This window comes from Curtobacterium sp. VKM Ac-2884, from assembly GCF_015350945.1.
GTDB lineage: Bacteria > Actinomycetota > Actinomycetes > Actinomycetales > Microbacteriaceae > Curtobacterium.
Genome location: NZ_JADKSA010000007.1, coordinates 122,802 through 171,370, shown reverse-complemented (window position 1 = coordinate 171,370; position 48,569 = coordinate 122,802). Strand labels below are relative to the sequence as shown.

Sequence of the window (48,569 nt, the reverse complement as noted above, 5' to 3'; positions counted from 1 at the left end):
GAGAGCCGGGAGGCGCGGGCCCAGCGGGCACCGCGCCTCCCGTCCGTCGTCCGCGACCGTCTAGAGCACGGGGGTCGCCGCCGCGTAGGTGAGCGGTCCGTCGACGCGCGCGACGTCGTGCCACGCGCCGTCGGCGAGGGACGCCTCCGCCGCCTCGACGATGGACGCAGCAGCCAGCCCGTCAGCGACGGACGGGGCGAGCTGCTCCCCGCGGCGGACGCTCGCGATGAACTGGGCGGCCTCGATCGTCTTCAGGTCGTCGTAGCCCATGGCCGTGCCGGCGCCGGGCTGGAAGCGCGCGAACTCGCCGTCACCCGAGGCGACGTAGTGCGTGGCGTAGCCGTCGACCTCCTGCCCGTCGAGGTACACCTCGAGCTCGTTGAGCCGCTGGAAGTCCCACCGCACCGAACCCTTGGTGCCGTAGATCTCGAGCGTGTACTCGGCGTGCGGTCCCCGCATGACGCGGCTCGAGTCCATGGTGCCGACGGCCCCGTCCTCGAAGCGGAAGAGCAGGGCTGCGTAGTCCTCGTTCTCGACGCGGCCGAGCTCGCCGGTGGCTGCGGCGCTGCGGTCGACGATGCCCGCTGCTGGCTTCGGGCGCTCCTGGATGAACGTCTCGGCCAGTGCGCTCACGCTGGCGATCCGGCCGACGACGTACTGCGCCAGGTCGAGGCCGTGCGAGAGCAGGTCGCCGAGCACGCCCGAACCGGCACGCTCACGCTCGAAGCGCCAGGTCAGCGGTGCTGCGGGGTCGGACGAGTAGTCGGCGAGCAGCGAGCCGCGCACGTTCGTGATGCGACCGAGGCGGCCGCTGCGGACGAGTTCGCGCGCCCGCTCGATCGCGGGGGCGTGCCGGTAGTTGAACCCGACGCTCGTGATGACGCCCGCACGCTGGACGGCCTCGTGGATCTGCCGGGAGTCGCTGGCGTAGCGGCCCATCGGCTTCTCGATCCAGAACGGCTTGCCGGCCTCGGCAGCGGCGACCGCCATCTCGCGGTGCAGGAAGTTCGGCGAGCAGATCGACACGACGTCGACGGACGGGTCCGCGAGGACCTCGTGGTAGTCCGCGACAGCCCGCTCGTAGCCCAGGCGGGTGACGGCCTGGTCGCGTGCGGCCTCGATCGGGTCCGCGGCGACGACGAGGCGGGGCTGCACGCCGAGCTCCGGGAAGTGGTCCGGCAGGGCGCGGTAGGCGCGCGAGTGCAGCCGCCCCATCCAGCCGACCGAGACGAGGCCGACGCCGATGCTGTCCATGGGAACTCCTTCGTTCGTGGGCGCCGATTGGAGCGCGCCAACCATCGTACGGGATTACTCGTGGTTTGTCAGTACAAAGACCGTGAGCAGAAGACGTCGGGTCACCTGGGGCGACCCGACGTCTTCTGCTCACGAAGTGACTCGGCTCAGTTCGGCGGGAAGATGATGTCCCGCACCAGGGCGTCGAGCTGCGCGTCGGCGTCGAGGAACTGGCGCAGCGTCGTCACCGTGGCGCCGAACCGGTCGAACTCGTCGATCGTCATGCCGTCGACGTCGTACCCGCGCGCGAACTCGGGCGTCGCCGCGCGCAGGGCCGCGATGACGTCGGCCGGTACCTCGTCGTGGATGGCGTCCGGACGGAACGGGAACGCGTTCGCGTTGATGTCCTTCGTCCACTGGAACGGCGGCGAGACGACGAGGTCCCCGCCCTGGAACTCCGACCACTGCAGCGCGTTCCGGAAGGCGGCGACGAGCACACGCGACCGGAAGCCACGCTCCTGGAACACCCGGTAGGCGTTCTTCACCGCGGCGACGCCGGCCCACTCGAGGATGCCGGGGTCGACCATGACGTGGTCGCGCTTGACGACGGTCTTCAACCAGTCGTCGAACCGGCCGGCCATCAGCGTGACGACGTGGCCGAACTCCTGGTCGGGCAGCCCGTCGGCGGCACGACGGTCGAGCGCGCGCTCGATGGCCGCACCGACGGCGACGACCTGCGGCACCGTGAAGGACACCGTGGCGTTGATCGAGACCCCGCGGTAGGCGGCCTCCTCGATCGCGGCGATGCCGACCTCGGTGGCGGGGATCTTCACGATGATGTTCGGGGCGAGCTGCGAGAACCGCACGGCCTGCTCGACCAGGGCGTCGGCGTCGCGGTGGAAGCGCGGGTCGGTCTGCATCGACAGGCGACCGTTGCGGCCGCCGGACGCCTCGAACGCGGGCAGCAGCTGCTCGGCCGCCGCGATGGAGAGCTCCTCGACGGCCTTCCAACCGATCCAGGACTCCCCCGCGGTCGGGTGCTCCGCGGCGATCTCGCGGATGCGTGGCACCCAGGTCTCCGGGTCCTGCTTGATGCAGGTGTACGCGATCACCGGGTTGCAGGTCGCCCCGACGGCGCCGTACTCGTGGATCGCGGTGGACAGTTCGCGCGGGTCGGCGGAGTCGTTCCACAGGGCGGTCACGGTCTGCGACGCGGCCTGCAGTGTGACGGGTCGGACGTCGGCGTCGGTGGTCGCCGGTGACGAGAGGGTGTCGGTCATCGTGTGAGTCCCTTCTTGATCGTGTCGAGCTGGAAGCGCGAGACCTCATCGGCGTTCTCGTCCTCGGCGAAGACGCTCGACACCGCGACGGTGTCCTCGCGCGCCGTGAAGCCGACCCGGTCGAGGGCGGCCCAGAAGGCGTCGAAGTCGACGTCCGCCTGGCCGACCGGCAGGTGCTGGTGCACGCGGACCGGGTTGCCAGGCGGGTTGGTGATGTAGCGCAGGCCGTGCGAACGGTGGTGGTCGTACGCGTCGGCGACGTGCACGAGCTGCAGCGAGTCACCCGCGGCGTCGATGATCTCGTCCATGTTCCCGCCGTAGTGGAACGTGTGGCAGGCGACGTAGACGAAGCCGATGCTCTTCGAGTTCAGCCCGCGGATCACCCGGAGCGCCTCGAGCCCGTCCTCGACGAAGTCGTCGGGGTGCGGGTCGATGAGGACCCGGATGCCGGAGTCCTCGATGATCGGCAGGAGCTCCTCCATCGCCCAGTGGAACTGGTCCTCGGACTCCTCGGCGCGTTCGGGTCGGCCGGAGAACTCCGTGTTGATCGTGTCCACGCCCAGGCGCTTCGTGATCTCGATGACCCGCTTCCACTTCTTGACGGCGGCCTCGCGGGCCTCCTTGTCCGGGCCGGCCCAGCGCAGGACGGGCAGAACCGACGCGACCTGGACCCCGGCCGTCGTGCACGCCGCGGCGAACGCGTCGACGAGGTCGTCGTCGGCCGTGGGGTGCCGGTAGAACGGGATGAAGTCCTTGTGCGGGGTGAGCTGCAGGTACTCGTAGCCGAGGTCGGCCACCTTCTGCGGGAACTCCAGCAGTGACAGGTCGTGGTGGTACGGCGTGGGGTCGAGTGCGATCTTCGGCATCGATCAGGCCGTCTCGTAGAACGCGGGCTTCGCGGTGGCGTACGCGACCTGCTCGAGCGCACCGGACTGCTGCGCGCGCACGGCGACCTCGGCGACGACCGAGGCGGTGTACCCGTCCCAGGCGCTCGGGCCGTCGATGCCACCGGTGCGCGCGGCGTCGACCCAGCGCTGCACCTCTTCGTCGTACGCGGCACCGAAGCGCTCGACGAACGACGGGGTGACGCCCTGGCCGGAGACGCCCTGCGACACGAGGTTGAGCGAGGTCTCGCGGCCGATGTACGCGACCCCGGACTCGAACACCGCGTCGGTCGTGACCTGGTAGCCGAACTGCGCGTTCACGTTGATCTCGACGATCGCCATGGTGCCGGACTCGGTGGTGAACAGCACGAACTGCGGCTCGGGCAGGTCGGCCGGCGCCAGCGAGTTCTTGCGGGGCTTCTTGACCTCGACGCTCGTGATCGCCTCGCCCGTGATGAACGGGATGATGTCGATCTCGTGGATCACCGAGTCGTGGATGAGCATCGACTCGCTGAAGTTCGGCGGCGTGGTCGGGTTGCGGTGCGCGTGGTGCAGCGCGAGCAGGGCGCCGTTGGCCCCGGACTCGCGCAGCGCGCGCAGCTCCTGGTAGCCCTTGTCGAAGCGGCGCATGAAGCCGACCTGGATCTTCGGACGGTCGGACGTGGCCTGCTCGAGCTCGACGATCCGCAACGAGTCCTCGGCCGAGGTCGTCAGCGGCTTCTCGCACAGGACGGCGAGACCGCGCTCGATCGCCGGCACCAGGACCGGCTCGTGCAGGAAGCCGGGCGTCGCGACGATGACGGCGTCGATCGCGGTGGCGTCGAGCGCCTCCTCGAACGATGCCGCGGTGATCGCGCCGGGCGCCTTCGCCGCGGCCGCGGTCGCGCGGCCGGTGTCGGGGTCGACGATCGCGACGACGTCGGCGCCGGCGATGGTCGAGGTGATGCGACGGATGTGGTCGCTGCCCATGGCGCCCGCGCCGACGACGGCGACGCGGAGGTTGTCAGTGGTGCTCATGGCGGTGCTCCTGGGGTAGATGACGCTGCGTGGACGGCTGCTGGGCCGGTCAGGACACGCGGGCGGCGGACGTGGAACCGAAGATGTGCTGGAAGGTGCGCTCGGCGATCGGGCCGGGGGCGTCGACCGAGCAGCCGTACATGTCCTGCTCGACGATGCCGAAGACGTCCGGGTTGATCTTCGCGACGGCTTCGATGATCGGGCCGAGCTCCGGGGTGCCGTGCGGCGGCTCGGTCATGATCCCCTGCGACACGGCGGTGGCGAACGGCACGTCGTTCTTCAACACGTCGAACAGCAGGTCGGTGTCGACCTGCTTGAGGTGCAGGTAGCCGATCCGCTCCGGGTGTGCGGCGATGAGCTTGAGGTTGTCGCCGCCGTAGTACGCGAAGTGGCCGGTGTCGAGGCAGAGGTTCGTGTACTCGGGGTTCGTCACCTCGAGGAACCGCACGGTCTCCTTGTAGGTGCCGACGTGGCTGTCCGCGTGGGTGTGGAACTGCTGGTGGACGCCGTACTCCTCGAGCAGCGCCTTGCCGAGCTGGTCGTGCCCCTTGCCGAGGCGGTCCCACTGCTCGTCGGTCAGGGTGCGCGACTCGAGGACCTCCTCCGTGGCGTCCGAGCGCCACAGGTCCGGGATCGTCACGAGGTGCTGCGCGCCGAGCTTCGCCGCCAGACCCGCGACCGCCACGGCCTGGTCCCAGGCACGCTGGAACTGGTCCTCGCCCTTGTGGAACCCGGTGAACACCGTTCCGGCGGACAGCTTCAGCCCGCGCGACTCGAGCTCGTCCGACAGCTGCGACGGGTCGGTCGGCAGGTAGCCGTACGGTCCGAGCTCGATCCACTCGTACCCGGCAGCGGCCGCTTCGTCGAGGAAGCGCTTCCACGGCACCTGCTTGGGGTCGTCGGGGAACCAGACGCCCCACGAGTCGGGGGCGGTGCCGATCCGGATGGCGTCGGTGGCGGTGGCGGTGTCGGTCATGACTTCGTCGTCTGCTTTCTGGATGTGGTGCGTGTGGTGGACGGTGGTGCTCAGCCGAGCAGCGGGCGCTGCGCGGCGACCTGCTGCTCGTACTCGGCGCGGGCGGTCTGCGTGCTCGACAGCGTCGAGGTCTGCGCCACCGGCACGTCCCACCAGCCGTCGCCCTCGGGGGCGTAGACCAGCGGGTCCGAGTTGATGTGCACGAGGGTGGTGTGGTCGTTCGCCTTCGCCTGGCGCACCGCGGCCTTGAGGTCCTCGATACTGTCCGGGCCGGGCTGGACCTCGATCACGTCGACGCCGTACGACCGCGCGTTCGCCGCGAGGTCGACCGGCAGCGGGTCGCCGTTGTCGAACGACTGCGTCTCGTCCAGGTAGCGGTACTTCGTGCCGTAGCGCTCGGACCCGACGGTCTCGGACAGGTGCCCGATCGACGCGTACCCGTGGTTCTGGATGAGCACGACGATGATCTTGATGCCCTCGGCCACGGCGGTGACGAGCTCGGTGTGCAGCATGAGGTAGCTGCCGTCGCCGACCATGACGATCGCGTCGCGGTCCGGGGCGCCACGACGGACGCCGATGCCGCCGGCGATCTCGTAGCCCATGCACGAGAACGCGTACTCGACGTGGTACCCGAGGGCGTCCCGCACGCGCCAGAGCTTGTGCAGGTCGCCGGGCAGCGAGCCGGCCGCCTGGATGACGACGTCGCGCGGGTCGGACACCGACTGCACGGCGCCGATGATCTCCGGCTGACCGGGCAGGTCGGTGCCGGACGGCGCGAACGCGCCGTCGACGGCTGCGTCCCACGCCGCCTTCAGCGACGCGATCTCCGCAGCGTAGGCGGCGTCGACGACGAACGCGGGCTCTGCGGGTGACGACCCGGACGACGCGAGCGCCGCGGTCAACGCGACCAGGGCCTCCCGGGCATCCGCGATCAGCGGCAGCTGCGAACCGTGCTTGTACGCGTCGAACGCGGCCACGTTGACGTTCACGAACGTGACGTCCGGGTTCTGGAACGCGGTCCGCGACGCGGTCGTGAAGTCGCTGTAGCGCGTGCCGATCCCGATCACGACGTCCGCCTGCGCGGCGACCGCGTTCGCGGCGGCCGTGCCGGTCGCGCCGATGCCACCGAGGTACTGCGGGTGGTCCCAGACGAGCGAGCCGCCGCCGGCCTGCGAGGTACCGACCGGGATGCCGGTGGCCTCGACGAAGGCAGCGAGCTCGTGCTCCGCGCCGGAGTACAGCACCCCACCGCCCGCGACGATCACCGGACGCTGCGCGCCCCGGATCGCGGCGACGGCACGCGCAAGCGGCCCGTGCTCGGGCAGCGGCCGACGGATGTGCCACTCGCGCGGCTGCAGGAACGCGACGGGGACGTCGAACTCCTCGGCCTGCACGTCCTCGGGCAGGGCGATCGTCACGGCACCGGTCTCGGCCGGGTCCGTGAGCACGCGCATCGCGGCGAGCGCGATCGAGAACAGCTGCTCGGGGCGCTCGACGCGGTCGAAGTAGCGCGAGAGCGGACGGAACGCGTCCGTCACCTGGATCGAGGTGTCGTGCGGCAGCTCGATCTGCTGGAGCACCGGGTCGGTGGTGCGCGTCGCGAACGTGTCCGACGGCAGCAGCAGTGCGGGCAGGCGGTTCGTCGTCGCGAGCGCCGCAGCGGTGAGCATGTTCGCGGCACCCGGGCCGACCGACGCGGTCGCGGCGAAGGTCGCACGGCGGCGGTGCATGCGGGCGAAGCCGACGGCCTCGTGCACCATCGCCTGCTCGTTGCGGGCCTGGTGGTACGGCAGCAGGCCGGGCTGTTCGACGTGGAGCTGCTTGATGGCCTGTCCGATGCCGGCGACGTTGCCGTGCCCGAAGATGCCGAAGATCCCCGGGATGGTGCGTTCGCGGACGTCGCCGTCGACGGTCCACTGGTTCGCCAGGAACTCGACGAGTGCCTGGCCGACGGTCATCCGGCGCGTCGCGCCGGCTTCGCGCGTGGTGGTGGTCACGCGGACTCCTTCTCGTAGGGCAGGCGCGGGTCGAGCTGCTCGCTCGCCCAGGCCTGGCGGACCCAGCCGTGGGCCGGGTCGTCGGTGATGTTCCAGACGCGCTCCGGGTCGGGCCCGGCCATCACGTTCAGGTAGTACATGTCGTAGCCCGGAGCAGCGACGGCGGGACCGTGCCAGCCGTGCGGCACCAGCGCGATGTCGCCGGTGCGCACTTCGCGGAACTCGTCGATCGGACGGTCGTCCGAGGCGTAGGTCCGGTGCAGGGCGAACGGGTCGGCGGTGGCCGGAGCGGAGAGGCCGCGTGCGACCGCGGACTCGTAGTAGTAGATCTCCTCGAGGTTCGACTCCTCGCCCGGCACGTTGGTGTCGTGCTTGTGCGGCGGGTACGACGACCAGTTGCCGGCCGGCGTGATCACCTCGCACACGATGAACTTGTCGGCGTCGAGGGCCGCCGGGGTGCCGAAGTTGTGCACCTGGCGGCTGGACTGCCCGGCACCGCGGAGCTCCACCGGCACGTCCTGCCGGGCCACGTACGTGGTCGGCTCGACGGTGTCGGTGGGCGCCTCGGCGACCGCGAACCGGCCTGCGCCGGTGATCGTCGCCGCGGTGCCGGACCCCAGGTACAGGACGTCGGTGGGGCCCTCGAAGACGCTCGCGCGTCCCTGCAGGGCCTGCTCGCCGTCCCCGGCGGCGCCCGCGTAGGTCACGTGGAACGACCCGGCGAGCGGCACGACGATGCGCTCCACGGCGTCGGCCGGGAGGCGCAACTCGCGCGTGCCGGTCGGGTCACCGTCCGTCAGGGTGCCGGTCCGGAGCCCGGTGTGCGCCCATCCTGCGATGCGGCCGTCGACGACGTCGGTCCAGCCGGCCTCCGGCCGGCTCCCCTTCGGGATGAACCACTGGTCGTGCTCGTGCTCGTGCTGTTCGTTCGCCATGCTGCGGCTCAGTTGTTCGACGGGAAGCCGAGGTTGATGCCGCCGTGCGACGGGTCGAGCCAGCGGCTCGTGATCGCCTTCTGGCGGGTGAAGAAGCTCACGCCGTCGGCGCCGTACGCCTTGTGGTCACCGAACAGCGAGTTCTTCCAGCCGCCGAACGAGAAGTACGCGACCGGCACGGGGATCGGGACGTTGATGCCGATCATGCCGACCTGCACGTCGCGCTGGAAACGACGCGCCGCGCCGCCGTCGTTGGTGAAGATGGCGGTTCCGTTGCCGTACGCACCCGAGTTGATGAGTTCGAGGCCCTCCTCGTACGTGGCGACGCGGACGACGCTCAGCACCGGGCCGAAGATCTCCTCGGTGTAGACGCGGCTCGTGGTGGGGACCTGGTCGATCAGCGTCGGGCCCAGCCAGAAGCCGTTCTCGTCGCCGTCGGGTCGGACGGTGCGGCCGTCCACCACAACCACCGCACCGTCCTGCTCTGCGACCTCGATGTACGAGGCGACCTTGTCACGGTGCTGCTTCGTGACGAGCGGGCCCATGTCGCATCCGCGACGACCGTCGCCGATGCGCAGGGTGGCCGCGCGGTCCTTGATCTTCTGGATGAGCTCGTCGGCCACCGGCTCGACGGCGACGACGACCGAGATCGCCATGCAGCGCTCACCAGCGGAGCCGAAGCCCGCGTTGATGGCGTTGTCCGCGACCAGGTCGAGGTCGGCGTCCGGCAGCACCAGCATGTGGTTCTTCGCGCCGCCCAGGGCCTGCACGCGCTTGCCGTGCTTCGTGCCGGTCTCGTAGACGTACTGCGCGATCGGCGTGGAACCGACGAACGAGATCGACTCGACGTCGGGGCTCGTGAGCAGGCCGTCGACCGAGAGCTTGTCGCCGTTCAGGACGTTGAAGACGCCGTCGGGCAGACCGGCTTCGGAGAACTTCTCGGCGAGCCAGATGGCGGCGCTCGGGTCCTTCTCGGACGGCTTCAGCACGACGGTGTTGCCCGCGGCGATCGCGATCGGCAGGAACCACAGCGGCACCATCGCCGGGAAGTTGAAGGGGCTGATGATGCCCACGACGCCGAGCGGCTGCCGGATCGAGTACACGTCGATGCCGGTCGAGACCTGGTCGGAGAACTCGCCCTTGAGCAGGCTCGGGATGTTCGTCGCGAGCTCCACGACCTCCTGCCCACGGGCGATCTCACCCAGGGCGTCGTCGATGACCTTGCCGTGCTCGCTCGTGATGATCTCGGCGAGCTCGCCCTTGTCGCGGTTCAGGATCTCGCGGAACGAGAACAGGATCTGCTGGCGCTTGGTGAGCGACAGGTTGCTCCACGCCGGGAACGCCGCCTTGGCGCTCGCGATGGCGGCCTGGATCTCGTCCTCGTTCGCCAGGGCGACCTGCTTCGTCGCGACGCCCAGGGCCGGGTCGTACACGGGGGCGGCGTTGCCCGACGCGGACTCGACGCGCTTGCCGCCGATCCAGTGGCCGACGGTGGTGGTGGCGGTCTCCGTGGTGGTCATGCGTTGCTTCCTTCGAGTGTGGTGGCGTGTTCGTGCGTGGTGCCGGCGTTCCCGGTGCCGGCGCTCCCGGTGTGGACGAGGCCGGCGGCGACGTCGACCGCGGTGGCGACGTCGCCGTCCGGCGGGTAGAGCAGGGTCCGACCGACGACCAGGCCGCGCACGCCGGGGAGTGCGAGGGCGTCGGCCCACTTGGCGTACGTCTCGAGCGGCTTGCTCGACGGGTCGCCACCGAGCAGGAGCGTCGGCAGCGTCGTCGCCGCCATCACCCGCTCCATGTCGTCGACGACGGGGATCTTCAGCCAGCTGTAGGCGCTGGACTCCCCCAGGCCCGCGGCGATCGCCATCGAGGTGATGACGGCGTCGGCGGTCAGGTCGTTCACGACCCGGCCGTCCTGCCACGCGGACATGAACGGTTCGAGCATGATCGGCAGCTGGAGTGCGGCGGCCTCGCTCACGGCGCGGGCCGTGGCCTCGAGCGTCGGGGCCGTGCCCGCGTCCTCGAGCGCGATGCGCACCAGGAGCTTGGCGAAGTCGAGCCCGGAGTCCTTGATCGCCTGCGCCGAGTAGGCGGTGTAGCGGTCGTCCATCTCGAACGTCGCGCCGCGCAGCCCGCCGCGGTTCATCGACCCGACGACGACCTTGCCGTCGAGGGCGCCGAGCAGTGCCAGGTCCTCGAGGATGTCGGGCGTCCCGAGCACCCCGTCGACGCCGGGGCGACCGAGCGCCGTGACGAGCCGCTCGAGCAGGTCGTAGCGGTCGGCCATGGCGGACTCGTCGTTCCGGACCGCCAGGGCACCGCGTGCCGGGTGGTCGGCGGCGACGATGAAGAGCTTGCCGTCGTCGGCGAGCAGGGAGCGCTTGTGCCGAGCGTCGAGCACGGACCGCACCAGTTCGGGCTGTCCGGCGCGGATGTCCCGGAGGCGCTGGAAGTCAGCGGGGCTGATCTCAGGCATGGGTCTTCTCCTCGGTGTTGGTCGCACCCGCGCTCGTGTGCGTCGTTCCCTCGGCGGGGTTGTCGGTCAGGAACTGCTCGATCTCGTCGCTCGTGGGCATCGCCGTCGAGCACTCGAACCGGGTCGCGACGATGGCGCCGGCGGCGTTGCAGAAGGCGAGGATCCGCTCGAGGCCCCAGCCCTGCAGCAGGCCGTGGGTCAGCGCGCCGCCGAAGCCGTCGCCCGAGCCGAGCCCGTTGACGACGTCGATGTGGTGCGGGCGGAACTCGACGAACTCGTCGCGGGTCTTCGCCAGCACGCCCTTGGGGCCCTGCTTGACGATGGCGATCTCGACGCCGCGCTCGAGCAGGGCGTCGGCCGCACGGACCGGGTCGGTCTCACCGACGGCGACCTCGCACTCCTCGCGGTTGCCGACGGCGACCGTGGCGTGCTCGAGGGCGACGGCGACCTCGCGCGTCGCGGCCTCGGGGCTCGACCAGAACATCGAGCGGTAGTCCAGGTCCAAGACGGTGTGGTTCTTCGTGCTGTTCTGCGCGGCTGTGCGCGCTTCGTACGCGACGTGGTGTGCCTGCCGACTCGGCTCTTCGCTCAGGCCGGTCACCGTGGTCCAGAAGATCCTCGCCCGCTCGATCTCGTGCAGCGGCAGCGACTTCGCCGTGATCATCAGGTCCGGCGCCTTCGGGGCCCGGTAGAAGTACAGCGGGAAGTCGTCCGGCGGGAAGATCTCGCAGAACGCGACGGGGGTGTTCAGCCCCTCGACCGTCTCGACGAAGGCGTTCGCGACGCCGAACTCCGGCAGGGTGCGGGCGATGTACCGGCCGAAGGGGTCGTTGCCGGTGCGGGTGATGACCGCGGCGTCGGCACCGTGGCGCGCTGCGGCGATGGCGACGTTGGTCGCGCTGCCGCCGACGGACTTCGAGAACGTCGTGACGTCTTCGAGCGGGCCGGTCTGCTGCGGGTAGATGTCGACGCTGACGCGTCCCATCGTGATCACGTCGTAGGCGTGGGGAGCGGGGTTCGTCATGCGACGTGGTGGACCTTCCGTGCGGCTTCATCGGCGGACGTTCACGACTGTACACCGTGTTTGCCCTAATGTCATGACATGGTTTCCCGGGCTGGTCCCGCCGGGCCGGTGGCCGCGTCGCTGCGCCAGGAAACCCGGGATCGGTGGGCCGGGAGGCCCGGTGTCGGTGGGCCGGGAGGCCCGGTGTCGGTGGGTTCTGCCAGGGTCACGACATGCAGATCCTCGCCCTGGTCATCGGTCTCGTGATCGGCATCGCCGTCGGTGCGGTCGTCGCCTGGTCGCTCGCGCGGTCGCGCGCCGGCGTCGACGCCGCAGCGTCGCGCGCGAGCGCCGAGGCACTCCGCACGCGGCTCGACGAGGTCCGCCGCGACGCCGAGGAACGCCTCGACGCGCAGGACGCCCAGTACCGCCGACAGGTCGACTCCCTCGAACGGCGCGCGGCCGAGCTCGAGCACCTCGTGCAGCGCATGCACGGCGCCGACTCGGCCCGGAACCAGAACGAGTCGAAGGTGCTGTCCGCCCTCAGCCCCGTCGCGCAGACCCTCGACGTCATGCGCACGAAGATCGCCGAGCTCGAGCAGTCCCGCAGCGAGCAGTACGGCGCCCTGTCCGCGCAGCTCCGGTCGGCCGCCGAGTCCGAGGAACGCCTGCGCGCCACGGCCGACACCCTGGCCAGCGCCCTGTCGTCGAACAGCACCCGCGGGGTGTGGGGTGAGACGCAGCTGCGCAACGTGGTCGAGGCCGCCGGGTTGCTCGAGCGGGTCGACTTCGACGTGCAGTCCTCGGTCACCACCTCGGCCGGCACCGCCCGGCCCGACATGGTCGTGCACCTGCCCGGCGGCAAGACCATCGCCGTCGACGCCAAGGTGCCGTTCAGCGCCTACCTGCAGGCCGCCGAGATCCCGGCGACCGCAACCGGCGCCGAGGGGGCTCGCCGCGAGGCGCTCATCGGGCAGCACGTCAAGGCGCTCCGCGCGCACGTCGACGCCCTGGCCGCGCGCGAGTACTGGACCGGGTACGACGCCTCCCCCGAGCTCACCGTCGCCTTCATCCCGTCCGAGTCGCTCATCTCGAGCGCCCTCGCCGCCGACCCCGGCCTGCTCGACCACGCCTTCCGCAAGCGCATCGCGCTCGCCTCGCCCGTGACCCTGTGGTCCGTGCTGAAGACCGTCGCGTTCTCGTGGCAGCAGGACGTCGTCTCGCAAGAGGCGCACGAGCTCTTCCGGGTCTCACGCGAGCTCTACGGCCGACTCTCCACGATGGCGGGGCACGTCGACAAGCTCGGGCGTTCGATCCGGGGCTCCGTCGTCGACTACAACCGGTTCGTGGGGTCGCTCGAGCGGCAGGTGCTGCCGAGTGCACGGCGGTTGTCGCTGCTCGACGAGTCAAAGGTGATCGCGGACCCGGCGTCGATCGAGGACGAGCCGCGGTTGCTCACGGCGCCGGAGCTGGTGGGGGCGGTCGACGAGGACTGACCGTCACCCGTGGATCAGGCCTTCCTGCTCCGCGAGCCACACTGCTCGGTGCTCCTCCATTTCCTCCCACCAGACGTCGAAAGAGGTCCACTGACCCCGGTACTCCGTCCCGGGCGAAGCGAACGTGTGGATGATCAGCACAAGAGGGTCGTCCGAACGGTCGCCACCGTCGAAACAGAACACGTCGTCCGTGTCCTGGTGCTTCGCGAAGGGCACGAGGGAACGGGTCGGATACTGCTCCGCAACGATGTCAGCCCAGTTCTTTGTCTGGCTCTCGTACTCAGACGTCCACATGAAGGGATCGATGTCGGGAAGCGGGTCTTGTGCAAGGGCACGTTGGAAGCGCTCGGGGTACTGGAATCCCTCGGGCGCGATCAAGCGCGCCTCGGCTTGCCGTTCCTCGACGGTTGTTAGTCGACGTTCCCTCACTGTGGTGCTCCGGTGAGCTTCGGGAGGTCGTGAGACCCAGCTCGATTCGCTTTCGACCAATTCGTGCCTTGCGACTTTATCCGAACCCCGGCCGCTTCGGCTTCGCGAGGTTCATCGCCGCTTGAGGTTCAAGAGATCTTGATCATCGAGTTTCCCGAGCGCCGAATCGCGCTCAGCCTCTGGTGTGCGCGTGAGCGTCTCGAGCTCTTCGTCCGTCAGCGGGAGCATCGAGACGAACATGGTCTGCACTTCACGGCCATCACGACGGGTCGCTGACTCGGCCGGGAGCCACGGGTTCACATCGGCGATCAAGCCCGAGATGCGCGTTCCGATGAGAAGCGGTTCGCTGTTCCCGACCAGATCCCCGTAGGTGAACCCGCGCCCGCGTTCAAGGGCGACTTCCAATGCGGTCTGCAGCAGAATGAGCGCGCCCTCCCAGTGGTCAGCTTGCACTGTCACGAGGAGTTCTTGGGGAAACATGCTTGCGATCGGACGCTCAGCCAGTCCCGCGGACATCACCACGACGAACGGTTCCTTGGGGCCGGAGATCGCCAGAAGGTCGATCCCATCGACCTCGCCTGCCTGCTGCGCAGCACCGACGTCGGCTCCGAGGAATGAGGCAATCCATCCTACGTCTTGCACAACACGTGGCAGGGTCATGCACGCTCCTTCTTGGCCGCTGCGTCAAGGGTCTTGATCAGGGGCTTCGGCGCCAGGAATGCTCGCGCGAACCCTTGAGCGGTGAAGCCGTCTGCACCAACTTTGCGGGCTTTGGCTCCGGCACTCAACATCGCATTTGCACCCGACACCGCGTCGCCCACAGCGAGCGGGTGCGGGTTTGGTCGATTTGGTCGCACAGGAAGAGCACGTCGGACGAGGAGACGAAGCGGGGTCTCCCCATCTACCGTCGAGTTGAGCACGGCCGGATCGCCTCGAACTGCCGCTTGAATATCGGCGAGTGACCCGCGCGCAGCGGCCTCAAACACGACTGATCCATCCCCCTCGTCGTCATCGACCGCCCTGTCTCGGTGCAGCTCGGTGATGATCCCGGCGGGCGCGTCCGCAAAGAGTCGAGCGTAGCTCAGCGGGGTCGCGCCAAGGTCGTTGACGGAGCAGGGATCGGCTCCGGCAGCGAGCAAGAGGGTCACCGGATCGATTCCGCCGTCACCCGAGTTGGCTACTGCGAGCTGGAGAGCCGTCGACCCCCATCGATCCCGCGCGTCTACCTCCACCCCGAGGTCCAAGAGCGCTCGCATCGCTTGCACCGCACCGTTCTGAGCGGCGAAGTGGAGCGGCGTGATGGCATCCGGGTTCACTCGTGACGCTGCCGACGCTTCGAAACCTTCAGCTGCTGTCCTCGCGATCGCCCTCGGATCGTCGGCCGTGATCGCGTCCCAGAAAGCAGAACTGTCGGTTGCAGTGCTCATCGGTTGATTCTATCCAGCGCTTCCGCGTCCGGCCTCGTGCGCATGTGACATGTTCTCGTCAGGATCCTCGAGTCGGAACTTCTTCGGATCGTTCTCGTGTTCGATGACGCGCCGTCGACTCCATCCATTCTCCGTGGCATGAATGCGGGTCTCGCTCCACTCGTGGCCAGGGCGGTGCCCGTAATGCACCGCTCCGGCCTCCGGCACAGTCATGCCGGTGTCAGACGGACGACCCGTCTTCGGATGATGCAGCACAGGGTGCCCCTCCGGCGTCCGTTTGATCGGGATGACGGTACCGGTACCGGTACCGGAAAGGATGTCACCGTCGGGGGTCCGCTCTGCGTCCCGGATGATCGCCAACTTGGTGTCTTTCCGCAGCTGAACTCTGCTCCGGACGGCTGGGTTGGCGCGCACACGCGCGGCGAGTTCTGGGGAGACGTCCCGCAGCGTTCTCCTGATCTTCGTGCCTGTCTCGACGGCCTTCGTCGAGGCGGCGACCACCTTCGGAGCGCTTGCGAGCTTGCCAGCTACCCGCGCGATCGCCGCGGTTCGTCCCAGACCGCTGGCCAACGGGACGCAGTCGAGCAGGGAGAACGCGAGGTCCCACCCGTCGGCTTCACCCTTGCTCATCTTGTACAACGTGTCCGCCAACACCACGAGCGCGATCGCCGCGATGATCAACGTCCACGGCCCAGGGATGATCATCGCGATGATCCCGCCCACGGCCACGACGACCTTCGCCACCGACACGATGGTCTCCCACGCCTCGGACCCGAAGATCTTGTCCCACGTGGACTGCTTCCCCAGCCCCGCGTCGGCGGCTTCACCGATCTTCGTCGCGGTCCGCTGCTCCGCGTCCTGCCAGTCACCCTTCGCATCCGCCACGAGTCGCTTCGCTGCGTCGATCCGGGACTGCGCCGCCGCGATGTCGCCCTGCGCGGACGACACGGACCCCTGCGCGACGGCGGCGTTGTCGGACGCGGCCCGCAGCTGCGCCGGCGACGGCACGTCCACCCCGTCGGGCACGTCGGAGCCGGCCGGGTACTCGTCCGCGACCTTCGACAGGTCCTTCGACGCCGACTGGTAGTGCGACAGGTTCGACTGCGCATCGGAGAGCCGGTCCTGCGCCGCGGCGAGGTCCCCGGAGGCGTCCTTCGCGTCCGCGAGCGCCCCATCAGCCCGGTACTGGGTGTCATCGACCGTGTCCGCCCACCCCGACAACGCCGTCGCGGCGAGTTCGTACGAGTCGACGAGCTTGGTCAGGTCCGACGGGGTGTCCTCGATCGCGTCGACGAACACGTCGGCTGCTTCACCCTCCCAGTCGGTCAGCCACCCGGACCCCTTCACCGACTGCAGCCGGGTCGAGGCGTCATCCGCTGCGTCGGAGATGCGCTGGTACTCCCGCGACATCATCCGCAACGTCGACGGATCACCCTTGACCGGATCATCACCCTGATCGACAACGTCCCACCCCGACGGCCGCCCCATCATTCCTCCCCAGGTCCGATCTCTCGCCCTGTTCTCAGGCGCGCGAATGTGACCATATCAGGGGACATCGACGTGGACGCGTGCCCCCGACGCGGCCGCGGCGTCAGAGGGCTTCGCGGATGGCACCGAGCTCCGGGAACCCTCGGAGCCGGTACCGGGCGGGGCGGACGTCGAGCTCGTCGATCAGGTCGGTGGCCAACTCCCGGAGCCGACCGAAGGGCACGGGCTGCGTCTGGCCGTCGAGTGTGACGAGCACCACGGTGTCGACCGCGGCGACGATCGTCTCGACGTCCTGGGTCCACGACGAGTACGAGAAGGCCGGGGAGTCCTCGGCGAGCCGCGCAACCGACACCGCAGCGACGTGGACTTCCTCGCCCCGGCGATCGAACGACGCCTGCAGGTCGTCCTGCTGCAGGTTCGCGACCGTCGACGTCCACAGCGCTCGGATCGTCCGCAGTTCCCCGTCGAGCGACGGGTGCTCGAACCGTACCCACCCGTCAGCGCGCAGCACTATGGGCGGTCCGCTCAGGACCTCGCCCTCGTCGTCGGCCAGGATCTGCTGGGCGACACCGGCCGCGACCTGGAGCCCGTCCTCGTCCTCGTCGCCGGTGACGATGAACGTCGTCGGCGCCACCGGGAAGACCACTGCGCTGCCGCGGAACTCGATGCCCCGGAACGTCTGCGGTGCGAGCACGAGCACGACGGCGAGGTCAGGGTCCTGGATGACGATCGTGCCGGGCTGGATCACCGCGACGTCACCGCCGGCCTGCTCCTGCGCAGCAGCAACGGCCGCACGCAGGACGTCCTCGTCCGTCCACCCCATCTCGGCGAGCGCCGACGTGGTGAGGACCGAGCCGTCGTCATCGGCGAGGATCACCCCGAGGTCAGGCGCCACCGGCACGACGTGCGGCAGGCGGTCGTCCGTGCCGTCCGCTTGCGCACGCAGGGTGCGGATGCCTGCGGTGTCCAGTCCGACGATCCGTGCCGTGGTGACAGTCATGTGTCGAGCCTGTGCAACGGGGTGCCGACGGCGGACCGGCGACGCCCCGAGACGGCGGACGGAAGTTCTGCCTAGAACCACTTCTCCGCACGGTGGTCCGCCTGGATGCGACGGATGGTGTTCGAGCGCGACCGCAGCACGAGCGAGTCGGTGTGGATGACACCGCGCGAGCGACGGACACCGTCGACCAGGACGCCGTCGGTGACGCCCGTGGCGACGAAGAACGTGTTGTCACCCGTGACCAGGTCGTCCTGGTCGAGGACCTTGTCCAGGTCGTGGCCGGCGGCGATGGCGCGCTCGCGCTCCTCGTCGTCCTTCGGCTGGAGCTTGCCGAGGATCACACCGCCGAGCGCCTTGATCGCGCACGCCGTGATGATGCCCTCGGGGGTGCCACCGACGCCGACGCACATGTCGATCGTCGAGCCGGGCAGCGCCGCGGCGATGCCACCGGCGACGTCACCGTCGAGCAGCAGACGCGTGCCGGCGCCGGTTGCACGGATCGCGCGGATCAGCTCGTCGTGGCGGGGACGGTCGAGCACGGCCACGACCATGTCCTCGAGGTCCTTGCCCTTGGCCTTCGCCAGCGCGCGGATGTTCTCGCCGATCGGCTTCTCGAGGTCCAGGACCCCGCGGCCCTCGGGGCCGGCGGCGATCTTGTCCATGTAGAACACGGCGGAGGGGTCGTACATCGAACCGCGGTCCGAGACGGCCATGACGGAGATGGCGTTCTGACGGCCGGCGGCGGTGAGCGAGGTGCCGTCGATCGGGTCGACCGCGATGTCGCAGGCCGGGCCGTGGCCGTTGCCGACGTGCTCGCCGTTGTAGAGCATCGGGGCGTTGTCCTTCTCGCCCTCACCGATGACGACGACGCCGTCGAAGTTCACGGTGCCGAGGAACTTGCGCATCGCGTCGACGGCCGCACCGTCGGCGAGGTTCTTCTCACCACGCCCGACCCACGGCTGCGCACGGATCGCGGCGGCCTCCGTCGCACGCACGAGCTCGAGGGCCAGGTTGCGGTCGGGCTGGAGGAACAGGGAGCCGGTTTCCGTAGAGGGAGTCACGACCCGAGCCTACCGACCGGCGGCCGACCGGCGGTCCGGACACCGGGCCCGTGCACGCATGTGCACGGCGGACGCGAGCCGACCGCGTAACCCGCACCGTCCCTCCAGTCCGGCTGACTACGATCGGCGGGGACATCACCGAAGTCGAAGGAGATCCACGTGCCCATCGCAACGCCGGAACAGTACGCCGAGATGATCGAACGCGCGAAGGCGGGCAAGTTCGCGTACCCCGCGGTCAACGTGTCCTCGTCGCAGACCATCAACGCGGTCCTCCAGGGCCTGCAGGAGTCCGGCTCGGACGGCATCCTCCAGGTCACGACGGGCGGTGCCGACTACTTCGCCGGCCAGACGATCAAGAACCGTGCCGCCGGTGCCCTCGCGATGGCGAAGTTCGCCCACGAGGTCGCGAAGAACTACGACATCACGGTCGCGCTGCACACCGACCACTGCCCCAAGGACGCCCTCGACGGCTTCGTCCTGCCGCTCATCGCAGCGAGCGAGGAAGAGGTCCGCGCCGGGCGCAACCCGATCTTCCAGTCGCACATGTGGGACGGCTCGGCCGTGCCGCTCGACGAGAACATCGAGATCGCGAAGACCATGCTCGAGAAGACGCGGAACATCAACGCGATCCTCGAGGTCGAGATCGGCGTCGTCGGCGGCGAAGAGGACGGCGTCGAGCACGAGGGCACGAACGACGCCCTGTACACGACCCCGAACGACGTCGAGAAGGTCGTCGACGCACTCGGCCTGGGCGACAAGGGGCGCTGGATCGCCGCGCTCACCTTCGGCAACGTGCACGGCGTCTACAAGCCGGGCAACGTCAAGCTCCGCCCCGAACTCCTCGGCGAGATCCAGGCCTCGGTCGCGGCCAAGCACGGCACGGGCGAGAACCCGCTCGACCTCGTCTTCCACGGCGGCTCCGGCTCGACCGACGACGAGATCCACGAGGCCGTCCGCAACGGCGTCATCAAGATGAACATCGACACGGACACGCAGTACGCGTTCACACGCTCGATCGCGGACTCGATGTTCCGGAACTACGAGGGCGTCCTGAAGATCGACGGCGAGGTCGGCAACAAGAAGCAGTACGACCCCCGCGCCTGGGGCAAGGTCGCCGAGTCCGCCATGGCGGCTCGCGTGGGCGAGGCCGCGAAGGTCCTCGGCTCCGCCGGTCACACCAAGGGCTGACACCGGGAGCAACTGCCAGGAGGAACGGGGCGCGTCCGACGGACGTGCCCCGCTCTGCGTCCGGTCGACTCCACCGCATGCCACGATGGGCAGGTGACCGTCGACGCCATCGCCTCCGAGTTCGCCCAGTTCGTCACCGAGTCGCCCACCGCGTTCCACGCGGCAGCGGCCGCCCGCGACCGCCTCGTCGCAGCCGGGTTCACCGAGCTGTCCGAGCTCGACGCCTGGCCCACCGCACCCGGCGCGTACGTCGTGGTCCGCGACGGTGCGGTCATCGCGTGGCGCCTGCCGGAGGGTGCAACGGCGACGGCCCCGTTCCGGATCCTCGGCGCACACACCGACTCCCCCGGGTTCCGGATCAAGCCGAACCCCGGAGTCCGCACCGGCGGGTGGGAGCAGCTGAACGTCGAGGTCTACGGCGGCGCGCTCCTGTCGACGTGGTTCGACCGCGACCTGCGCATCGCCGGCCGGGTCGTCGACGCCGACGGCAGCGTGCGGCTCGTCAGCACCGACGCGGTCGCCCGCATCCCGAACCTCGCGATCCACCTCGACCGCGGGGTGAACGACGGCAAGGAGATCGACCGCCAGCGCCACACGCTGCCGATCGTCGGCGTGGACGGCGACGCCGGCGGGACCTCGGTCGTGGAGTGGTTGCGCGCTCGCCTCGGAGACGGTGCAGTCTCGTGGGACCTCTTCCTCGCCGACACCCAGGCCCCCGCCCGCATCGGCATCGAGCGCGAGTTCCTGGCCTCGGGCCGGATGGACAACCTGACGAGCGTGCACGCCGGACTCCGCGGCATCGTGGACGCCCCGGCCGACGGCGACCACATCCCCGTGTTCGCGGCGTTCGACCACGAGGAGATCGGCTCCTCGACCCCGTCCGGTGCCGGTGGCCCGTTCCTCGAGGACGTCCTCGGCCGCGTGCAGGAGGGTCTCGGCGCCACCCGCTCCGAGGCCGCCCGGGCGTTCCGCGCCTCGTGGCTGCTCTCGAGCGACGCCGGCCACCTGGTGCACCCGAACCAGCCGGAGAAGCACGACCCGACGAACCGCCCGCGCCCCGGAGCCGGTCCGCTGCTGAAGATCAGCGCGAACCAGCGCTACATGACCGAGGCCAAGGGCGAGGCCGTCTGGGCCGCCGCGTGCGACACCGCGGGGGTGCCGTGGCAGCCGTTCGTCAACGTCAACACGATCCCCGGTGGCTCGACCATCGGCCCGATCGCGGCGACCCGGCTCGGGATCCCGACGATCGACATCGGCGTCGGGCTGCTGTCGATGCACTCGATCCGCGAGCTCGTGCACGTCGAGGACCTGGCGTCACTGCACGGCGCCGTCGCGGCGTTCCTGGCCGGCTGAACCCCGGCTGGCTGAGCCCCGCCCAGCTCGGGTCAGGCGCCGGCCTGGCGCATCATGAACTCGACGAACTGCGGGTCCTGGAACACCACGACGACGAACGCGATGGTGCTCACGAAGGTGGCCACGACCGCGCCGACGATCGGCACCCAGAACGTGCGCTTGCGTGCCCGGAGCCGGCGGATCGACCACCACGCCACGAGCGCGAAGACCACGACGTTCGTGATCGCCCCGATGATCGCGGCACCGCTCAGTGCACTCGGGTCGTTCAGCGCCGTGTACTGCGTCTCGAGGGTCCGACGCACCGTCGACGCGACGTTCGTCACCGCGAGGGACTGCACCACGGAGATGAGTCCGAAGGCGAGCAGCCCCACCGTCAGGACGAAGTCGGCGGGCGTGCGGCCGAACCGGCTCGTCGACGCGGACCGCTGCGGCCCGCCCGTGGTCCGGTCTCCGGCTGCGCCGGGTCGGCCTGGAGGCACGGTGTCGGTCGGCGCACCGGCACCCGACCGGTACGCGGTCGCGCCGTCCTGCCCGGCCTGGCTCGCCGCCTGCTGGCGGCGGTCGCGCTCCTGCTGCTCGCGCTCCTGTCGTTCCTGTTCGACCAGGACCGGGTTGACCCATCCCTCGGGCGCGTACTCGCCGTACGCGGGGGCGGGTCGGCCGTGGACCCGGCCGCTGACGGCACCGGCGGCCGTCGTCGGGGCCGTGCCCCGGGCCTCCTGGCCGGCTGCCGCCGTGTCGTCGACGTGACCCGGCTCGCGCTGCGGCACCGAGCCCCAGCCGTCCGCGCCGCTCATGCCCGACGCCCGCCGAGCGCGCGCGTCGGGTTGCCCGACGCGTCGGTGCGGAGCTCCTTCGGGAGCGAGAACATCAGGTCTTCGTGTGCGGTCACGACTTCTTCCACGGCGCCGTACCCGGCGTCTGCGAGTTGTTCGAGGACCTCGGCGACGAGCTCTTCCGGGACGGACGCACCGCTCGTGACGCCGACGGTGGCGACGCCGTCGAGCCACTCCTGGCGGATCTCCTCCGCGTAGTCGACGCGGTGCGCGGCCTTCGCCCCGTGCTCCAGGGCGACCTCGACCAGACGGACGCTGTTCGACGAGTTCGCGGAGCCGACGACGATCACCAGGTCGGTGCCCGGGGCGACCTTCTTGATGGCGACCTGGCGGTTCTGGGTGGCGTAGCAGATGTCGTCGGACGGCGGGTTCGCGATCGTGGGGTACTTCTCGCGCAGCAGGCGGACGGTCTCCATCGTCTCGTCGACGCTCAGCGTGGTCTGCGACAGCCAGACGAGGTTGTCGGGGTCGGGGACGTCGAGCGCGGCGACGTCGTCCGGTCCGTTGACCAGGATCGTGCGGTCGGGGGCGTGTCCCATCGTGCCCTCGACCTCTTCGTGGCCGGTGTGCCCGATCAGGATGATGGTCCGCTCGGCCTTGGCGAACCGGGTGGCCTCGCGGTGGACCTTGGTGACCAGGGGGCAGGTGGCGTCGATGGCGTGCAGGTCGCGGTCGGCAGCACCGGCGACGACGGCCGGCGAGACGCCGTGGGCGCTGAAGACGACGTGCGAACCGCGCGGGACCTCGGCGACGTCGTCGACGAACACCGCACCGCGCTGCTCGAGCGTCGACACGACGTGGACGTTGTGGACGATCTGCTTGCGGACGTAGACCGGCTCGCCGTACTGCTCGAGCGCCTTCTCGACCGCCACCACCGCTCGGTCCACCCCGGCGCAGTAGCCGCGGGGTGCCGCGAGCAGCACCTTCTTCGGACCGGCGACCGGCTCGTCACGCAGTCGCCCACGCGCCGCGTGCACACGCGGTGGGGCGAGCGGGACCGTGTGGCCGTTGGTGATCGTCACGTCCCCGATGATAGGTGAGCGGGACGCACGCGACCTGGGCGCGGGCGCCGTCGGTGGAGAACCCGCCGCTCGCCCGCTGTCACCGGTGTCGGGCACGATGGACGTCCCGCACGAGAAGGAGCGACATGGCGATCGAACAAGGCCCGCCGACGGCCGACAACCCGTGGCCGGTCGCGCTCCTCGGCGCGAAGCTCCGCGACTGGATCGACCGGCTCGGCACCGCGTGGATCGAGGGCGAGATCACGCAGTGGAACGTCGCCGGCGGCAACGTGTACGGCAAGCTCAAGGACGTCGAGGTCGATGCGACGGTGTCGTTCTCGATCTGGTCGAGCGTGCGGTCCCGGGTGCCGGCGGACATCAAGCAGGGCGACCGGGTCGTCGCGGCCGTCAAGCCGAACTACTGGGTCAAGGGCGGCTCGCTGACCATGCAGGTCGTCGAGATGAAGCACGTCGGCCTCGGGGACCTGCTCGAACGGCTCGAACGCCTGCGCCGGACCCTGGGCGAAGAGGGGCTGTTCGACCCCGCACGCAAGAAGCGTCTGCCGTTCCTGCCGCACCGCATCGGCCTGATCACCGGCAAGGACTCCGACGCCGAGAAGGACGTCAAGCGCAACGCGCAGCTCCGGTGGCCGCAGGTCGAGTTCCGCACCGTCCACACCGCGGTGCAGGGCGAGCGCACCGTGGGCGAGGTCACGGCGGCGATCCTCGAACTCGACGCCGACCCGACGGTGGACGTCATCATCATCGCCCGTGGTGGCGGTGACTTCCAGAACCTCCTCGGCTTCAGCGACGAAGGACTCGTCCGCGCAGCAGCAGCGGCGAGCACACCGATCGTGTCGGCCATCGGGCACGAGGCCGACCGTCCCATCCTCGACGAGGTCGCGGACCTCCGTGCCTCCACCCCGACCGACGCCGCCAAGCGCGTCGTGCCCGACGTCGCGGAGGAGCTCGCGAACGTCCGGCAGGCCCGCGCCCGCATCGGCCTGCGGTTGTCGCAGACGCTCGCGGTCGAGGCCGACCGGATCGCCGCCCTCCGGTCACGCCCGGCGCTCGCGTCGACGGCGTGGCTCGTCGACACCCGTGCGGAAGAAGTGGCCCGCGACCTCTCCCGGTCGCGGGAGCTGCTCGATCGTCGGCTGGAGCGGGGCCACTCCGAGGTCGGGCACCTGACCGCCAGGCTCCGTGCGATGTCGCCGCGCGACACCCTGCGCCGCGGCTACGCGATCGTGCAGCGGGCCGACGGCGGCGTGGTGCGGTCGTCCGACGACCTGACCGGACGGACGCCGGTGCACGTCACGCTCGGCGCGGGGACGGCGACCGGAACGCTCGAGCCGGACGGGCCGGGTCCCGACGGGTCGGGTTCGACCGGGTCGGGTCCCGACGGGTCGAGTTCGACCGGGTCGGGTCCCGACGGGTCGGGTCCCGACGGGTCGGGTTCGACCGGGTCGGGTTCGGCCGCCTGACGCGTCGGGCTCGCCGACGGCCTGGTCACCAGCCTCGGTCGCGCAGCCAGGTCGTCGCCAACGTGCTCCACGCCTCGGCCGGCCCGAGGCCCTCGGCGAGCCCGATGCCGTGCACCCCGCGCTCGAACACGTGCAGGTCGAACGGCACCCCGTGCCGCGCCAGCGCGTGTGCGTAGGACAGCGAGTGCGTCACCGGCACGTGCTCGTCCTCGGCCGTGTGCCACAGGAAGGTCGGCGGGGTCCGGTCGTCGACGAGCAGGTCCGCGTCCACCGCGGACCGCTCGCGGACGCTCGCGCCCGGTCCGAGCAGGTTGTCGGAGCTGCCGACGTGCGGGTGGTCCGTCATCGACGTCACCGGGTAGCAGAGCACCGTCAGGTCGGGTCGGTCGTCGACGTCCGACACGGCGCGCTCGGCCGGCGTCGGTGCGTTCGACACGAGGGCCGCCAGGTGCCCGCCTGCCGACGAACCGATCACGACGATCCGCGGATCGGACGGGAGGCCCGCCCAGCGTCCGGCACGCAGGTCGCGGACGAGCGCTCGGGTCGCCACCACGGCGTCCGGGTGGCGGTGCGGGGCGAGCGGGTACGCGAACACGACCGCGTCGATGCCGATCCCGTTCAGCCAGCGGGCGTACCCCTCACCCTCGTGCGGAGCGTGCATGCCGTACCCGCCGCCGGGCAGGACGACCGCGAGCGAGGGGCGGTCCGGCAGCCCGTCGCGCTCCGCGCTCGGTCCGTCCGGTGCCGGGTACCAGTCCACGCCCTCGGGGAGATCCGTCATGGCGCGACCCTACCGGCCGGTGTTCTCCCCAGGCGCAGCGGGCACGTCGGTCAGTCGGTGGACCCTCGGTAGGATCGAGTCGTGCCATCCCAGCAGGAACCCGAGCAGACCGACGTCCAGTCGCTGAGCTACGAAGCAGCCCGCGACGAACTCGTGCGCGTCGTGAGCGAGCTCGAACAGGGCTCCGCGACCCTCGAGCGCTCGCTGTCGCTCTGGGAGCGCGGCGAGGCCCTGGCCGCCCGGTGCGAAGAGTGGCTCGTCGGTGCCCGGGCCCGGCTCGACGCGGCCCGCGCGGCCAGCAGCGCCGAGGACGGCTCCGCCCGATGACCGACGCGAACGGTCGCCCGATCGTCGCCGAGCTCGGCCGACCCGAGACGGCAGAGGAGACCTGGGCACGCAAGGACGCCGCACGGACCGCTCGCCGCCAGCACCAGACGGCCTTCAACCTCGTGATCGCGCTCATCGCGTCGCTCGGCATCGTGCTGTTCCTCGTCGCCGTCGTCGTGCGGCCGAACACCACGGTCGACCGCACGGTCGACTACCAGCAGATCGCGGCCGACGCCCACGTCGGCGACATCACGCTCGCCGCCCCCGACCTGCCGAGCGGCTTCACTTCGAACCGCGCCGACTTCTCCGACAAGACCTCGGACGACGTCGACGTCTGGACCGTCGGGTTCGTGACGCCGGACAAGCAGTACCTCAGCCTGCAGCAGGGCGTGGACGCGAACGGCTCGTGGGTGTCGAACCAGCTCGACCAGCGACCGTCGACCGGCACCCGCGTCATCGACGGTACGAAGTGGACCGTGTACGACCGACGGGCCGAGGGCTCCGACGCCGGCAACCACGCGTACTCGCTCGTGTCGACGTTCGGCACCAACACGATCGTGCTCTCCGGCACCGCCGACGACTCGTCGTACCGCACCGTGGCCACGGCCGTGACGAAGCAGTTCTCCCAGTAGCGACCGCCGGACGAATCCTGCCGGACACCCCGCAGCCCGACCACTCGACCTGATCCGACCCGATCCGAGGAGCCCCATGCCCGACCGCGCCGCCTCCACCCCGTCCGACGCCCTGCGCCTGCTCGTCGACGGCAACGCCCGCTTCGCCGCCGACAAGCGCCGCATGGGCCGCACGGACCCCGACCGCCGCACCGAGCTGCAGGGGTCGCAGGCGCCGTTCGCGACCGTCCTCGGCTGCTCCGACTCGCGCGTGCCGTTCGAGCACGTGTTCGACGCGGGCATCGGCGACCTCTTCGCCATCCGCAACGCCGGGCAGATCGTCGACGACGTCGTGCTCGGGTCGATCGAGTTCGCGGTCGTCGCGCTCGGCACCCCGCTCGTCGTCGTCCTGCGCCACACCCGGTGCGGTGCCGTCGCCGCGGCCCGCTCGGGTGAGCCGGTCCCCGCGCCGCACCTGCAGGCACTGGTCGACGCCATCGCCCCGAGCGTCGAGAAGGTCCGTGCCACCGACGCCGAGCTCCCGCAGGAAGCAATCGGCGCCGCCCACCTCGAGGCCACGCTCCGTCAGGTGCTCGAGCGCTCCGGTGCCGTCTCCGACGCGATCGCCGAGGGCCGGCTGGCCGTCGTCGGCGCGACCTACGACCTCGGCACGGGCGAGGTCACCATCGACACGGTCGTCGGCAACGCCTGACGGCCCCGCGGCGTCGCACCCGCACGTCCCACATCCGTCGCACCGGTACAGTCGAACGAGACGCCCGGCGCCGGTTCCGTGACCCACGGAGACCTCGTGCGCCGGCGCAGTCCCCCGACGCGACCGCGTCCGGCGAGCACCCCAGGAAGGACCACGACGACGTGACCGACACCACCGAGACCGAGTTCCGCATCGAGCACGACACCATGGGCGAGGTGCGGGTGCCGAAGTCGGCGTTGTACCGCGCCCAGACCCAGCGCGCGGTCGAGAACTTCCCCATCTCGGGCACCGGGCTCGAGTCGGCCCAGATCGTGGCGCTCGCCCGCATCAAGCGCGCCGCGGCCGTCGTGAACGGCGAGCTCGGCATCGTCGAGCCCGCCGTCGCCGACGCCATCGCGGGCGCGGCGGACCTGATCATCGGTGGGCAGCACCACGACCAGTTCCCCGTCGACGTGTACCAGACCGGCAGCGGCACCTCGTCGAACATGAACATGAACGAGGTCCTGGCCACGCTGGCGTCGGACATCGGCGGCACCGCGGTGCACCCGAACGACCACGTCAACGCCTCGCAGTCGTCGAACGACGTGTTCCCGACCTCGGTGCACGTCGCCGTGACCGAAGCCCTGCTGCGCTCGCTCGTCCCGGCGCTCGAGCACCTCGCCGAGTCGCTCGAGACCAAGGCCACGTTGTGGGCCGACGCCGTGAAGTCCGGCCGCACGCACCTGATGGACGCCACCCCGGTCACCCTCGGCCAGGAGTTCGGTGGCTACGCACGCCAGATCCGCCTGGGCATCGAGCGGGTCACCGCGACGCTCCCCCGCGTCGCCGAGGTCCCGCTCGGCGGCACCGCCGTCGGCACCGGCATCAACACCCCGAAGGGCTTCCCGCAGCGGGTCATCGCCCAGCTCGCGAGCGACACCGACCTGCCGATCACCGAGGCCGTCGACCACTTCGAGGCCCAGGGCGCGCGCGACGCCCTGGTCGAGGCCTCCGGGGCGCTCAAGGTGCTCGCGGTCAGCCTGACGAAGATCAACAACGACCTGCGCTGGATGGGGTCCGGCCCGAACACCGGGCTCGGCGAACTGCACATCCCCGACCTGCAGCCGGGCTCGTCGATCATGCCCGGCAAGGTCAACCCGGTCATCCCCGAGGCCACCCTGATGGTGGGCGCGCGGGTCATCGGCAACGACGCCACCATCGCCTGGGCGGGTGCGTCCGGTGCGTTCGAGCTCAACGTCGCGATCCCGGTCATGGGGACGGCGCTGCTCGAGTCGATCCGCCTGCTGGCGAACAGCTCACGGGTGCTGGCCGACAAGACCATCAACGGGCTGCAGGCAAACCTCGAGCGGGCCCGGGCGTTCGCCGAGTCGTCGCCGTCGATCGTCACCCCGCTCAACCGGGTCATCGGCTACGAGGCCGCGGCGAAGGTCGCGAAGTACGCTGTCGCCGAGGGCATCACCGTCCGCCAGGCCGTCGTGGCGCTCGGCCACGTCGAGCGTGGCGAGGTCACCGAGGAGCAGCTCGACGCGGCACTGGACGTCCTGTCCATGACCCACCCGAGCTGAGCCGCTGCCGCGGGCAAGTCTCGCGGTGAGCGACAGTTCTCGCGCCGCTGAGCGCGAGAACTGTCGCTCAAGCCGAGTCTCGGCCGAGGGACCTAGACCAGGTCGGGCGAGTCCAGCAGGTCCGTCACGAGGGCGGCGATCGCGGAGCGCTCCGACCGCGTCAGCGTGACGTGGGCGAACAGCGGGTGGCCCTTGAGCCGCTCGATGACGCTCGCGATGCCGTCGTGCCGTCCGACCCGCAGGTTGTCGCGCTGCGCGACGTCGTGGGTGAGCACCACGCGGGAGTTCTGCCCGATGCGGGAGAGCATGGTGAGCAGCACGTTCCGTTCGAGTGACTGGGCCTCGTCCACGATCACGAACGCGTCGTGCAGGGACCGACCGCGGATGTGCGTGAGCGGCAGGACCTCGATCAGGCCGCGTTCGACGACCTCGTCGAGGACGTTGTCGGACACCACCGACCCGAGGGTGTCGTAGACCGCCTGCGCCCACGGGTTCATCTTCTCGCCGGCGTCACCGGGCAGGAACCCGAGGTCCTGGCCGCCCACGGCGTACAGCGGCCGGAACACCATGATCTTCTTGTGCTGCTGCCGCTCGAGCACTGCTTCGAGCCCGGCGCACAGGGCCAGTGCGGACTTGCCCGTGCCGGCGCTGCCGCCCAGGGAGACGATGCCGATCTCGGAGTCGAGCAGGGCGTCGATCGCGAGCCGCTGCTCGGCCGACCGGCCGCGCAGCCCGAAGACCTCGCGGTCGCCACGGACCAGGGCGACGGAACCGGCGGTGTGCACACGGCCGAGGGCCGAACCGCGCTCGGAGTGGATGACGACACCGGTGTTGACCGGCACGCCGTCGAGCTGGACGGAGCGGATCTCCTCCTTCTCGTACAGGTCGGCCATCTGCTCGCCGGACACCTGCAGGTCGGCGATGCCCGTGTAGCCGGAGTCGACCGCGAGCTCGGCACGGTACTCCTCTGCCGCCATCCCGATCGACGACGCCTTGACGCGCAGGGGCAGGTCCTTCGACACGACGACCACGTCGAGCCCGTCGTTCTGCAGGTTCGAGGCGACGGCGAGGATGCGGGAGTCGTTGTCGCCGAGCTGCAGCCCGGACGGCAGGACGGACTGGTTGGAGTGGTTCAGCTCGACGCGGAAGGAACCGCCGTCACCGAGCGCGATCGGGAAGTCGAGCCGTTCGTGTTCGATGCGCATCTCGTCCAGCAGCCGCAGGGCCTGCCGTGCGAAGTACCCGATCTCCGGGTCGTTGCGCTTCGACTCGAGTTCGCTGACGACCACCACGGGCAGGACCACCGCGTGCTCGGCGAAGCGGAACAACGCCCGCGGATCGCTGAGGAGCACCGATGTGTCGAGCACGTACGTGCGCTGGGCGACCGACGTGGACGAGTCCGCGGTGTGCTGGTGCTGGGTTCCGCGAGAGACGTTCTGAGAGGTCACGACCACTCCATCCCCGGGCCGCGAGCAGCCCGGTCCATGTCCTCGAACGCGGCCGTGGAGCGGGTCCCGAAGCACCGACTGTGGCCGCTTCGATCGGGCGCGGTGCCCGATGGGGACAACGTACGTCCGCCCTCCGACACCCCGCCAGCGACACGCGGTTCCCGGCGTTACGGTCACGTGAACAACGTGACACCGGCAGTCGACGTGGCCGACCGCCGGAGTGGAGGCCCGTGGCGGCGCCGCCACGCGCCTCCCGTCCGACACGGTGCAAGCCGAGACTCGGCGACGCTGCCTCGAGACTCGCGGTGAGCGACAGTTCGCGCGCTGTGCAGCGCGAGAACTGTCGCTCAGACCGAGACTCGGCGCGGCGGGCGCGCGCTACTGCAGCGTGGCGTACGAGACGCAGGCGTCCCGGAACATGTCCAGCGTCTCGTCCGTGGTCGACGCGAACACCGACACCCGCGCGACGCCGAGCCGCGTCGTCGCGGTCACGCCGTGGTTGTGCAGCGCCGCGGACAGCGCGGTCAGACGCCCCTCGGCCGGCCGCAGCACGACGATGCCGGCGCGCTCGCGCGGGTCACGGCTGGACTCGACCTCGAGCCCGAACTCGTCCGCGATCGCGAACACTCGCTCGACGCGCTCGGTGACGCGCTCCTGCACGGCGGCGACACCGACGGCGGTCAGCCGGTCCAGCGACACCGCGAGGCGCGCCTGCGCGATGGGGTCGATGCGGGTCATCTGGTACCCGGCGGCACCCGGGCGCACGGCGGGGACGTCCACGGGCCAGCCGGTGGTGCCGTGCGGGCCGGACAGGGCCGGACGCAGCCGGTTCAGGGCGCGGTCACTGAAGGCGGTGAAGCCCGTGCCCCAGCCGGCGTGCAGCCACTTCTGGCCGCCGGTCGCGACGACGTCCGCGATCTCGTAGGGGGCATCGACGACCCCGAAGCCCTGGATCGCGTCGAGGATCAGCAGGCGGTCGCCGATGACCTCGCGGATGCCGGCGAGGTCGGCCAGGTAGCCGGTGCGCCAGTCGACCAGCGACACCGCCACGGCCGTCACGTCGTCGGTCAGGCGCTCCTGGATGAGCGAGGGGGTCATCCACCCGGCACCGGACTCGATGACGACGGGCTGGACGCGGCCGCCGGTCGCCGAGGCGGCACTCGCCAGCGCGAGCGGCAGCGAGGGGTACTCGTCGGCCGACACCAGCACGCCGCCGGTCACGCCGAAGGCGGTGTGCAGCAGACCGGGGGTCGTCGCGGTCTGCGAGACGACCTGGTCCTCGCGGCGACCGACCAAGCGGGCGGCGACCGTTCTGACTCGGGCGTCCTGCTCGTCGAGGGTCTCCATGGCGCCGAAGCGCATGTGCTCCTGGATCGTGCCGAGCACGCGCTGCTCCTCGAGCACGGCGGTCTGCACGGGGCCGAACGCAGCGTGGTCGAGGTAGCCGGGGTCCTCGGAGAAGCCGGCGGCGTACTCGTCGATGTTCACAGGGGTGCACCTTTCACAGTGTCGAACCCTGAGAGCCTACTGGGACGGGGCTGCCGCGGCCGACGCGACGCGGGACGTGGCCACTCCGTGCGCGGTGTGGGCCGCCTCAGCCGCCTCAGCCGCCGAAGCGTCGCGACCGCAGCCCGAAGTCGCGGACGGCACGCAGGAAGTCGACCTCGCGCAGGTCGGGGTAGAGCGCCTCGACGAAGTAGAACTCGCTGTGCGCGCTCTGCCAGAGCATGAAGTCGGACAACCGCTGCTCGCCCGAGGTCCGGATCACCAGGTCGGGGTCGGGCTGTCCCTGCGTGTACAGGTGGTCGCCGATGAGCTCCGGGGTCAGGACCTCGGCCAGGGTGTCGATCGTGCCGCCACCCGCGCCGTGCGACTCCACGATGCTGCGCATGGCGTCGGCGATCTCGCGGCGTCCGCCGTACCCGACGGCCAGGTTGATGTGGAGTCCGGTCCGGCCGGCGGTGCGCTCCTCGGCCTGCGCGAGCGCGGAGACGAGCGAGTCGGGCAGGCCCTCGTTCGACCCGACGTGCTGCACGCGCCAGTCCGTGGTGTCGGCGAGCACCCCGGCCAGGTCGCCGATGATGCCGACGAGCTCGCTGAGTTCCGCTCCGGCACGTCCGGTCAGGTTGTCGGCGGAGAGCAGGTAGAGCGTCACGACCTCGATGCCGAGCTCGTCGCACCAGGTCAGGAACTCCGGGATCTTCGCGGCGCCGGCGCGGTGGCCGTGCGCGGCGGACTCGAGCCCGAGCTGCTTCGCCCACCGACGGTTGCCGTCGACGATCATGGCGACGTGCTTCGGCTTCGCGCTGCCCTCGATCTGGCGGCGGATGCGGCTCTGGTAGGCGCGGTAGAGGATCCCTCGTCCTGCCCATCCCACCCTGCCGGTCACGCACCGAGCGTAGTGCACCGTCGGTCGGAGCGTCCCGAGTGCGGCTCCCCCAGAACTCGTGGCATCCGTTCGGGCACGGGGCTTACAGTCGGCACATGCAGGACGAGCACGAGACCGCCACCCTCCCCCACGTCCCGTTCACCGAAGAGGCCGCGACGACCACGGAGGACACCCGCCCCGCCTGGCGCGGGTGGATCCACCTCGGCGCGTTCCCGTTCGCCATCGCGATGGGCATCGTCCTCATCGCCCTGGCCGACAGCACCGCGGCGAAGGTCGGCAGCGCGGTGTTCATGGCCACGTCGCTGGCCATGTTCGGGGTCTCCGCGACGTACCACCGGTTCCCGTGGGGGCCGACCGTCAAGGCGGTGCTCAAGCGCATCGACCACACGAACATCCTGCTGCTCATCGCCGGCACCTACACGCCGATCGCGATCTGCGCCCTGCCGCACACCCTGATGGTGGTCGTGCTCTGGGTGATGTGGTCCGGCGCCGCCCTCGGCATCGCCTTCCGGGTGCTGTGGATCAACGCGCCCCGGTGGCTGTACGTGCCGATCTACCTGGTGCTCGGCTGCGCGGCGCTCGGGCTGCTGCCGCAGTTCTTCGCGGCGAGCGTCCCGATGACCGTGCTCATCCTGTCCGGCGGTGTCGCGTACATCATCGGCGCGCTCGTCTACGGCTTCAAGCGGCCGAACCCGGTGCCCACCCAGTTCGGCTTCCACGAGGTGTTCCACGCCCTGACGGTCGTGGCCTTCGGCGCGCAGTGGGTCGGCGTGCTCATCGTCGCCCTGGACCCGGTGCGCTGACGGTCGCACGTTCCTTCCCAGAACGCGCGCGATGCCTGGTCGTTCCGGGCGTACTCACCCGGAACTTTCGACCAAGTACGCCCTATCCGCCCAGGTACGCCCGGTTCCGTCAGGCGCTAGCGGGTCAACCGCGCTCGGTGTCGTCCCCGACGTCGGCTCGGCCGTCCTCGGCCGCACGCCGCTCCGACTCGTCCGTCGCCGGACCGTCGACCGCGGTGCCGTTCGCTTCCGCCTCGAGACGCTCGCGGATCTCCGACCGGTAGCGCGTCCGGCGGATGCGCCGGGTCATGTCCACGACCAGGACGATCGTCGCGATCGCCACGAGTGCGATGGCGATGAACCCGACGACACCGGGGGTGACGTTCACATCCGGCACGACGCTGGGGCTGGGACTGGGGGTGGCGGCGAGTGCCGCCGCGATGGAGCTCACGGGGTCGGTTCCTTGTCGGCAGGGATCCCGGCGAACAGATCGGTCTCCGGGAGCTCGGTCGGCACGCGGGCCTCCACGAGCTGGTAGTCCTCGGTCGGCCACACCGTGGCCAGGAGGTCGTTCGGCCAGTAGAAGAACGCACTGTCCGGTGCCACCTGGCTGGCGTGGGCGCGGAGCGCGGCGTCGCGCTGGTCGAAGTACTCGTGCACGTCGACGTGCGTGGTCGCGAGGTCGGGCCGGTCGGCGAACCGCTCGACCCACTCGCGCAGCTGCTCGATCGCGGGGCTGTCCGGGTCGCGGTCCTGCAGCGCCTCGAAGATCGTCCGGAAGCGGCGCGGGTTCATCGTGCGCTCGTAGTAGAGCTTGGCGATCGACCACGGTTCGCCGGCCGCGGGGTACGCAGCGGGGTCGGCCGCGGCTGCCCAGGCGGCGACGGACACCTCGTGCGTGCGGATGTGGTCGGGGTGCGGGTAGCCGCCGTTCTCGTCGTAGGTGACGAGCACGTGCGGACGGAACCGGCGGATCACCCGGACGAGCGCCTCGGTGCTGTACTCGAGCGGCACGGTCGAGAACGTACCGGGTCGGACGGTCTCGCCCTTCTCGGCGTCGGGCAGTCCGGAGTCGTGGTAGCCGAGCCACAGGTGGTCGATGCCGAGGGCTGCCTGCGCGGCGGCCATCTCACCACGGCGGTACCCGGCCATGTCGCGGTGCGCACGGCTCGTCGCGGGCTCGCCGAGCTGGTCGTTGAGGATGTCGCCGGCCTCGCCCCCGGTGCAGGAGACGACCAGCACCTCGTGCCCCTCGGCCACGTACTTCGCCGCGGTCGCCGCCCCCTTGCTCGACTCGTCGTCGGGGTGGGCGTGGACGGCCAGCAAGCGGTACGGCACGGGACTTCCTCACGTGGGTGAGCGTGGGCGAGCGGAGGACGAGCGGGGACGGGAAGTGCACAGCGACGCGTGAACTACCCTGGGATCAGGATAATCACCCCGGGAGCCCCGAACTGTCCGAACAGCAGCACACCGCCACCCTCGACGACCGCTACGGCCGCACCCCGGCCCGCGCGCGCCGCAGCAAGGCCGTCGCGATCACCGCCGCCATCGCCGTGGTCGTGGTCTTCGCCGCCTGGGTGATCTGGGCGGGTCTCGACCAGTCCGACCGCGGCCTGACCGACGACGTCGTGGGGTACGAGGTCCTCTCCCAGCACAGCACGGTCGTGCACTCGCAGGTCTCCGTCGACCCGGGTGTCCGGGCGAAGTGCGCCGTCCAGGTCCTCGACAAGAGCTACTCGATCGTGGGCTGGAAGGAGATCACCCTCGCCCCGTCCGAGCAGCGCACCCGCAGTGTCAGCACCGAGGTGACGACCACGACCCGTGGCGTCACCGGCTTGATCCACGACTGCTGGATTCCCTAGACTGTCCTGATTCGCCTCTCGAGACCGACCACTCGGCCGGTCTCGTTTTTCATGGTCGAAGGGACAGAAGATGAGCAACGACACGCAGGTCACCTGGCTGACCCAGGAGGCGCACGACCGTCTCCAGGCGGAGCTCGACGAGCTGAGCGGCGAGGGCCGTGCCGAGATCGCGCGCCGCATCGAGGCCGCTCGCGAAGAGGGCGACCTCAAGGAGAACGGCGGCTACCACGCCGCCAAGGACGAGCAGGGCAAGATCGAGGCGCGCATCCGCGTCCTCACGAACCTCCTCAAGCACGCGACCGTCAGCGAAGCGGTCTTCGACGGCACGGTCGAGCCCGGCACCGTCGTCACCGCGGTCATCGCAGGCGACGAGTCGACGTTCCTGGTCGGCAGCCGCGAGATCGTCGCCGAGGGCTCCGACCTGACGGTCTACAGCCCGGTCAGCCCCGTCGGCGCGGCGATCGTCGGCCTCAAGGCCGGCGACAAGGCCACCTACACGGCGCCGAACGGCAAGGAGATCGCGGTCGAGGTCGTCAAGATCGAGCGCTACGAGCCGTAGGCAGCACCACAGACGGACAGGAGGCCCGGGGCGACACCGCCACGGGCCTCCCGTCTGTCCGCTGGTCGCGTCCACGGCCCCGCCCGCCGCGGCGCACCACGGATCCGACAGGACACGCGTCGAACGACTCGTGGATCGTCGCAGGGCTAGTGCTCGAGGAGCTCCGGGCGGAAGCCGACCTCGTGCAGGCGCTGGATGACCTCCTGCGCGTGCTCGGGGCCGCGCGCCTCGATCGACAGGTCGAGGGCCACCTCGTTGATGACCAGGCCCTGTCCGTGGCGGGTGTGCAGGACCTCGACCACGTTCGCGCCGGCGTCCGAGATCACCTGGGCGACCCGGGCGAGCTGGCCGGGACGGTCCGGCAGCATGATGCGGATGCCGATGTAGCGCGACGCGGCGACGAGACCCCGGGTGATCACGCGCTCCATCATGAGCGGGTCGATGTTGCCGCCGCTCAGCAGCACGACGGTGCGCCCGGTGTCGCGGACCGCGCCGGACATGATCGCGGCGACGCCGACGGCGCCGGCGGCCTCGACCACGAGCTTCGCACGTTCGAGCAGCACGAGCAGGGCGCGGGCGGTGTCGTCGTCGGAGACCGTGACGATGTCGTCGACCAGGTCGCGGATGATCGGGAAGTTCAGGTCGCCGGGGCGGGCGACCGCGATGCCGTCGGCGATCGTCGGTGTGGTCGTGATGGTGACGGGCTCGCCGGCGCGGATCGACGACGGGTAGGCAGCGGCGTTCTCGGCCTGCACCCCGATGACCTTGATCGGTCGTCCGAGCCGCTCGGCCATGCCCTTGACCGCGAGGGCGATGCCGGAGATGACCCCGCCGCCGCCGATCGGCACGACGACGGTGTCCACGTCGGGCACCTGGTCGATGATCTCGAGGCCGAGGGTTCCCTGGCCGGCGATGACGGCGGGGTGGTCGAACGGCGGGATGAAGACCGCGCCGGTGTGCGCGGCGAAGTCCTTGGCGGCGCTCAGGGCTTCCTCCACCGAGTGGCCACGCAGCACGACCTCGGCGCCGTAGTGGCGGGTGGCCTGCAGCTTCGGCAGCGCGACACCGACCGGGGTGAAGATCGTCGCCGGGATGCCGAGCTCGCGGGCGGCGAGGGCGACGCCCTGGGCGTGGTTGCCGGCGCTGGCCGCGACGACGCCCTTGGCGCGCTGTTCCTCGGACAGGGTGGACAGGCGGTTGTAGGCGCCGCGGACCTTGTACGCGCCGGTGCGCTGCAGGTTCTCACACTTCAGGTGCACGGGTGAACCGAGCACCTCGGCCAGGAACTGCGAGGTCTCCATCGGGGTGACGCGCGCGACGCCCGAGATGGTCTCCCGCGCCGTCTCGATGTCCGCGAGGGTGGGGATCGCGGCGAGCGTGTGCTGGGAGGCGCTGGTGTCGGTCACTCCCCCATCATCGTCGTTCCGGGCGTCCGCGGCGAACCCGTGACACGAGGGATCGTTCAGCGTCAGCCTGCCGTCCCCTTGACCGCGGTCGGCTGCTCGTCGGTGCCCGGCTTCGGCACGTCGCCACGACGCTTCCGCAACTTGAGGACCTTGCGCCGGCGCTTGGTCCGGACGTTCTCGTCGTGCGCGTCCTGCTTGGCCTCGAGCACGTGGTCGGAGTCCATCGTCTTCCACCGACCGCTCGAGATGGTCGTGACCATGGAGTTGACGGTGGCGATGAGCGGGACGGCGAAGAACGCGCCCGCGATGCCGGCGAGACCCGACGCCGCGGTGACCCCGAGGACGACGGCGAGCGGGTGCACCTTGACGGCGCTGCCCATGACGAGCGGCTGCAGGATGTGTCCCTCGACCTGCTGCACGACCAGGATCACGCCGAGCATGATGACCGCCGCCACCGGGCCGTTGAAGACCAGGGCGACGAACACCGCCAGGAACCCGGTGACGATCGCGCCGACGACCGGGATGAACGACCCGAGGAACACGAAGACCGCGATCGGCACGACGAGCGGCAGCTGCAGGAAGAACGCACCGAGGCCGATGCCGACGGCGTCGACGAACGCGACGAAGATCTGCACCCGGATGAAGCTCGTCAACGTCGTCCAGCCGGCGACCCCGGCGCCGTCGATCGCGCTGCGGGCGTTCTTCGGGAAGAGCCGGACCGTCCAGCGCCAGACGTTCTTGCCGTCGATGAGCAGGAAGATCACCGTGAAGATGACGATGAACAGGCCGGTGAGGATGTGCGTCAGCGACGACCCCGCACTGGCCACTCCGGACAGGATCGAGCCGGAGTTGCTCTGCAGCCAGTCGGTCGCCTGGTTGAGGTAGGAGTTCAGGTCCTTCTGGCTGATCCCGAGCCCGGAGCTGAGCACGAAGTCGCGGATGTTGTCGTACTGCGACAGGGTGCGGTCGCGGAGCGACGGGTAGGCGGCGGCGATCTGGTCGACGACGAGCCAGATGAGCGCCCCGACGGCGGCGAGCCCACCGACCAGGCTGACGATGACGGCGAGCCACTTCGGCACGTGGTGGCGCTGCATCCAGTTCGACAGCGGGACCAGGAGCGCGGCGACGACGATGCCGATGAGGAACGGGATGAGGATCTCGCTGAACAGCGTGACCAGGTAGATGACCACCGCGACGACGCCGACCACGACGAGGATCCGCCACGACCACGCACCGGCGATCCGCATGCCGGGCGGCACCGCGTCATCGACGACGACGGGATCCGTGTGCGGTGTCTTCTTTCCCCAGGCCATGGGCCGATCCTAGCGATCCGAACGTCCTCGCGTTCCAGATACGGCATACGTTCGGACGCCGCGCTGTCGGCGGGGTTCGGTAGCGTCGCCGCATGGTCAGGTCCTCGCTCTCCGCCGCCGAAGCCCGCCGCGTCGCCCTCGCCGCGCAGGGGTTCGGTCGGCCACCGGCGACGGGCGTCTCGACGCGTGCGGTGAACGCTGCGTTCGCTCGGCTCGGGCTGCTGCAGATCGACTCGGTGAACGTGTTCGAGCGCAGCCACTACCTGCCGCTCTTCGCACGGCTGGGGGCGTACGACCGGTCCACGCTCGACCGGCTGACCCTCGGCCGGTCCGGGCCCTACACCGAGTACTGGGCGCACGAGGCCGCCCTCATCCCGCGCGACGACCTGCGGCTGTTCCGCTGGCGGATGGACGCCCTGCGGGACCGCGACGCCGGTCCGACCAGGATCGACGGCGTCACCCGCACCGCCGGGGTCCGACGCGAGCTGCACGCGCTCCTGCGTGCCGAGGGGCCGATGCGGGCCAGCGCGGTCGAGCACGAGTCGAACGTCCGCCGTGGTCCGTGGTGGGGCTGGAGCGACGTGAAACTCGGGCTCGAGCAGATGTTCCGCTGGGGCGAGGCCGTGAGCGCCGGACGGTCGGGCTTCGAGCGCGTGTACGCCCTGCCCGAGCAGGTCCTGCCGGCCGGGTTCCTCGAGACGGCCCCGCCGCGCGCTGCCGCCGTGCTCGAACTCGTCCGGCACGCCACCCGCGCCCTCGGCGTCGGCACCCGAGCGGACATCGCCGACTACTACCGACTGCGGTCGGACGACACCGCCGGCGCCATCGCGGAGCTCACCGCTGCCGGCGAGCTCCTGCCCGTGCGGGTCGAAGGCTGGGGTGAGCGGGCCTGGCTCCACCCCGATGCCCGGGTGCCCCGGCAGGTCACCGCCGACGCGGTGCTCAGCCCGTTCGACCCGGTCGTGTGGTTCCGCCGACGGGCGGAGCGGATGTACGGGTTCCACTACCGGATCGAGATCTACACACCGGCGCCGAAGCGGGTGTTCGGGTACTACGTGCTGCCCGTGCTGCAGGACGACCGCCTCGTCGGCCGGGTCGACCTGAAGAGCGACCGGCAGCGTGGCGTGCTGCGGGTCCGGACCGCGTGGCAGGAGCCCGGCGAGCACCTCGATGCCGAGCGGCTGGCCGAGACCCTCCGACGCACCGCCGCCTGGCAGGGACTCGACGAGGTCGAGGTCACCGATCGGGGCACGGCTGCAGCCGCGGTCGCCGGGGCGCTCGGCCTCCCGCTGGTCCCGCACGAAGCCGTCGACGACGCCGATGCCCCCGAACCCACGGAACAACTCGACGCCGTCGAGGCCTGACCGGCGTCAGAAGCGGTCGGCGTTCGCCCGCAGGCGTGCGATGCGGTCCGGCAGCGGCGGGTGCGTCGAGAACAGCCGGTCCATCACGCCGGGGCGCATCGGGTCGGCGATCCACAGGTGCGCCATCGACGAGTTCTGCGTCTGCATCGGACGGCCGTACGCGCCGAGCTTCTCGAGCGCCCGGGCGAGGCCCTCGGGGTGGCGCGTCGTCATCGCACCGGTGGCGTCGGCGAGGTACTCGCGCTGCCGGGACACCGCAGCCTGCACGCCCGCCGCGGCGATCGGCGCCACGACCACGGCCACGATGCCGGCGATGAGCAGCACCGGGTTCGCGCCACCGCCGTTGTCCGAGTTGCGGTTCCGGCCGCCGGACAGGCCGCTGAAGATCGAGATGCGCAGGAGCACGTCGGCGATCAGGCCGACGGCGACCACCAGCCCGAACACCATCGTCGAGACCCGGATGTCGTAGTTGCGGACGTGCCCGAGTTCGTGGGCCATCACACCCTGGAGCTCCTGGTCGTCCATGATCTGGAGCAGCCCGGTCGTCGCCGCGACCACGGCGTGCTCCGGGTCGCGCCCGGTGGCGAAGGCGTTCGGCGACGGGTCCTGGATGACGTAGACCCGGGGCATCGGCATGCCGGTCGAGATCGCGAGGTTCTCGACCGTCCGCCAGAGCCGCGGTTCGGAGGTGCGGTCGATCTCGATGCCACCGGCGATGGCGGTCGCCTGCCGAGCGGCGAAGAAGTACTGCAGCACCGCGTAGCCCAGGGCGACGGCGAGCACGATGACGCCGATCGACACGTTCCCCGCCAGGTACCCGCCCAGGAACCCGAGCGCGCCGATGATCAGCAGGAAGACCAGGACGATGACGACGGTGTTGCGCTTGTTCCGCGCGATGGCGCTGTACACGGCAGCTGCGAGGCTGGGGTCAGAACTGGACGCGCGGCGGCTCGGCGATGGCCGCCGGCTCGGCGGTCTCGAAGAAGGTCGCCTCGGCGAAGCCCCGTCGCTTGGCGAACGTGGAGTTCGGGAAGACCCGGATCTTCGTGTTCAGCTCGCGCACGCCGCCGTTGTAGAAGCGCCGGGCGGACTGGATCTTGTCCTCGGTGTCGACGAGCTCGGTCTGCAGCTGCAGGAAGTTCTGGCTCGACTGCAGCTGCGGGTACCCCTCGGCGACCGCGAACACGCTTTTCAGCGCCTTCTGCATGTGTCCCTCGGCCGCGGAGGCCGTGCCGGCGTCACCGGCCGTCAGGGTCTCGGAGCGCGCCTTGGTGACGTCGTCGAAGACGGCCTTCTCGTGGGTGGCGTACCCCTTGACCGTGTCGACGATGGTGGGAATCAGGTCGGCGCGCCGCTTCAGCTGCACCGAGATGTCGCTCCAGGCCTCGTCCACACGGACCTTGAGCGTGACGAGCGAGTTGTACGTCACCCAGAGGTAGATCCCGATGATGACCAGGATCACCACCACCACTCCGACGACGATCAGCGTCGTGACGAGTCCGGTGTCCATGCGTGGGTGCTCCTTCTCGCGTTCGGATCCGCGGTGCTGCGTGGCCTGAACGGCCGTCGTGAAGTCTACCGACGCGTCCGCGGTGCTCGCGTCGACCGCCAGGGTTCACGGGCGATTCCCGAGTCACGCACACCGGGCGTTCGGGCTGCGGGGTGAACACGACCGGATGCGGGACATCATCCGCGAGGTGTATTGACCCAGCGGCCCGGATCACGTGGGATGGAGCCGGTGAGCACGCGAGGGGACAACGTGGACGACCGGGCCGTCGGGGGCGACGGCCCTCGTCGTCGTACCCGGTTCGTCGCGCTCGCCTCGGCCACGGCCGTCCTCGCCGCGGCGCTGCTGGCGGCGGCGGCCACTCCCGCGTTCGCCGGCACAGCGGCCCACGAACAGGCGACCACCGAACGCGTCAGCGCCGCGAGCACCGCGACCCCCGCACCGGGCGAACTCGTCGGCCCCCCGAGCAGCGGTCGCCCCGGCACGCCCACGCCCCCGCCCGCGTCCACCGGGCGACCGCCCGTCGCACCGACCATCGCCGACCCGGGAGACGTGACGAGCAGCACCGCACGGTTCCACGGCACCGGGACCCCGGCGCACGTCGTCCGCGTCGCGGGCCCCGCGTCGACCGGTTCGGCCGGTTGCTCGGCCCAGGTGCAGGCGAACGGTTCGTGGTCGTGCCTCGGTACGGTGCGGTCGGGTCCGCAGCAGGTCTTCACGGTGCGGGACGTCACCGCGCCGAGCCAGCCGCCCGCGAGTGCCCCGGCCTCCGACGTCATCGTGCCGCCGACCATCGCGTCCGACCACCCGACCAGCGGCGCGCTCTCCGGCACGGGCTTCCCCGGTTCCACCGTGGTGCTGTCGGTCTCCGGATCGTCGACGCAGCAGACCGCCCCGGTCGGCCCGGACGGTCGGTGGGTGACCTCGCTCGCGCTGCGGTCCGACGCGACCGTCACAGTGACCGCCTCGCAGACCGCCAGCACGGCGCGCGGTTACCGCTCCGACCTGCGCAGCGCGTCCTCGGCCCCGGTGCGGATCACGGTCGACCGCACAGCACCGGCAGCCCCGCGGATCACCGCACCCGACGACGGCGACCGCGTCGGTTCGCGTGCCACGGTCGTCCGCGGCACCGGCGAACCCGGTGCCGACGTGACCGTCTACGTCGACCGCGCACCCGTCTGCCGGGCCGAGGTCGCTGCGAACGGTTCCTGGTCCTGCTCCACCGCGGGGTCGCAGCTGCGGGCCGGCGGACACGACCTCACCGCGACGCAGCACGACGCCGCCGGCAACTACTCGCGGTCGTCCGCTGCCGTGCAGGTCACCGTGTGGTCGACCTCGGGCGCCCCGAACGGCACCCCCGGCACCTCCGGAACCGGCGGGGACGCACCGACCAACGGCACCACCGGCAACGGCAACGGCAACGGCAACGGCACCGACACCACCGGCACCACGACCGCACCGGGTGACGGCCAGACCCCCGGCGACACGGGGACCCCGGCCGGCACCGGAACCGGGAACGCCGGCGGCACCGGCGACGACGGCCCCGGATCGGCGGCAGCGCCCGGTGACGGCACCGAGCCGACCGGCACGAGCACCCCCGGGGCCGCAGGCTCCGGCGGCGGCCACACCGACTGGTCGGGCCCCGCGGGCGACTGGACCGCCGCCACCGCCTACGACCGCACCGTTCCGACGATCCAGGCCGCGTTCTCGTGGCGAACCGTCCTGATCGCCACGGCCGTCGCCGCTGGGTTCCTCCTGCTCATCGCCGCACCCCTCGCGCTCGTCGCCGCCGCTGCCCGCGGGCGCATCCGCTCGCCCTTCGCCGGACTGCTCGGGCGGAACCGCTCGCGCTCGGACCGCTCCGGGTCCGACGACGTGCTGCCGACGTGGGTGTCGATCACGGTCGCGGTGGCCGTCGCCGCGCTGTGCACGCTGCTCGGCGTGGGCGTCTCGCTCGAGGCCCGCTACGTCCGCCTCACCATCGCCGTGCTGCTCGGCACCGCGGTGCTCACGGCGGCCGTCGTGCTCGTGACCCGGTGGGCAGCCGGGCCCGACCACCGTGCGGTGGGCTTCCGGGTGTCCCCGTGGCTGGTGCTCGCGGCGCTCGTGGCGTGCGGGATCACGCGGGCCGCGGACCTCTCCCCCGCCCTGATCGTCGGGATGGTGCTCGTGCCGTCGGGACGCCCCGACCTGGACACCGCCGCACTGCGCCTCGGCTCCGGGATCGCCGCCGGTGCCCGGAGCGCGACCTGGCGGACGATCGCGCTGCTCGGGCTCGCGACCGCGGGGTGGGTGCTCCACAGCCTGACCGCGGGCGGGGGCTTCTGGTCCGCGTTGACGTCGGAGTTCGCCATCACCCTGTGCGTCGGCGGGGTCGGAGCCGTCGTCGCCACGCTGCTGCCGTTCGCGGGCTCCGCCGGCAGTGCGGTCCTGATGGCCTCGCGTGCCCGGTACGTCGCACTCGCGGTCGTCGCGGTCGCGCTCACCGCCGCGGTCTACTCGGGTCCCGCGGGGACCCACGCGTCGCCGGTGCTGCTCGGCGCGGTCGGCGCGACCTGCGTGGCGGGCGCGATCGGGGCCTGGTTCTGGGCGCGCACCGCGCGACCGGACGCGGCCGCCTGACCCGCACCGGGCCTCCCGTCCGCCGTCCCCGCGCGGCGGATACAGTGACGATCGGTGCGTGACGCGCCGTTCGACCGCCCCAGGGAGCGATGATGACCGAGACCCGATCCGACTACGACCCGACGCGGTTCCGCGAGGTGTTCGAGGGCAGCTACACGTACGCGAACGGCTTCGCGCGGAACACCCACCGCTTCGCGGACCGGCCCGCGTTGCGCGACCCGGACACGGGTCGGTCGTGGACCTACGCGGAACTCGGGGACGTCGTCGACCACATCGGCGGGTGGCTCGTCCGGCACGGTGCCGGGCGGGGTTCGGTCGTGATGGTCGAGCTGTTCAACTCGCCCGAGTTCGCGATGCTCTACCTGGCGTGCCACCGCATCGGCGCGGTGTTCTCGCCGACGAACTTCCGGCTCGCGCCCGACGAGGTCGCCTTCATCATCGAGGACTCCGCGCCCGTGGTGCTGGTGCACGACGCGGTGCGCGGCGACGACATCGCCCGAGCGCTCGAGACCGCGCCGCACCGTCCCGACCACATCGTCGTCGTCAGTGGCGACGACCAGGTCGCACACCACGACCAAGACGACCACGCTGCACGCGACGACCACGCCGCACACGACGCGCGCGTCGCGTTCACCGCGCTCCTCGCCGCCGACCCCGTCACCCTCGCCGAACTCGCCGCGACCGAGCCTCGCAGCACCTACGACGAGACCACCCGGCTCTACACCTCCGGCACCACCGGGCGACCGAAGCCGGTGCCCCTGCCGAGCCTGGTCGAGGTGCTCAGCGCCCACGACGTCGTCATGCACTTCCCCCTCAGCCCCTTCGACAAGACGCTCAACATGTCGCCCCTGTTCCACCGTGGCGGCCTGTACTCGGGTGGCCCCAACCCGGTGTTCTACGTCGGCGCCGAGCTCACCACCCTGCGGCACTTCGACGCCGAGCGGGTGCTCGACCTGGTCGAGTCCGAGCGGCTGACGTTCCTGATCGGTGCGCCGCCGAACCTGGTGCAGCTCGCGAACGCGCAAGAGGCCCGGCCCCGCGACCTGTCGTCCCTGCACGGCATCGTCACGATGGGTGCACCGCTCGACCGCGCCGCCGCACTCCGCTACCAGGAGCTCCTGTCCCCGCGGATCTTCAACGGCTACGGAACGACCGAGACCTTCTGGAACACGTTCCTGCGTCCTGAGGACTTCCCCGACGGCGCCGGCTCCACCGGACGAGCATCGACGGACGACGACGTCGCCGTGGTGCGCGTGTACGAGGACCGCCTGGCCGACCCGAGCGACACCGTGCCGAAGGACGGCTCCGAGATCGGCGAGTTCGCGGTCCGGACCGTGAAGTCCGGCTACTCGTACCGCAACCCGGGGCTCGAGGCGGAGAAGTTCGCGAACGGCTGGTTCTACCCCGGCGACCTCGCCACGTGGGACGAGCACGAACGGGTGACGATCGTCGGCCGCAAGGACGACATGATCATCTCCGGCGGCGAGAACGTCCACCCCGTCCAGGTCGAGGCCGCACTGCAGGAGCACCCGGGCGTCGCCGACTCGATCGTCGTCGGGATCCCGGACGAGCGGTGGGGCGAGGTCGTCACGGCGTACGTGGTCCGTGCAGCGGGACGGCTACCGGAGGACGACGTCGCAGCCGCCGCCGAGCTCGAGGAGTGGACGGGCTCACACCCCGGTCTCGCCCGCTACAAGCGGCCGCGGCGGTACCGCTTCGTCGACGAACTGCCGTACAACGCGACGGGCAAGAAGGTGCACTACCTCGCCAAGGCGACGGCAGCGGAGGACCAGGCGGCGGGCCGACTGCTCGAGCCGTAGCGGGCTCTGCACGTGCGCGGCGCCGGACGGGAGGCCCGTGGCGGCCCCGCCCCGCGCCTCCCGTCCGGCTGTTGGTCGCGCCGACGGCTGCGGTCGCGGCTGCAGCCGCGGTGCCTTGCGGGATCGGGCGTACCTGGTCGAAACTTCCGACCAGGTACGCCCCATTCGGCCCGGTACGCCCCGGCGGCGCGTGCGGCGCGGGGCCGCGCTACGTGTGGCTCGGCGCGTTCCGGGCGAACAGGCCCGGCAGCAACCCACCGATCTTCGTCCCGATGCACAAGCTGACGAAGGTCGCCAGGGGCGTCGCGAGGGACTCGGGGTCGAACGTGGCCACCGCCACCAGCCCGACGGTCCCGGGGACGAGCAGCAGGAACGCCGGGAAGAACGACACCGTCGCCGGGATCGCCGGCACGAGCCGCTCGAGCAGCCGTGTCGCGACGAACAACAGGGCAGCCGTCGCCCCGGTCGCGACGACGCTCCCCCACACCGGCGTCGTCCCGCTCACCAGGGCGTAGGCGGTGACCATGACCGCCACCGACACGAGCGTCAGCCGCCAGCCCGATCGGAACACCAGGCCGAGGCCGACCGCCAGGACCACGACGGCGACCCACGACACCCAGTAGGACGGTACGGACTCCCACCCGGCCAGGTCCGTGCCGACGCCGGCGACCTCGCCGACGAGCGCCGCCGAGGACGGGTCGACGTGCAGCCCGGTCAGCGCACTGCCCGAGGCGATGCCGGCCGCCATGAAGCCGAGCATGATGAGCCCCTGGACCAGCCGCGAGGACCCGGTCACGATGTCCGCGGCGGTCAGTTCGAGCAGGGCGTTCGTGATGAGGGCACCGGGGACGAACACCGCCACCGGGGCGCACACGGCGAACAGCGGGACCTGCTCGAACCCGGTACCGGCGGCGACGAGTCCGACGATGGCCGTCGACACGAAGGCGGCCAGGAACGGGATGATCGCGACGGCCTCGCGGAAGCGCCGGAGCAGCAGCCCGATGACCCCGACGAGCGCTCCGACCAGGAGCGCGAGCAGGATCGCCCACCACGGGCACCGGAACACGACGGCGAGCCCGGCGGAGGTCAGCGCGTTGCCGAGGATCCACGGCAGTGCGGGCGGCGGGACGGTGCCGGCACGGATGGCCCGGACCCGCGCGGGGATCTCGGCGAGGGCGATGGACCCGCTCTCCAACCCGAGCACGACCCGGTTCGCCCGTGCAGCCTGCCGCGACGACAGTTCGACGCCCTCGGCGTTCACGATCGTCGCCGCACCGGTCGAGACCTCGCTCACCATCACCAGCGCTGGCAGCACCCCGATCGCCAGGCTCGGACCGACCCCGGCGGCGTCGCGGGCCTTCTCGAGCGCCGAGCGGACGTCGGTGACGGAGCTGCCCGCGTCGAGCAGCAGTGCACCGAGCGTGCCGAGGAGCATGCCGACGGGGACGGTCTCGCCGTCGACGACCTCGACGTGGGCCTCGGGCCGACGGAGGGCGTTCTGCAGGTTCGCGAGTGCGCTTCCGAGTCCGACCACGCAGGCGATGTTAGCGATCGAGCGTGGCCTCGATGACCACGTTGTCGACCGACGCGGAACCGTCCGGCCGCTGCAGGCACGTGATGAGCAGGAGCCGGCCGGGCTCGTCCGCCCAGACGTCGGCATCGGCGGCCACGGTCGCCTTCGTGATCCGCTCGGAACCGGTCACCGTCCACCGCGCGTCGCCGATCCGGACGCTGCTGCCGACCGCGACCTCGGAGCGTTGCCCGTCGACGTCGATGAGCAGGTTGCCCGGGCCGATCGCACCGTTCCGCAGCGAGTGCATGACGACGAACACGGTGCCGTCCGCGCGGTCCGCCAGCGAGACCCCCAGGTTGCGGACCCGGTAGGCCTCGCGGAACCCCGGCGGCGTGATCTGCCCGTCGACGGCATCCAGTTCGCCGAGCGGCACGTCGAGCCCGACCGACGGCACCACGAGCTGCACGCCGGTGTCGGCGACCGCGTGCGACGCAGACGCCGCCGTCCCCGACTCGCCCGGGTCGAGCGTGACCTGCTTGCCGTCGAGCGACGTCCCGGTGATCGCCGTCGGCGAGGCCGCTCCGGTGGTCGCCGTGACCACACCGACCACGCCGACGACGAGGGTCGCCGCGGCGAGCACGGCGATCGTCCAGAGCAGCGCGTCGCCGCGACGGCGGGGCCGCCGCCTGCGGGGCTTGGTGCGAGGGGAGGTCATCTTCCGTTTCCGGGGTGGTGACGGACGTGTCGGACGGGAGGCGCGCTCCCGTCCGACACCTGGGTGTCGGGATCCGCGTGGCGGGGTCGACCGCCCCACGGATCCCGGTGCGTCAGTCCTGCTGGGTGACGCGGCGGCGGTACGCGATGAACGCGACCGAGCCGAGGGCGACGACGCCGACGGCCGACAGGCCGATCCACGGCAGGGCCGAGGTGCCGGAGACGGTGCCTCCGGTGTTCACGGCTGCGCCGGTGGTGACGGCCGTGGTGGTGTCGACCGGGTCGACGACGACGGTGCCGTCAGCGGTGACCGTGACGGCGAGCGAGACCACGGCGGTGCCGTCCGACGACTCGACCGCGATGGTGTGTGCTCCGGCCGGGGTGTCCGCGGGGATCACGACCGAGGTCGCGAAGGCGCCGTCGGCGTCGGTGTTCACCTTGCCGAGGACGACGGGGTCGCTGTGCAGGACGATCGAGTACTCCGTCGCAGCCGGCAGGCCCTCGGCGCGCAGCGGCACCGAGTCGCCGACCGTGAAGGTGGTGGTACCACCGGTGCTGAGCGACGGCGCAGGGGTGGTCGGGCCGGTCGTGGGTTCCGGGGTGCCGGGCTCGCTCGGCTCGGTCGTCGGCTCCGGCGTGCCGGGCTCGCTCGGCTCGGTCGTCGGCTCCGGCGTGCCGGGCTCGCTCGGCTCGGTCGTCGGCTCCGGCGTGCC

General features: G+C 70.9%; 44 protein-coding genes and 1 pseudogene. 14 read left to right on the top strand and 31 right to left on the bottom strand.

The window, feature by feature from the left end:
• Nucleotides 1-60: 60 nt before the first annotated feature.
• The 10 genes from ITJ60_RS17800 to iolC form a co-directional block, all read right to left on the bottom strand.
• Entirely contained in the window at nt 61-1,254 is a 1,194-nt protein-coding gene (locus tag ITJ60_RS17800; protein WP_194648885.1) for a Gfo/Idh/MocA family protein, read from the bottom strand.
• A gap of 146 nt (nt 1,255-1,400) precedes the next feature.
• Nucleotides 1,401-2,513: a transaldolase family protein gene (locus ITJ60_RS17795; RefSeq protein ID WP_228510614.1), complete on the bottom strand. Its 1,113-nt coding sequence runs from the start codon at nt 2,511-2,513 to the stop codon at nt 1,401-1,403.
• Nucleotides 2,510-3,379 carry a sugar phosphate isomerase/epimerase family protein gene (locus ITJ60_RS17790; RefSeq protein WP_123938993.1) on the bottom strand — a complete coding sequence of 290 codons (870 nt, stop codon included), beginning with the start codon at nt 3,377-3,379 and terminating at the stop codon, nt 2,510-2,512. The genes ITJ60_RS17795 and ITJ60_RS17790 overlap by 4 nt, the downstream gene beginning before the upstream one ends.
• A 3-nt stretch (nt 3,380-3,382) precedes the next feature.
• Nucleotides 3,383-4,414 (bottom strand): Gfo/Idh/MocA family protein, encoded by a 1,032-nt coding sequence (locus ITJ60_RS17785; protein ID WP_194648884.1) that lies wholly within the window; start codon nt 4,412-4,414, stop codon nt 3,383-3,385.
• 49 nt (nt 4,415-4,463) lie between these two features.
• The gene (locus tag ITJ60_RS17780; RefSeq protein WP_194648883.1) at nt 4,464-5,390 is read right to left on the bottom strand and encodes a sugar phosphate isomerase/epimerase family protein; all 927 of its coding nucleotides are present in this window, start codon (nt 5,388-5,390) and stop codon (nt 4,464-4,466) included.
• Between the two features lie 50 nt (nt 5,391-5,440).
• On the bottom strand, nt 5,441-7,348 hold the full coding sequence (iolD, locus tag ITJ60_RS17775; protein WP_194648900.1) for a 3D-(3,5/4)-trihydroxycyclohexane-1,2-dione acylhydrolase (decyclizing): 1,908 nt from the start codon (nt 7,346-7,348) through the stop codon (nt 5,441-5,443).
• 35 nt (nt 7,349-7,383) lie between these two features.
• Nucleotides 7,384-8,322 carry a 5-deoxy-glucuronate isomerase gene (iolB, locus tag ITJ60_RS17770; RefSeq protein WP_194648882.1) on the bottom strand — a complete coding sequence of 313 codons (939 nt, stop codon included), beginning with the start codon at nt 8,320-8,322 and terminating at the stop codon, nt 7,384-7,386.
• 8 nt (nt 8,323-8,330) lie between these two features.
• Nucleotides 8,331-9,842, bottom strand: coding sequence for a CoA-acylating methylmalonate-semialdehyde dehydrogenase (locus ITJ60_RS17765; protein ID WP_194648881.1), 1,512 nt, complete (start codon nt 9,840-9,842; stop codon nt 8,331-8,333).
• On the bottom strand, nt 9,839-10,795 hold the full coding sequence (locus ITJ60_RS17760; protein WP_228510613.1) for a class I fructose-bisphosphate aldolase: 957 nt from the start codon (nt 10,793-10,795) through the stop codon (nt 9,839-9,841). The genes ITJ60_RS17765 and ITJ60_RS17760 overlap by 4 nt, the downstream gene beginning before the upstream one ends.
• Complete coding sequence (gene iolC, locus ITJ60_RS17755) at nt 10,788-11,819, bottom strand: 5-dehydro-2-deoxygluconokinase (protein ID WP_194648880.1); 1,032 nt, start codon at nt 11,817-11,819, stop codon at nt 10,788-10,790. Before iolC ends, ITJ60_RS17760 begins: the two co-directional genes overlap by 8 nt.
• Before the next feature lie 212 nt (nt 11,820-12,031).
• On the opposite strand from iolC, the gene ITJ60_RS17750 reads away from it, so the two are divergent.
• Nucleotides 12,032-13,294 carry a DNA recombination protein RmuC gene (locus tag ITJ60_RS17750; RefSeq protein ID WP_194648879.1) on the top strand — a complete coding sequence of 421 codons (1,263 nt, stop codon included), beginning with the start codon at nt 12,032-12,034 and terminating at the stop codon, nt 13,292-13,294.
• 3 nt (nt 13,295-13,297) lie between these two features.
• Here ITJ60_RS17750 and ITJ60_RS17745 read toward each other — a convergent pair whose 3' ends face one another.
• The 6 genes from ITJ60_RS17745 to glpX form a co-directional block, all read right to left on the bottom strand.
• Entirely contained in the window at nt 13,298-13,672 is a 375-nt protein-coding gene (locus ITJ60_RS17745; protein ID WP_194648878.1) for an SMI1/KNR4 family protein, read from the bottom strand.
• 162 nt (nt 13,673-13,834) lie between these two features.
• Complete coding sequence (locus ITJ60_RS17740) at nt 13,835-14,383, bottom strand: suppressor of fused domain protein (RefSeq protein WP_194648877.1); 549 nt, start codon at nt 14,381-14,383, stop codon at nt 13,835-13,837.
• Nucleotides 14,380-15,150, bottom strand: a complete 771-nt coding sequence (locus tag ITJ60_RS17735) for an ankyrin repeat domain-containing protein (RefSeq protein WP_194648876.1) — start codon at nt 15,148-15,150, stop codon at nt 14,380-14,382. Before ITJ60_RS17735 ends, ITJ60_RS17740 begins: the two co-directional genes overlap by 4 nt.
• A 9-nt stretch (nt 15,151-15,159) precedes the next feature.
• Nucleotides 15,160-16,638, bottom strand: coding sequence for a GH-E family nuclease (locus tag ITJ60_RS17730; protein ID WP_323749212.1), 1,479 nt, complete (start codon nt 16,636-16,638; stop codon nt 15,160-15,162).
• A 103-nt stretch (nt 16,639-16,741) separates the two neighbouring features.
• Nucleotides 16,742-17,638, bottom strand: a complete 897-nt coding sequence (locus ITJ60_RS17725) for a hypothetical protein (protein ID WP_194648874.1) — start codon at nt 17,636-17,638, stop codon at nt 16,742-16,744.
• 71 nt (nt 17,639-17,709) lie between these two features.
• The gene (gene glpX, locus ITJ60_RS17720) at nt 17,710-18,699 is read right to left on the bottom strand and encodes a class II fructose-bisphosphatase (RefSeq protein WP_111084799.1); all 990 of its coding nucleotides are present in this window, start codon (nt 18,697-18,699) and stop codon (nt 17,710-17,712) included.
• Between the two features lie 159 nt (nt 18,700-18,858).
• Between glpX and fbaA the strand changes: the two genes are divergently transcribed.
• Together fbaA and ITJ60_RS17710 are read left to right on the top strand one after the other, a co-directional pair.
• Entirely contained in the window at nt 18,859-19,887 is a 1,029-nt protein-coding gene (fbaA, locus tag ITJ60_RS17715) for a class II fructose-bisphosphate aldolase (protein WP_123294161.1), read from the top strand.
• A gap of 93 nt (nt 19,888-19,980) precedes the next feature.
• The gene (locus ITJ60_RS17710) at nt 19,981-21,240 is read left to right on the top strand and encodes a M18 family aminopeptidase (RefSeq protein ID WP_194648873.1); all 1,260 of its coding nucleotides are present in this window, start codon (nt 19,981-19,983) and stop codon (nt 21,238-21,240) included.
• 32 nt (nt 21,241-21,272) lie between these two features.
• Here the strand turns inward: ITJ60_RS17710 and ITJ60_RS17705 are convergent, their stop codons facing one another.
• Complete coding sequence (locus ITJ60_RS17705; protein ID WP_194648872.1) at nt 21,273-22,037, bottom strand: DUF6264 family protein; 765 nt, start codon at nt 22,035-22,037, stop codon at nt 21,273-21,275.
• A complete protein-coding gene (locus tag ITJ60_RS17700) occupies nt 22,034-23,098 on the bottom strand; it encodes a 4-hydroxy-3-methylbut-2-enyl diphosphate reductase (protein WP_374102062.1) in 1,065 nt (354 codons plus the stop codon). The genes ITJ60_RS17705 and ITJ60_RS17700 overlap by 4 nt, the downstream gene beginning before the upstream one ends.
• 125 nt (nt 23,099-23,223) lie before the next feature.
• Here ITJ60_RS17700 and xseA point away from each other — a divergent pair, with 125 nt between their 5' ends.
• The gene (xseA, locus tag ITJ60_RS17695; protein WP_228510612.1) at nt 23,224-24,561 is read left to right on the top strand and encodes an exodeoxyribonuclease VII large subunit; all 1,338 of its coding nucleotides are present in this window, start codon (nt 23,224-23,226) and stop codon (nt 24,559-24,561) included.
• 25 nt (nt 24,562-24,586) lie between these two features.
• On the opposite strand, the gene ITJ60_RS17690 is transcribed toward xseA, so the two are convergent.
• Complete coding sequence (locus ITJ60_RS17690; protein ID WP_194648871.1) at nt 24,587-25,342, bottom strand: alpha/beta hydrolase; 756 nt, start codon at nt 25,340-25,342, stop codon at nt 24,587-24,589.
• Between the two features lie 81 nt (nt 25,343-25,423).
• Between ITJ60_RS17690 and ITJ60_RS17685 the strand changes: the two genes are divergently transcribed.
• The 4 genes from ITJ60_RS17685 (at nt 25,424) to ITJ60_RS17670 (ending at nt 28,557) form a co-directional block, all read left to right on the top strand.
• Nucleotides 25,424-25,669, top strand: coding sequence for an exodeoxyribonuclease VII small subunit (locus ITJ60_RS17685; RefSeq protein WP_111084805.1), 246 nt, complete (start codon nt 25,424-25,426; stop codon nt 25,667-25,669).
• Nucleotides 25,666-26,301, top strand: a complete 636-nt coding sequence (locus ITJ60_RS17680) for a DUF4245 domain-containing protein (protein WP_123340653.1) — start codon at nt 25,666-25,668, stop codon at nt 26,299-26,301. The genes ITJ60_RS17685 and ITJ60_RS17680 overlap by 4 nt, the downstream gene beginning before the upstream one ends.
• A gap of 76 nt (nt 26,302-26,377) precedes the next feature.
• On the top strand, nt 26,378-26,992 hold the full coding sequence (locus tag ITJ60_RS17675) for a carbonic anhydrase (RefSeq protein WP_111084807.1): 615 nt from the start codon (nt 26,378-26,380) through the stop codon (nt 26,990-26,992).
• A 161-nt stretch (nt 26,993-27,153) separates the two neighbouring features.
• A complete protein-coding gene (locus ITJ60_RS17670) occupies nt 27,154-28,557 on the top strand; it encodes a class II fumarate hydratase (RefSeq protein ID WP_194648870.1) in 1,404 nt (467 codons plus the stop codon).
• 92 nt (nt 28,558-28,649) lie between these two features.
• On the opposite strand, the gene ITJ60_RS17665 is transcribed toward ITJ60_RS17670, so the two are convergent.
• The 3 genes from ITJ60_RS17665 to ITJ60_RS17655 form a co-directional block, all read right to left on the bottom strand.
• Nucleotides 28,650-30,011, bottom strand: coding sequence for a PhoH family protein (locus ITJ60_RS17665; protein ID WP_181437469.1), 1,362 nt, complete (start codon nt 30,009-30,011; stop codon nt 28,650-28,652).
• Nucleotides 30,012-30,383: 372 nt separating this feature from the next.
• Nucleotides 30,384-31,493: an aminotransferase class V-fold PLP-dependent enzyme gene (locus ITJ60_RS17660; RefSeq protein WP_194648869.1), complete on the bottom strand. Its 1,110-nt coding sequence runs from the start codon at nt 31,491-31,493 to the stop codon at nt 30,384-30,386.
• A gap of 115 nt (nt 31,494-31,608) precedes the next feature.
• On the bottom strand, nt 31,609-32,394 hold the full coding sequence (locus ITJ60_RS17655; protein WP_173170760.1) for an isoprenyl transferase: 786 nt from the start codon (nt 32,392-32,394) through the stop codon (nt 31,609-31,611).
• Nucleotides 32,395-32,489: 95 nt separating this feature from the next.
• On the opposite strand from ITJ60_RS17655, the gene trhA reads away from it, so the two are divergent.
• Entirely contained in the window at nt 32,490-33,197 is a 708-nt protein-coding gene (trhA, locus tag ITJ60_RS17650) for a PAQR family membrane homeostasis protein TrhA (protein ID WP_123294746.1), read from the top strand.
• Between the two features lie 124 nt (nt 33,198-33,321).
• On the opposite strand, the gene ITJ60_RS17645 is transcribed toward trhA, so the two are convergent.
• On the bottom strand, nt 33,322-33,627 hold the full coding sequence (locus tag ITJ60_RS17645) for a hypothetical protein (RefSeq protein WP_123294745.1): 306 nt from the start codon (nt 33,625-33,627) through the stop codon (nt 33,322-33,324).
• A complete protein-coding gene (gene mca, locus ITJ60_RS17640) occupies nt 33,624-34,514 on the bottom strand; it encodes a mycothiol conjugate amidase Mca (protein WP_123294744.1) in 891 nt (296 codons plus the stop codon). The genes ITJ60_RS17645 and mca overlap by 4 nt, the downstream gene beginning before the upstream one ends.
• Before the next feature lie 23 nt (nt 34,515-34,537).
• On the opposite strand from mca, the gene ITJ60_RS17635 reads away from it, so the two are divergent.
• Both ITJ60_RS17635 and greA read left to right on the top strand, forming a co-directional pair.
• Nucleotides 34,538-35,038, top strand: a complete 501-nt coding sequence (locus ITJ60_RS17635; RefSeq protein ID WP_194648868.1) for a DUF4307 domain-containing protein — start codon at nt 34,538-34,540, stop codon at nt 35,036-35,038.
• A gap of 70 nt (nt 35,039-35,108) precedes the next feature.
• Nucleotides 35,109-35,597 (top strand): transcription elongation factor GreA, encoded by a 489-nt coding sequence (gene greA / locus ITJ60_RS17630; protein ID WP_111084815.1) that lies wholly within the window; start codon nt 35,109-35,111, stop codon nt 35,595-35,597.
• Between the two features lie 146 nt (nt 35,598-35,743).
• On the opposite strand, the gene ilvA is transcribed toward greA, so the two are convergent.
• Both ilvA and ITJ60_RS17620 read right to left on the bottom strand, forming a co-directional pair.
• On the bottom strand, nt 35,744-37,003 hold the full coding sequence (gene ilvA, locus ITJ60_RS17625; protein ID WP_123340649.1) for a threonine ammonia-lyase: 1,260 nt from the start codon (nt 37,001-37,003) through the stop codon (nt 35,744-35,746).
• Between the two features lie 62 nt (nt 37,004-37,065).
• Nucleotides 37,066-38,316 (bottom strand): AI-2E family transporter, encoded by a 1,251-nt coding sequence (locus tag ITJ60_RS17620; protein WP_123294741.1) that lies wholly within the window; start codon nt 38,314-38,316, stop codon nt 37,066-37,068.
• A 92-nt stretch (nt 38,317-38,408) separates the two neighbouring features.
• Here ITJ60_RS17620 and ITJ60_RS17615 point away from each other — a divergent pair, with 92 nt between their 5' ends.
• Nucleotides 38,409-39,680, top strand: coding sequence for a winged helix-turn-helix domain-containing protein (locus tag ITJ60_RS17615; protein ID WP_194648867.1), 1,272 nt, complete (start codon nt 38,409-38,411; stop codon nt 39,678-39,680).
• A 6-nt stretch (nt 39,681-39,686) separates the two neighbouring features.
• Here ITJ60_RS17615 and ITJ60_RS17610 read toward each other — a convergent pair whose 3' ends face one another.
• The gene (locus tag ITJ60_RS17610; RefSeq protein WP_111084819.1) at nt 39,687-40,589 is read right to left on the bottom strand and encodes a M48 family metalloprotease; all 903 of its coding nucleotides are present in this window, start codon (nt 40,587-40,589) and stop codon (nt 39,687-39,689) included.
• Nucleotides 40,590-40,608: 19 nt separating this feature from the next.
• Nucleotides 40,609-41,190 (bottom strand): LemA family protein, encoded by a 582-nt coding sequence (locus ITJ60_RS17605; protein ID WP_111084820.1) that lies wholly within the window; start codon nt 41,188-41,190, stop codon nt 40,609-40,611.
• A 228-nt stretch (nt 41,191-41,418) separates the two neighbouring features.
• Here ITJ60_RS17605 and ITJ60_RS17600 point away from each other — a divergent pair, with 228 nt between their 5' ends.
• Together ITJ60_RS17600 and ITJ60_RS17595 are read left to right on the top strand one after the other, a co-directional pair.
• Entirely contained in the window at nt 41,419-43,809 is a 2,391-nt protein-coding gene (locus ITJ60_RS17600; RefSeq protein WP_194648866.1) for an Ig-like domain-containing protein, read from the top strand.
• A gap of 92 nt (nt 43,810-43,901) precedes the next feature.
• Nucleotides 43,902-45,629: a class I adenylate-forming enzyme family protein gene (locus ITJ60_RS17595; protein ID WP_194648865.1), complete on the top strand. Its 1,728-nt coding sequence runs from the start codon at nt 43,902-43,904 to the stop codon at nt 45,627-45,629.
• Nucleotides 45,630-45,837: 208 nt separating this feature from the next.
• Here ITJ60_RS17595 and ITJ60_RS17590 read toward each other — a convergent pair whose 3' ends face one another.
• The 3 genes and pseudogenes from ITJ60_RS17590 to ITJ60_RS17580 form a co-directional block, all read right to left on the bottom strand.
• A complete protein-coding gene (locus ITJ60_RS17590) occupies nt 45,838-47,163 on the bottom strand; it encodes a threonine/serine exporter family protein (RefSeq protein ID WP_194648864.1) in 1,326 nt (441 codons plus the stop codon).
• 10 nt (nt 47,164-47,173) lie between these two features.
• Complete coding sequence (locus tag ITJ60_RS17585; protein ID WP_228510610.1) at nt 47,174-47,857, bottom strand: class F sortase; 684 nt, start codon at nt 47,855-47,857, stop codon at nt 47,174-47,176.
• Between the two features lie 112 nt (nt 47,858-47,969).
• Nucleotides 47,970-48,569: pseudogene (locus ITJ60_RS17580) on the bottom strand (hypothetical protein); the annotation flags it as partial.

Coding starts and splice junctions, on each gene's coding strand:
- ITJ60_RS17800 (WP_194648885.1), bottom strand. CDS start 1,254: ATGGACAGCATCGGCGTCGGCCTCGTCTCGGTCGGCTGGATGGGGCGG.
- ITJ60_RS17795 (WP_228510614.1), bottom strand. CDS start 2,513: ATGACCGACACCCTCTCGTCACCGGCGACCACCGACGCCGACGTCCGA.
- ITJ60_RS17790 (WP_123938993.1), bottom strand. CDS start 3,379: ATGCCGAAGATCGCACTCGACCCCACGCCGTACCACCACGACCTGTCA.
- ITJ60_RS17785 (WP_194648884.1), bottom strand. CDS start 4,414: ATGAGCACCACTGACAACCTCCGCGTCGCCGTCGTCGGCGCGGGCGCC.
- ITJ60_RS17780 (WP_194648883.1), bottom strand. CDS start 5,390: ATGACCGACACCGCCACCGCCACCGACGCCATCCGGATCGGCACCGCC.
- iolD (WP_194648900.1), bottom strand. CDS start 7,348: ATGACCGTCGGCCAGGCACTCGTCGAGTTCCTGGCGAACCAGTGGACC.
- iolB (WP_194648882.1), bottom strand. CDS start 8,322: ATGGCGAACGAACAGCACGAGCACGAGCACGACCAGTGGTTCATCCCG.
- ITJ60_RS17765 (WP_194648881.1), bottom strand. CDS start 9,842: ATGACCACCACGGAGACCGCCACCACCACCGTCGGCCACTGGATCGGC.
- ITJ60_RS17760 (WP_228510613.1), bottom strand. CDS start 10,795: ATGCCTGAGATCAGCCCCGCTGACTTCCAGCGCCTCCGGGACATCCGC.
- iolC (WP_194648880.1), bottom strand. CDS start 11,819: ATGACGAACCCCGCTCCCCACGCCTACGACGTGATCACGATGGGACGC.
- ITJ60_RS17750 (WP_194648879.1), top strand. CDS start 12,032: ATGCAGATCCTCGCCCTGGTCATCGGTCTCGTGATCGGCATCGCCGTC.
- ITJ60_RS17740 (WP_194648877.1), bottom strand. CDS start 14,383: ATGACCCTGCCACGTGTTGTGCAAGACGTAGGATGGATTGCCTCATTC.
- ITJ60_RS17735 (WP_194648876.1), bottom strand. CDS start 15,150: ATGAGCACTGCAACCGACAGTTCTGCTTTCTGGGACGCGATCACGGCC.
- ITJ60_RS17730 (WP_323749212.1), bottom strand. CDS start 16,638: ATGGGGCGGCCGTCGGGGTGGGACGTTGTCGATCAGGGTGATGATCCG.
- ITJ60_RS17725 (WP_194648874.1), bottom strand. CDS start 17,638: ATGACTGTCACCACGGCACGGATCGTCGGACTGGACACCGCAGGCATC.
- ITJ60_RS17705 (WP_194648872.1), bottom strand. CDS start 22,037: ATGAGCGGCGCGGACGGCTGGGGCTCGGTGCCGCAGCGCGAGCCGGGT.
- xseA (WP_228510612.1), top strand. CDS start 23,224: ATGGCGATCGAACAAGGCCCGCCGACGGCCGACAACCCGTGGCCGGTC.
- ITJ60_RS17690 (WP_194648871.1), bottom strand. CDS start 25,342: ATGACGGATCTCCCCGAGGGCGTGGACTGGTACCCGGCACCGGACGGA.
- ITJ60_RS17680 (WP_123340653.1), top strand. CDS start 25,666: ATGACCGACGCGAACGGTCGCCCGATCGTCGCCGAGCTCGGCCGACCC.
- ITJ60_RS17675 (WP_111084807.1), top strand. CDS start 26,378: ATGCCCGACCGCGCCGCCTCCACCCCGTCCGACGCCCTGCGCCTGCTC.
- trhA (WP_123294746.1), top strand. CDS start 32,490: ATGCAGGACGAGCACGAGACCGCCACCCTCCCCCACGTCCCGTTCACC.
- greA (WP_111084815.1), top strand. CDS start 35,109: ATGAGCAACGACACGCAGGTCACCTGGCTGACCCAGGAGGCGCACGAC.
- ITJ60_RS17620 (WP_123294741.1), bottom strand. CDS start 38,316: ATGGCCTGGGGAAAGAAGACACCGCACACGGATCCCGTCGTCGTCGAT.
- ITJ60_RS17615 (WP_194648867.1), top strand. CDS start 38,409: ATGGTCAGGTCCTCGCTCTCCGCCGCCGAAGCCCGCCGCGTCGCCCTC.
- ITJ60_RS17605 (WP_111084820.1), bottom strand. CDS start 41,190: ATGGACACCGGACTCGTCACGACGCTGATCGTCGTCGGAGTGGTGGTG.
- ITJ60_RS17595 (WP_194648865.1), top strand. CDS start 43,902: ATGACCGAGACCCGATCCGACTACGACCCGACGCGGTTCCGCGAGGTG.
- ITJ60_RS17585 (WP_228510610.1), bottom strand. CDS start 47,857: ATGACCTCCCCTCGCACCAAGCCCCGCAGGCGGCGGCCCCGCCGTCGC.